We start from the raw sequence: 57,671 nt of genomic DNA, 5'->3' as shown, positions 1-57,671 counted from the left end.
CCGGCGAGGACCCCGGCTTCGGCCCGTGGTGCGACCCGCCCCCCGAGTGCGACGAGCCGTCCCCGCCCGCGCCCCCAGAGCTCGACTGGGAGCACTTCAGCAGCAGCGTGATCGTGCTCTCGGGCGACCCCAACCACCGCTTCCGGGACATGTTCTACGTCCCCGGCGAGACCCCGTGGCTCATGGCCAAGTTCACCTACGGGCTCATCGACAAGGACCTCGAGGACGAGCGCGTCGACGTCTACCTGCTGCGCGACTGCGAGGGGCCGTGGGAGCTGCTCGGCGAGGCCTGGACCACCGAGGAGGGCGACCACCCCACCGTCGAGGGCGTCGAGGACAGCGGCGGCTGGGTCTACTTCGAGGTCCCCGCCGACGCCGAGCTGGCCCTGGGCCGCCACCGCGTGCACATGGTCGTGCGCGGCGATCAGACCAGCGTCGAGGGCTTCATCGAGGTCGTCGAGCCCGGCACGCCCCTGTTCCTCAGCGACGTCGACGGGACCCTCACCACCTTCGAGACCGAAGAGTTCGTCGACCTGCTCCTCGACACCACCCCCGACGCCCACCCCTTCGCCGCGGCCAACTTGCAGGTCCTGCAAGACAAGGGCTACCACGCCATGTACCTGACCGCGCGGCCCGAGTGGCTGGTCGATCGGACCCGAGAGTTCGTCGAAGAGCGCGGCTTCCCGCCGGGGATCATCCACACCACCCTCAACACCACGGGGGCCCTGGGCGGCGAGGCCGAGGACTACAAGACCGACGAGTTCGCCATGCTCGAGGCCAAGGGCCTGGTCCCCACCTACGTGTTCGGCAACACCGAGAGCGACGCGGCGGCCTACGAGAACGCGGGCATCGAGCCCCTCGAGCACCGGATCTTCTACCAGTACGACGACGTCCACGGCGGGCGCACGATCCAGAGCTACGGCGAGCTCAGCGACGAGTTCGATGGCCTGGCGGACCTGTGCGAGTGAAGAGCCCGCGAGCGCTCGCGGTCGCGGCCGCCCTCGCCCTCGCCCCCCTGACCCTCGGGACCCTGGCGTGCCAGCAAAGCCAGCCGGACGCCGAGGCCAACGCGCGCGAGCAGCCCCTCGGGCGGGCGCTGGTCGTCGCCCCCCTCGCCGACGCGCACCCGTGGTCCATGGCCCTGCTGACCGCCGCGGCCCACCGCGACGACCCCGACGACAGCGAGCTCGAGGCCAGCCTCGGCCGACGCACCGGCGCCGCCGGCCGGCCCGCCCCCGACCCGATCCTCCGCGCCCCCGAGCGCGCGACCCTCGAGGCCCTGCTCGCCAGCCACGAGGCGGCCCACGCCCGCCCCGAGGGCCTGCGCCCCGTCTACCTCGACGAGGGCGAGTCCTGGCGCCTGCTCTTCGTCGAGGACGCCGACGCCGTCGAGGTCGGCCCTGGCCAGGGCCTGCTCCGCCTCGTCGACACCCCCGCCGGCCTGCGCCTGCGCCTGCGCCTGGCCAAGGAGCCCGGCGCGGCCCTGCGCGCCCTGACCGAGGCCCGCGTGGGCGACCGCGTCGCCCTCGTCGACGGCGACGTCGTGCTCATGCTCCCGACGATCCACGAAGCGATCACCAGCGGCGAGCTCGAGCTGCCCCCCTTCCCCTCGGGCGCCCCCACCCCGGGCGCCGATCCCGACGCCGCCAGCCGGGCTCGCTTCGAGAGCTTGCGCTGAGCCAGACCCAGCTGCTCAGCCTGCCAGCTGCGAGGGCTGGCGCCCGCGACCGTCCAGGGCCACGCGCAGGGTCTTGCTGAGCGAGCGCAGCGAGATGGGCTTTTGCATGAAGGCCATGCGCCCGGCCTCGACCTCTTCCTTGAGATCGGCGACGTCGAGGTTGCCCGACATCAGCACGATCGCCAGCTCGGGGTAGTGCTCGCGGACGTAGTCGGCCAGCTCGGCGCCGGTCATGCGCGGCATGGACAGGTCCGAGAGCACCAGGTCCACGCGCAGCCCGCCCTCGAAGGCCTCGACGGCCTCGGCCCCGTCGCGCGCGACCTCGACGGCGTAGCCCATGGACTCGAGCAGCTTGGCCGTCGAGCGGCGCACCGCGTCGTTGTCCTCGACGAGCAGGACCCGCTCCGAGCCCCCCTCCCCCGCCGCGCCCACGCCCACGCCCGCGACCACGCGCGGGGCGGCTTGTTGGGGCAGGAACACGCAAAAGCAGGTGCCGTGGCCGAGGGCGCTGTCCACGGTGACGTGGCCCTTGCTCTGCTCGACGATGCCGTAGACGTTGGCCAGCCCCAGGCCCGTGCCCGAGCCGGCCTTCTTGGTCGTGAAGAAGGGGTCGAAGATGTGGGGCAGGACGTCCTCGGGGATGCCCGTGCCGGTGTCGGCGACCTCGAGCAGCACGTGGTGCTCGCTGGCGCTGTCGAGGCGCTCGGGGGCCCGCCCCTGGCTGGTGCGCAGCTCGATGCGGCCGCCCTGGGGCATGGCGTCGCTGGCGTTGACGACCAGGTTGATGAGGATCTGATCGAGCTGGTTGGGGTCGGTCTTGATCCACAGCGGCGACTCCCACAGGCACAGCGCCAGCTCGATGCGCTCGCTGATCAGCCGCCCGAGCATGCGCACGGAATTGCGGATGTGCTCGTTGAGGTCGAAGATCTGGCCGCGCATGACCTGGCGGCGGCTGAAGGTCATCAGCTGGGCGACCAGCTCCCGGGCGGTGTCAGACACCCGGCGGATCTCCGACACCCGCTCGAAGGCCTGCTCGGCGAGCTCGTCCTCGAGCTCCATCAGGTCGCACATGCCCATGATCACCGTGAGCAGGTTGTTGAAGTCGTGGGCGATGCCGCCGGCGAGGCGCCCGACCGCCTCCATCTTCTGCGAGTGGCGGACCTGGTTCTCGAGCTGGTCGCGCTCGGTCAGGTCCTCGAGGATGGCCATGGCCCCGCTGACCCCGCCCTCGCCGTCGGCCATGGGCGCGGTGTGCATGCGCAGGCGGATCGGGGAGCCGTCCTTGCGCTTGCGCCACGCCTCGACCCCGGTGAAGCCCTTGCCGTCGAGGACCCGCTCGTAGAGCTTCTCGAAGTCCTTCCACTCGTCCGTGGGCACGAGGGGGTAGGGCCGACCGAGGATCTCGTCGGCGGTCCAGCCGAACATCTGCTCCGCCGCCCGGTTCCACATCGTCACCCGCATCTCCGGATCGAGGGTCAGGATGGTCACCGGGCTCGAGTCGACGAAGGCGTCGAAGGTCTGACGCGCGATCTGCAGCTGGCGGGTCAGCAGGGTCTCCTGCCGCGTCCGCACCCGCCGCACGGTGACGGTGAAGCACACCGGTGCCAAGTGCGGGGACAGCGGGCGGATCATCACCTCGAGCTCACCGCCGATGGACTCGTGGCGGACCGAGACCTCGGCCTTGGGCTGCGTGTCGGGGATCCAGTCGAGCAGCTGCGCGAGCCGTCGACCGGGCAGGGGCGCCGCCCGGGTCAACGACCGGAAGGCCGAATCCATGTCGAGGATCCGGCCGCCGGCGTCGAGCAAGCAGACGCCGACCTCTCCGCTCGAATGCGGCACACACACAGGATAGCCCGTTTTATCGCGACTCTGCGGATTTCGACTGTCATCAATGGCAAAGCCGACGGGCCTTCGGGACTGCGGCTTTGGCCCCTCCCCGAACCCCCGTGCAGGGGCATCAGTGCAGAGATGGCGCCCACGTCAGTGGTGAGTCCATAATTTCGGCTCATTCCAACACACGAAACAATACGTGCACAGCGACTCACCGTTCAGCGCACATACGCGCATTCGCGCCCCGCGCGAAGGTCGTGGATGGGCGCGAGGGGTGCCCTTCACTTGCAGTTGGCTTCGACGTCGACCATCGAGCTCTGCGCGAGCACGCACTCGACCTCTTCGACGCTGCCGTCTTGCACGCACCCGTCGATGAGCTTGTCCCGCTGGTTGTTGGCGAGCTTTTGGATCTTGCTGCTCGGGTTCTCCCGAGACTCTTCCAAGAGCGTCACGAAGTGATCCGCGAATTGCTCGCACTGCTCCTCCGTCGGCTTGGAGCAGCCCGTCGTCGAGAGCAGGCCCAGGACGGCGAGCGCGGTGATGGCGGCGGAGGGGACGAGGCGGGTCTTGGGCATGGGCTCGAGGCGCCCGCTCGAGCGGACGCCCCGAGACGCTATCAGCCGAGGAAGGGGTAACGCCAGTCCTTGGGAGCGGCGAGGTTCTCTTTGATCGTCCGCGGCGAGGCCCAACGAATCAGGTTCCACATGCTGCCGGCCTTGTCGTTGGTGCCGCTGGCCCGGCTCCCGCCGAAGGGCTGCTGGCCCACCACCGCGCCGGTGGGCTTGTCGTTGATGTAGAAATTGCCGGCGGCGAAGCGCAGCCCCTCGACGGCCTGGACCACGGCCTTGCGGTCCTCGGCAAAGATGGCACCGGTGAGCGCGTAGGGCGTGCTCTGATCGCAGGTCTCGAGGATCGGGCCAAACTCTGCGTCGGGGTAGACAAAGACCGTGAGGATGGGTCCAAACAGCTCCTCGACCATGGTCGCGTAGCGCGGATCGGTGGTCACGATCACGGTCGGGCGGACGAAGTAGCCCTTGGCGTCATCGCACTCGCCGCCGAGGATCTCGGTGACCGCACCGCCGACGGCGGCCTTCGCCTCGGCGATCGCGGCGGCGTGCTTGGCGTAGGCCCGGTCGTCGATGACCGCCCCGAGGAAGTTCGAGAAGTCGCGCGGGTCGCCCATCTTCATCGCCTCCATGCCGGCGACCAGGCGCTCGCGCAGCTGCGGCCACAGGCTCTCGGGGATGTAGGCCCGCGACGCGGCCGAACACTTTTGCCCCTGGTACTCGAAGGCCCCGCGCAAGAGCGCCGGGGCCAGGCGCTCGAGGTCGGCGCTGGGGTGGGCGACGACGAAGTCCTTGCCGCCGGTCTCGCCGACGATGCGCGGGTAGCTGCGGTAGCGGTCGAGGTTGTCCGCGGCCTGCTTCCACAGCAGCTTGAAGGTCGCCGTCGAGCCGGTGAAGTGCACGCCGGCCAGGTCCGGGTCGCCCATGACCTGGGCGCCGACCTGCGCCGCCGGCCCGGGGATGAAGTTGATGACCCCCGGGGGCAGGCCCGCGGCGGCGAACAGCTCCATGAGGTAGTGGCTCGAGAGCAGGGCCGTGGGCGCCGGCTTCCAGATCACCGTGTTGCCGAGCATGGCCGGGGCGGCGCACAAGTTGGCGGCGATGGAGGTGAAGTTGAAGGGGGTGACCGCGAACACGAAGCCGTCGAGGGGGCGGTACTCGAGGCGGTTCCAGACCGCGGACCCCGGGGACTGGGGCTGCTCGGCGTACATGCGCTCGACGTAGGCGACGTTGAAGCGGAAGAAGTCGACGAGCTCGCAGGCGGCGTCGATCTCGGCCTGGTGGCAGGTCTTGCTCTGGCCGAGCATGGTCGAGGCGTTGAGGCGATCGCGGAACTCGTCCTGGAGCAGCCGAGCCGCGCGCAGGAAGATCGCCGCCCGGTCCTCCCAGGGCATCGCCGCCCAGCCCGGCGCCGCGTCCTTGGCCGCCTGCAGCGCCTTGGCGACCTCGGCCTCGCCGGCCTGGTGGCAGGTCCCGGTCACGTGGCCGTGGTCGTGGGGCATGACCATGGTCTGGGTCGTGCCGGTGCGCAGCTGCTCCCCGTTGATGACCAGCGGCACCTCGATCTGGGCGCCGAGTTGGCGGTCGAGTTCGGCCTCGAGTCGAGCGCGCTCGGGGCTCCCCGGGGCGTAGGCGCGGACGGGTTCGTTGGCGGGCGTGGGGATCGGGGACGAGCCGAGGGACGACATGGGCGACGCCATACCACGGACCGCGAGGCGCCAAGAGTGCGGCGGCGCGTTCACCCCCGAGGCCCGAGCAGGGCCGAGCGAAACGCCGATCTCGAACCAAGAAAGAAGGCCCGGAGGCCCCCCGAGGTGGGGGCGACCGGACCTTCGCGCTCGCGCTCAGGCGATCACTGCGGCGCGGGCAGGTCGGCCTGGCACACGCCGATCTCGAGGATCGTGTACATGAGCACCAGCTCCTGCGGCGAGAGCCCGACGTAGTCGAAGAACTCGGCGGTGTGGTAGCTGGTGAACTGCAGCTTGCCGCAGCCGTACTGGCCCGTGATGGTCAGCGGGATGGTCTCGTTGGCGGGGATGTCCCCGCCGCCGGGGCCCTCGAGCCAGGCGATGTGGCCGACGTTGACCTGGCCGCCCATGCCGTCGTCGACGAGGATCTCGGGCAGCGGGTATTGGATGCCGGACCAGTTGTCGACGGTCTCGACCTGGGGCAGGTCGAAGAGGGTCGGGTGCGCCTCGTCGTTGAGCGGGTTGATGTCCTTGAGGGGCTCGGGCATGACCGTCAGCCAGTCGAGCAGGCCCTGGTCGAGGACCGTGCCCAGGGAGTTGAACACGCCCAGGTCGGCGTCGTTGCCCCCGTAGAAGGTCTGGTACTCGGGGAAGACCTGGCCCATCCACTCGTTGGCCCAGTCGGCCACGTACCAGCGGCCGCCCTCCTCGACCCAGGCGCGGATGTTCTCGATGGCCTGCGGGGTGAGGTCACTGAGGAAGGCATCCGTCGAGCAGGGCACGAAGATGATGTGGTACTTGGCCAGCTCGTTCGGGTCCGAGATCAGGTCGGCCATGGTGCCCTGAGACACGAAGCCGTCGATGCCGGGGTCGCGGCCGTTGTCGTAGAGCGCGAAGCTCTCGGTGCCCGGGATGGTGTTCTCCTCGAAGCTGGCGATGGTCGTATCGCCCAGTCCCATCTTGCCCAGGGCGTCCTCGATGCGGTCGTAGGAGCCGTTGGCGATGGCGATGCGGGGGATCCACAGGCCGCCGCCGGGGTTCCACTCGCCGGGCAGCTCGAGCAGGTCGTCGCTGAGCGCGTTGTCGCCCGGCATGATGTTGATCTCGGTGACGCGCATGAACTCGCCCTTGCGCACGACGAGGTACTTGTCGCCGGACTGCGCCTGGACGTTGAAGGTGCCGTCGGGGTTGGTCTCGGTGTAGTCCTCGAGGCCGCAGGTCAGCTCGACGCACTCCGAGCAGTAGACCCCGTCGGGGATGCCCATGGGCGCGGTGTCGGTCGTGTAGACGATGGCCCCGGACACCGGGATGGTGCCGTTGGGGGCGAACACGGTCCCGCTGAGGGTCGCGTCGGCGTTGGGGTTGGGCGGGCAGCAGTCGTCGCCCTGCTCGAGGCAGTCGCCCTCCATGCCGCCGGTGGTGCCGGTCTCCGTCTCCGTCTCCGTCTCCATCCCGGTGGTGTCTTCCATCCCGGTGGTGTCTTCCATCCCGGTGGTGTCCTCCATCCCCGTCGTGTCCTCCATCCCGGTGGTGTCCTCCATCCCGGTGGTGTCCTCCATCCCGGTGGTGTCCTCCATCCCGGTGGTGTCCTCCATCCCCGTCGTGTCGGCGGTGGTCGTGTCGCCCGAGGAGTCCCCCGTCTCGGTCCCGTTGGTGGTGCTCCCGTCGGCGTCCTCGCTGCCGTTGTCGTCGCTGTCGCCGACCTCGTCCTGACTCCCACCGTCAGTCGTGTCATCTGCACAACCAGCCAGACACAGCAAGGTGGTCACTCCAAGGGACAAAATGCTCTCGATCTTCATACTTTCTCCGTTCCGCGTGTAGTCCAGGGGGGCACCAAATCCTACGGCACATGCACATCTGGTGGATTGCAAGAGTTCTCACACGTGTTCGAGGAAAAGCGACGCGGACTCGACGCATTTGAGCCGCGATGCCAGCCAAACTGGGCGCCTACATCGATCCAACGTCGTGTGCTATGGACGTCGGCCCGCCTGAACGAGCGGCCTGACACACCGAGGCTGCTTTGCGACAATTGCTAGCGATTGGCCGCCAGGCCGCGAAGTCGAGGAAAAGCCATGAGCGACGTCGAGACCGAGACCAACACCAGGATCCGCGAACTCATCGATCAAAACCGCGTGATGCTGTTCATGAAGGGCAACAAGATTTTCCCCAGCTGCGGCTTCTCGGCTCAGGTGGTGCAGATCCTCAAGCACCACGGGGCCGACTTCCAGACCTTCAACGTGCTCGCCGATCCCGCCATGCGCCAGGGCATCAAGGTCTTCAGCGAGTGGCCGACGATCCCCCAGCTCTACGTCGACGGCGAGTTCGTCGGCGGCTGCGACATCGTCACCCAGCTGCACAACTCGGGCGAGCTCGAGCAGGTCCTCGCGCCCAAGTCCTGAGCCCTGCGCTCGCCCCAAACAAAAAAGCGGAGAGCCGAAGCTCTCCGCTTTTTGCGATCAATGGGGATCGATCAGATGTAGGTGCACAGACCGACGCCGGGGTTCATGGCGTCCATCAGGTCCTCACACATGGCGCCGTCGGGGCACTGACCGTCGCCGCCGACCATGCAGATGATGGCGCAGTAGTTGCCACCCATGCCGTCGCTGAGGGCGCAGGCGCCCTGGCCCGCGACACCATCGGGAACGGGCGGGCAGGCGTCGGCGTTCATGCAGTTGGGGTCGGTGCACATGCAGATCGGCGAGCAAAAGCCGCCCTCGAGACCCTGGATGCCGATCGGCATCTCCTCGGCTTGGCAGTTCGGGGGCGCGCCGTAGTAGGGGCCCTCGCCCCACATCGGGGTGCCGCCGGTGGTGGTCGTGTCGGTGCTCTCCTCCATCGAGCCGGGCAGGCCGCACAGGTTCTCGGCGTCGCACTCGAGGCCCTCGTCGCACATGCCGTTGTCGCAGGGGCAGCCGAAGGTGCCGGGGGTGCAGCCGCTGTCGTCCGTGGTCCCGTCGGTCGTGGTGTCGTCGGTCCCGACGTCGTCCATGCCCTCCATGCCGTTGGTGTCGCCGTCGTTGTCGTCGTCGGCCTCGTCCTCGTTCGCCAGGCTCGTGGCCGTGTTGAAGGGGTCGTCAGGGGTCTCGATGGTGCAAGCCGTGAGCAAGCCGGCGGTCAAGACCAGGGAGCCAAGGAGGTAGGAAAGCTTTCGCATCGTGATCGTCTCCAAAGTGCGCAGGGGTGAGCGTCTGGCCGTCGCCAGGGTGCGCGCAGTGGGACTGTTACATGAGACGGGGCCCGCAGGTCAATGTGCGGTTACGACTCCGAGAGCCAATCACGAGCGTCGCTCACCCCGTAGCGTGTGCTGATTTGACACCGCGAACACCGCAGACTTGAGTCGGCACTCGTCCATGCTCGATCCTCTCGGCCCGTGGAAATCCGCTGCTTCACCGTCGGACTGTTTGGTGTCAACACTTACCTGATTTCCGACCCGGCTACCGGCGCCGCGGCGATCGTCGACACCGGTGAGAGCCGCGAGCTCGTCGAGCGCCTCGCCAAGCTCGACCCGGCCCCGGACGTTCGCGCGATCCTGCTCACCCACGGCCACGTCGATCACGCGGGCGCGCTCGTGTGGCTCCAAGAGCGCTACGAGGTGCCGACCTATCTTCCGCGCGACGAGCTGCCCTTGTTCAACGCGCTCCCCGAGCAGGGCGACTGGTTCGGCGCGCCGCACCTCAACCGACCCTGCGGGCGCATCGATCACCTGCTCGACGACGGCGACACCGTCACCCTCGGCGAGCTCGAGCTGACCTTCGTCGCGACCCCGGGGCACACGCCCGGTCAGGGCTGCTACTGGGAGGGCGACGACATCATCGTCGGCGACACCCTGTTCGCCGGCAGCGTCGGGCGGACCGACTTCCCGATGAGCGATCCCTCCCTCGCCCGCCACAGCCTGCGCCGGCTGTTCGAGCTCCCCCCTCACCTGCGCGTGCACTCGGGCCACGGCCCGGTCACCACCCTCGCCCGCGAGCGCGAGTCCAACCCCTTCCTGGGCTTCCTGCGCCTGGGCCTGTGACCGGGCTATACTCCCCGAGACTTGGATCCCGAGCAGGACGCAGCGAGCGCGAGCGGCGACGGTCGCAAGGGACGACCCAGCGTCGCCCTGGTGCTCTCGGGTGGAGGCGCGCGCGGAGCCTACGAGGTCGGGGTGCTCCGCTACGTCCGCGAGCGCCTCGGCGTCGACACGCGCTTCGACATCATCACGGGGACCTCCGTGGGGGCGATCAACGGGGCCTACATCGCGGCGACCGTCGACCGCCCCAAGGCCCAAGCTCGCGCCCTGCAGCGCATGTGGACCGAGCTGACCATCGACCGCGTCTACGACTTTGGTTGGCGACAGCTGCGGAAGATCCCCCAGGTGCTGTTCGGCAAGCGCCTGCCCAAGACCCCGCACGGAGGTCGGGTCGGCGGCCTGGTCGACTCGACCGCCCTCGAGCAGCTCGTCCGCGAGCAGGTGCCGTGGCGACAGCTGACCGAGAACCTCGCCCGCGGTCACCTCGACGCCTTCTCGGTCACGGCCACGGAGGTCGCCACGGGCCTGTCCACGGTCTTCGTCCAGACCCGCGATCACCGGACGCCGCTGTGGACCGAGGGGCCCAACGAGACCGTCGTGCGCACGGGGATCACCGCGGCGCACACCATGGCGTCGGCGGCCATCCCCGTGCTGTTCCCAGCCGTCAAGGTCGGCGATCAGTTCTTCGTCGACGGCGCGCTGCGCCAAAACACGCCCCTGCGCCCGGCCCTGCGCCTGGGCGCTCGACGCCTGCTGATCATCGGCCTGCGCCACGGCGAGAGCCCGGTCGAGCGTCGCGCTCGTCAGCGCGCCGAGGCCGAGGCCCTCTACCCCAACGCCTTCTTCCTGCTCGGCAAGCTGCTCAACTCGCTCATGCTCGACAAGGTCCAGGCCGACCTCGCGCGCATCGAGCAGACCAACCGGATGCTGCGCGCAGGGCGAGAAGCCGTCGGACCGGAATTCGCCAGCCGGCTGAGCGCGGCCATGGGTCGACGCGCGCCGTGGCACGAGGTCGAGACCTTGATGATTCAACCCAGCGAGGACCTCGGCCGGATCGCGTGGGAGGTCGTTCACGGCACCGGGTTGCGGGGCTACGACGGTGTCGTCCCCAACATCATCCGGCGCTCCGTCGAGGCGGATGAACGCAGCAGTCAGGGCGAGAGCGACCTCGCCTCGTACATCCTGTTCGACCCCGAGTTCGTCCGCCGGCTCATCGAGCTCGGCTACGCGGACGCCGCCCGCCACCACGAGCAACTCCTGCATCTGTTTCGTAGCGAGGAAGACGACGGCGCGCACGCGTCCTCGACGGGGAGCTGAGCGACCAGCGTTCGACACCGCCCCTGCCGCCCCTCCCCGCGAGAGCTGGGCTCGACACCGAGCGGGCCGGGTGCGTAAACGGGCGCTCGCGCCCTGCGCGCGGTCGCCCCATTTATCCATTCGCTACTGCGACGGTTTCGCTTGGCTCTCCCGAGCACCTCCGATAGGCTCGAAATACGGCCAGGAGGCCTCGAGATCCCTTTGGAGAGCCGGTTCGAAACGCGGCGTCGCGAACTTCGGTCGGGCTTTGAGCTCGCCCACGACAGCGGTCGACTCGAAGTGCACGAGTTGGCGCCCGGGGTGATCTTGCAGCAGTACGAGGACGGCGTCGTCGACAGCTACTTCGATCCCGTCGCCCGCCTCGCCGAGCGCCGCATCGCCGAGGGCGTCCGCGTCACCTTGATCTCGGACATCACCCGCTCCCGCTCGCACACCCCCTCCTACCGCCAGGCGTGGGCCAAGTGGATCAGCAAGCACGCCGACCAGATCGACGCGGTGCTCGTATTGATGAGCTCGCCCTTGCAGCGCATGGCGGTCAACGCCGCGAGCGCGGCCACGGGCGGCAACGTGTTCAAGGGCTTCACCGACATCGAGGCCTGGCAGGCCGCCGTCGAGCGGGCCGTGCTCCAGGCCGAGGCCAGCGCCGAGGCGCGCCGGGCCGCGGACGGGAGCATCGAGATTGCGACCCCCTCGGCGCCGCGCGAGGACGGCCGGGTCGCGACGATCCGCCTGGGGCCCACGGTCGACGAGAGCAACCCGCGCTCGGGCGCGTCCACGCCGGGCTCCGGGGGCTCGGCCCGGCCCAAGGACGACGTCGCCGAGGGCACCGAGATCGCCGGGGCCTACCGCCTCGATCAGCGCATCGGTCGGGGCGGCATGGGCACGGTCTACCGCGCCCACCAGTTCTCGCTGCAGCGCGACGTCGCCATCAAGCTGATCCGCTTCGATCGCCTCGACAACCCCCAGGCCTTCACCCGCTTCCAGCGCGAGATCGACATCGTCGCGCACCTGTCCCACCCCAACGTCGTGCAGATCATCGACGCCGGGACCACGGAGAACGGGCTGCGCTACCTGGTCATGGAGATGCTCGAGGGCCTGCCCCTGACCCACCACGTGCCGCCCGGCGGGCTCGACCCGCTCGAGGCCGTGGAGCTGTTTGGGCAGCTGTGCGCCGGGGTCAAGGCGGCCCACACCAAGCGGCTGATCCACCGCGACCTGACCCCGGGCAACGCCTTCGTGAGCACGGCCGAGGACGGCTCGCACCAGGTCAAGATCCTCGACTTTGGCCTGGCCAAGTCGCCCGAGTCCGACGACAGCATCCTGACCATGGAGGGGCAGATCCTCGGCACGCCCGGCTTCATGGCCCCCGAGCAGATCGATCAAGAGAGCGAGATCGACGAGCGCACCGACATCTACGCCCTCGGGGCGCTGCTCTACTACTCGCTCACCGGTCGGCGCCCGTTCACCGGCAAGTCGCCCGGGGCCATCTTCGTCAAGCAGCTCGCCGGCAACTATCGGCCGATCAGCCGCGACGCCACCCACCTCGCGCCCTTTCGCAAGATCCTCGCCAAGGCCCTAGCCGTGGCCAAGGACGAGCGCTACGCCACCATCGACGCGCTGTGGGCCGACGTCGAGGCCGCGGGGGAGAGCATCGCCCGCTCGGGCACCCGCTCGCTGCGGGCTCGGACCCTGGGCCTGACCGCCCTGCCCCAAGAGGCCAACTGGATGACCTACGTGTGGGTCGTGGCCGGGGTGACCTTGCTGTCCCTGCTGATCACCAGCCTCGTGCTGATGATGACGTGACCGAAGCCCAGGCTCTGATCAGAGGGTCGGCCAAAACGAGTTTTGCCCGACCCTCTGTCTAGTTTAGCCGTCGTGGACGACGCCACGCCCTCCCTGCCCCACGTCCACGACTCAGGGGCCGTGAAGTTTTCACAGCCCCTGACTATTTTGGCCGTCGTGGACGACGCCACGCCCTCCCTGCCCCACGTCCACGACTCAGCGTCGACGGCGGCGCTTGTTCTTCTTGCCCTTGCTGGGCGCGAGGTAGGGCGTCGGGTCGATGGGCCGCTGGCCGTGGCGCAGCTCGACGTAGGCCGTGGTGCCCAGGCCGTCGTCGATGGCCTTGGGGCCCACCCGGCCCAGGCTCGCGCCGGCCTCGAGGTCCTGGCCCTCCGCCACGCTGACCGTCAGCAGGCGCGCCGTGAGCGAGAGGTAGCCGCCGCCGTGGTCGACCACGACCACGCGCTCGAAGCCCGGCAGGGCGCCGACGAAGGCGACCCGACCGGGGGCGATGGCCCGGACCGCGTCGTTGGCCGCGGCCTCGAGCTCGACGCCGTTGCGGTGCATGGGCACGGCGAGCACGGGATCTTTGTAGTCGCCGTAGCGACCCGCGACCTTGCCCTGGACCGGGCGCACGAGGGCGTCCTTTTCGAGCAGGTCGAGGCCGCGGTGGTGCTGGAGGTTGCGCCGCTCCTTGCCGAGGACCGAGAGCAGCCGACGCTCGCGCTCGGGCAGCTTGCCGCGGACCCGCTTTTGCAACCGCTTGCGGACGTGGTGCGCCGCCGCGAGGCTGGGGTGGAGGTTGTCGGCGCCCGCGTCGAGGCTGGCGCTCTGCAGCCGACCCAGGGAGTCGAGGGCCCCGAGGACCTGGAGCTCGCGGCTCGCGGCCAGCAGCTCGGCCCGGGCCTCGCGCTCGGCGGTGGTGTGGATCTGCAGCTGCTCGAGGTCGTGGTCGACGAGGGCCCGCAAGGTCCGGCCCCGGGCCGCGCGCTCGGCCGGCGTCATGTGGCCAGCGGCGCCGTCCTCGAACACCATCTCGAGCATGCCGCCGCCGCGGGCGAGCTTGTAGAGCTTGCGCGCGCGGACCGTGCCCAGGGTCTCCCGCTCCACGCGGTGGGCCCGGTAGGCGTCGAGCTTGCGCAGGCTCTCGCGGCTGCGGCGATCGAGCAGCGCCCCGGCCCAGGTCAGGCTCTCGCGCTCGCGCTCGAGGGCGACTCGGCCGCGCTCGAGGGCGTTGGCCGTCTGGGTCAGCTCGAGCTCGCGCTCGGCCGCGTCGCGCAGCGCCGCCCGGCGCTGGCCCTGCTTGCGGCGCTCTTTTTTGCTCATGCCCGAGCCCGCCTGCACCGCGCTGGCCGTGGCCAGGCTCAGCGCCCCGACCCCGCCCAGGCCCAGCGTCAGGCTCACGGCGAGGCTGGCGAAGCGAGAGGGCCGGGGGCGACGGGGACGGGCGTGGGTCTTGGCGTCGGTCATGGCTGCGTCCTCAGATGTCGGCGTGGCGAGCCACGGCCGCCCGCGAGCCCAGCAGGCCCAGGAAGCCGCCGAAGGCCAGGGCCACGGCCATCTCCACGAGGGAGAAGAAGTGCAGGGATCCGGCCGCGAACACCAGGGCCAGGCCGCGCTCGAGGAAGGGCTGGACCAGCTCGAAGGCCAGGAACAGTCCGACCAGGGCCAGGGCCGTGCCGAGCACGCCCTGGAGCACGCCCTCGACCACGAAGGGGGCCCGGACAAAGCGCGCCGTGCCGCCGACCAGGCGGAGGATCTGCAGCTCCGAGCGCCGGGCGAACACACCCAGGCGGATGGTGCTCCACACGATCGCCAGGCAAGCCAGGCTGACCAGCAGACCCACGCCGAGGGCGAGCCAGCGCATGGTGTCGACCATGGCCTCGGCCTGCTGGACCCAGGGGCCGAGCACGCTGACCTCGTCGACGCCGTCCATGCCCCCGACCTGCTCGGCCAGGGCGTCGGCGAAGCCGGGCTCGACGCCCGCGACCAGGGACAGCTCGATGGTGTCCGGGAGGGTCTGCGGATCGATGCCCTCGAGCAGCTCCGAGCGCTCCATGCCGCCGGCGGCCAGGCCTTCGCCGAGGCCGTCCTCGAGGCGCGAGAGCGCCTGCTCCGGGCTGACGCGCTGGGCCGCCTCGACCTCCGGCAGGCCCTCGAGCAGCTCGGCGAGCTCGGCCGTGGACGCCGGGTCGATGTCGGGATCCATGAACACGGTCACCGGCACGTCGATGCCGACGGTGGTGGCGACGGTGCTGACGTTCTGGAACAGCAGCGTGGCCGTGCCCAGCAAGAGCATGCAGACCGCCATGGTGCCGACGGCGAGGAGCTGGACCAGGGGGCTCTGGCCCATGCCACGCAGGCCGCGGGCCACGGCGTAGCGCGCCGCGTTGAAGGAGCTCCACAGCGGGACGCGGATGGGATCGGCGGAGGCCGTCTCGGGCTCCGGCTCCGGCTCCGGCTCGGGTGTCGGCGCCGCCTGCTTGGCCGCGACGAGGGCCTCGAGCTCGGCGGAGGCCGCCGCGGGCTCGTCTTCGAACTCGTCCGTGTCTTCGGCCAGCTCGGTGTCTTCGGCCAGCTCGGTGTCTTCGGCCTGCTCGGCATCTTCGGCCTCTTCGGCCTGCTCAGCCTCTTCGGCCTGCTCAGCCTCTTCGGTCTGCTCGGCCTCTTCGACCTGCTCAGCCTCTTCGACCTGCTCAGCCTCTTCGACCTTCTCGGCCTCTTCGACCTTCTCTGCCTCTTCGACCTTCTCGGCCTCTTCGACCTTCTCTGCCTCTTCGACCTGCTCGGCCTCTTCGACCTTCTCAGCCTCTTCGACCTGCTCAGCCTCTTCGACCTTCTCGGCCTCTTCGACCTGCTCGGCCTCTTCGACCTTCTCGGCCTCTTCAACCTGCTCGGCCTCTTCGACCTGCTCGGCCTCTTCGACCTTCTCGGTGTCTTCGGCCTTCTCGGTGTCTTCGGCCTGCTCGGCCTCTTCGACCGTCTCGGCCTCTTCGACCGTCTCGGCCTCTTCGACCTTCTCGGCCTCTTCGACCTTCTCGGCCTCGGCCTCTTCGATCACCGGAGCCACCGCCACGGCGTACTCGAAGCAGCCAAACTCGCCGAGCAGCGCGACCTCGCGCAGATCAAAACTCGGAAGCGCGGCCGCCGGACACACGAAGGCCCGCCAGGCTGGCCAGTGTCGGGCCCCTGCGACCAACGAGCGCGCCGCGATGATCTCGGGCGCCTCGACCTTGGTCTCGGTCTCCGCCTCGCTCTCCTCGGCGACAGCCTCCTCGGCCTCGTCCTCGGCAAACTCGAGCACGTCCAGCGCCTCGGGCTCCTCGGCCTCGAGGGCGCCAAACACCTCGTCGTCGTCGTCGCTCGCCTGGAGGAGGGTCTCTTGGTGAAGGGGCTCGGGCTCGGGGGCCGTCTCGGCTTCGACCGTGGCCTCGGGGAGCTCGGGCAGCTCGGACGCAACCGCCTCGCCGCTCTCCGCGACCTCGACCGCGAAGCGCGGCAGCTCGGCGCAGGCCGCCTCGGTGACTTCGATGACCTCCGCGATCGCGATCGTGGGCTCGAGAAGCGCAGGCGTGACCGCCTCTGCGTTCGCACCAGCCGCGACCTCCTCGTCATCGTCGGCCTCGTCGGCCTCGAGGATCTCGAGCTCCGGAGCCGACTCGAGATCGATCTCCAGCTGCTCCCGAGCAGCCTCGGCAGCCTCGGCCTCGAGCCACTCGGGCTCGTAGGCCTCGAGCAGGTAGTCGTCGTAGTCGTCGATGATCTCGCCGAAGGCGTCGAGCTCCTCGGCGCTCCGGGCCTCGACTTCGACCTCGACCAGGCCCGCCTCCGCGGCCTCCAGGGCCTCGATGGTGTCCTCGTCCTCGGCGACGTAGACCTCGACCTCGGTCAAGTCCGCCTCTGCGAGCTCCTCGTCCTCGCTGGCGTGGACCTCGACCTCGACGAAGGCCGCGACCTCGCGCGCCGGGGGCTCGAGGGCGATGGCGTCCAGGGCGTCGAGCAGGTCCGACTCGACGCCGAACTCGGCCGTGGCCTCGGCCGCGAGCTCCTCGTCGTCGGTGAAGCGCTCGAGCAGCTCGGCGCTGGTGTCCTCCGCCCGCTCGGGCGCGTCCACCTGCGTGTGGACCTGGGGTTCGGGGCCGTCGTCCTCGGGGAAGAGCTCGGCGTAGAGCTCGGCGGACTCGTCGATGGCCTCGACGTCGAGGATGTCGGCCTCGGCGAGCTCCTCGACCTCGTCGAAGCGCTCGGGGTCGAGGGCGACGTGGCCGGGGACCAGCAGGAGGCTGGGCTCGAGGTCGTGGAGCTCGTCCTCCTCGGCGAACAGCTCGGGCTCGAGGGAGAGCTTGGCGAAGCCGGCGGCCGAGCGCGCGGCCTGGGGCTCCGCCTCCACCTCGGCCTCCGCCTCCACCTCGGCCTCCTCGTCGTCGCTGAGATCGACCTCGATCTCGAGCTCGGCGTCGAGCTCGTCAGCCTCGTCGTCGTCCGCGAGATCGACCTCGATCTCGAGCACGTCCCCGCGGCGGTCCTCGGCGGCCCCGCTCAGGGCCGACCGGTCCAGCTCATCGGCGACCGCTTGGCGCTCCCAACCGGGCATCAGGCGACCTCGGCGACCCCGTCGGTCACGGTCTGCGCGGCGTGGGGATCTTCGTCGGTCAGCTCGAGGCTGATCTCCAGGGCGTCGGCGAGCGCGGTCAGCTCGTCGACCAGCTCGTCGACGATCAACAGCACGCTCCGACCCTCGGCGGGGGCGGGCTCGAGCTCGACGGCCTCGAGGGCGGCGAACTCGGCGTCGAGGCCGAGGACGAGGCTGTCATCGTGGCGGGGGACTCGGGCGAGCATGGGCTTGGGCAGCAGGGTCTTGGCGTTCATCTCAGGCCACCTCTTCCAGGTTGGCGTCGGCTCCAGGGCGGAGCTCGACCACGGGTTCGTCACAAAATTCGTCGTCGTCGATGGCCGCGAGGGCATCGATGGGTTCGCCGAAGGCGTCGAGCTCGGCGGTGAAGTTGGGGGCCCGATCGACAACGCGGTCCTCGATCAATCGGCCCATCTCGAGGTGCAGAATTCGGCTGGCGGGGGCGTGGCGGAACACCAGCGGGTCGTGGGTCGCCAACAAGATCGTCGTCCCGGCCGCGCGGATCAGCTCCAGCTGCCGCAGGATGTCCAGGGTCAGCGCGGGGTCGAGGTTGCCCGTGGGCTCGTCGGCGAGCAGCACCGGCGGACGATTCGCCAACGCGCGCGCCAGGGCGACGCGCTGCTGCTCTCCCCCAGACAGGCAGCGAACCGGCTTGCGCGAGTTCGGGTCGAGGCCGACGCGCTCGAGGCTCTCCTTGGCCCGGCTGAGCACGTCGCGGCCGCGCAGGCCGAGGACCTGGAGGGTCAGGCGGACGTTCTCGAGGGGCGTGGCCTCGGGCAGGAGCTTGAAGTCCTGGAACACGGCGCCGAGGTTGCGGCGCAGGTAGGGGATCGAGCCCTTGGTCAGGCGGTGGACGTCGCGCCCGGCCACGCGGATGGTCCCCCGGTCGGGCTGCTCCATGGCCAAGATCAGCTTGAGCAGGGTGCTCTTGCCGGCGCCGGAGGGGCCCATGAGCAGGGCGAACTCCCCCTTCCCGATGCGCAGGCTGACGTCAGACAGGGCCGGGAGGCCGTTGGGGCGGCTCCCGTCGGTCTGACCGTAGGTCTTCGTCACGCGGGACAGCTCGATGATGGAGGCGTGTGCCATGGGCGCACCCTCGCCGCTAGCACGCCCGATCCGGGCCCGGAAAAATTCGGCCCGGAGCTCCTGGGCCCCGAATTCGCCCAAAAATTTTTCCCGCGGCCCTCGCCGGGGTCTTGTGGTCGCGGCGCGGGCGTGTGAAGCCTGCTGGGTGAGCGCCCCGCCGCAGCAAGACGCCCGCTGGACCGTCCGCGAGCTCCTCGCCTGGACGACCGAGCGCTTCGCCAAGCTCGGCATCGACGATGCGCGCGTGGACGCGGAGCACCTCCTCGCCCAGGCCCTGGACTGCTCGCGCATGGACCTCTACCTGCGCCACGCCGAGCTCCTCGACGAGGCCCAGCGCGCGCCCTTCCGCGAGCTGGTCCGGCGCCGCCTCAGCCGCGAGCCCGTGGCCTACATCGAGGGCGCGCGGGGCTTCCACGCCCTCGACCTCGAGCTCGCCGTCGACCGGCGCGTGCTGATCCCCCGGCCCGAGACGGAGCACCTCGTCGACTGGCTGCTCGAGGATCTGCGCGAGCCGCCGGCGCCGCTGATGGACGTCCTCGACGTCGGCACCGGCTCCGGGGCCATCGCCCTGGCCGTCGCCAAGGCCCGCTACGAGGTCACCGTGACCGCCGTCGACGCGTCCACCGACGCCCTCGACGTCGCCCGCCAAAACGCCGAGCGCCACGGCCTCGGCGAGCGGGTCCGCCTGCGCCGGGCGAACCTCCTCGACGGCGTCGAGGATCCGCCCGGGGGCTGGACGGCGATCGCGGCCAACCTGCCCTACATCCCCGCGGCGGACTGGGCCCAGCTCGCGCCAGAGGTCCGCGACTTCGAGCCCCGCGGGGCCCTCGTCGGCGGCGACGACGGCCTCGACCTGGTCCGGCGGCTGATCACCCAGGTCGCCGAGCGCCGCGCGCTCGCGCCGGGCGGCGGGCTCTACCTGGAGATCGGCGTTGGCCAGGCGGCCGAGGTCGAGGCGCTATTGCGCGCGGCTGGCTTCGTTGGGGTCGCCTCCCGGGACGACTACGCCAAAATTCCGCGGATCGTGGCGGGCTACCGCCCGCGTCCTCACGCGCGGTAGGCGCGACCGTTGATACCATCCCCCCGTGGATCCTTCGACTCTCCGGGTGGGCCTCGTGACTCCGGCTCAGTCCCACGACCCCTACCGGGCCATGGACTACATCGGCGGCGTGGTCGCGGGGCAGCTGTTCCAGAGCCCCTTCGCCTTCGGCCGCGGCGACGGTGCGATCCGCCCGCTGGTGTTCGCCGGCCCCCTCGAAGCCCGGGGAGCCGCGCGCTCGGTCGGCCGCGTCCGCGAGGGGCTGCGCTTTAGTGACGGCAGCCCGGTGACCGCGTCGGATGTCATCGCGTCCCTCAACCAGGTGTGGATCCGCGGCCGGGGCATCCGGCTCCGAGAAGAGCGCGACTGCGTGATCTTCGAGCGCCCGAGCGGGATCGCCGATCTGCACGCGACGCTGGTGACCTCGTGGAGCGCCATCTCCAAGAACGGCGACGGGCGCACGGGCTCCGGGGCCTACGTCGTCGGCCCCGGCTCGACCCCCGAGCGCTTCGAGCTCGTCCGCAACCCCCACTACGCCGGCCAGCAGGGCCCGGGCGCCATCGAGTCCATCGAGCTGCGCTGCTACCCCCCGGACCCCGACGGGCGCGCGACCAAGCTCGTCGCGGCCCTCGAGGCCGGCGAGGTCGACTTCACCCAGGTCCTCGGCCGCGACGACGCCGCGCGCCTGACCCGGGTGCGCAAGCTCTACCAGCCCGGGAGCAGCACGGCGATCCTCTATCTGAACACCGAGCGCCTCGACGTCGCCATGCGCCGGGCGATCGTGACCAGCGTCGATCGCTACGCCCTGACCAGCCTCTGCTACGACAACCCCGCCGGCTTCGTCGCCCGCGGTCTGCTGCCCCCGCGCATGGGCAGCTACGCCGACGAGGTCACCCAGGCCCCGGTCGACCGGGGACAGCTGGCCAAGACCGAGCTCGAGCTGCTCGTGGTGTGGGCGCCCCGGCCCTACCTGTCGCGGCCCGCCAAGGTCGCCGACGCCCTCGCCGAGCAGCTCGCCAAGGTCGGCATTCGCCTGACCATCACCCACGCCAAGAACGCGGACGACTACTTCGGGCGGCTCGAGGCCGGGGACTACGACGCGGTGCTCTCGGGCTGGATCGCCGACTCCGGCGACCCCCGGGAGTTCCTCCACTCCCTCGTCCACGGCAACAGCGTCCTCGCCCCCGGCGTCGACAACCCCTCGGCCTCCAACCTCGCCCGCTGGCGCGACGCCGAGGCGGACCAGTGGATCGCGCGCATCGACGAGGGCAGCCAGGGGCGCCACAGCGAGGCCACCGCCGCGCTGATCCGCCACATCGGCGAGCAGGCGCCGCTGCTGCCCCTGATGTACGGGCCGAGCGTGACCGTGCTGAGCCGGCGGGTGCGGAGCTTCGAGCCGCACCCCTTGAACATCTACCCGGTGTTCGCCGAGCTGAGCGTGTAGGCTGAACGATGGTGCATCGCCCTCACTCGGGTTTGACGGACGCGGCGTGCTTCTCGAGCCAGCGTCGGACCGCGCGCAGCTCCCCGGCGTAGTCCGTGCCCGCCGTCGCGTAGGCGGCCTCGGCCTTGCGCGCGAACTCGACGGCGCGGCGCCGCTGCTCGGCCTGGAGCGCGGGGTCCTGGTCCTGCCCCGCGCGCTCCCACAGCGCCTGGGCGTAGGCGAAGAAGGTCTCGCCCGCCGCGTCGCCCTCGTCCTTGCGGGTCAAGCGGATGGCCGTCGCGGCCTCGAGCAGCTCCAGGGCGCGCTCGAGCTTCCCGCTGGCGAGGTAGGCCCGGCCGAGGCCCGTCATGGTCATGAGCTTGACCGGTCGGTGCTTCTCTTTGTAGTTGGCCCGCTCGAGCCCGAGGCAGCGCTCCCACACCTCGATGGCCCGCTCGTAGTCGCCGAGGAAGCGGTAGGCCTCGCCGAGGTTGTGGAGGTTGTTGACGAGCCGAGCCGAGTTCGCGCCGAAGTTGGCCTCGCGGATCGCGACCGCCTTCATGTACTCGTCCCGCGCCTGCTCGAAGTAGCGCTTGGCCTGCTCGGGGTCGGTCCAGCTGAGCAGGCGCCCCTGGGTGAGCACGCTGTTGGCGATGCTGTTGTGGGACGAGGCGGCGTAGGGGTGGTCCGCGCCCAGCTGCGCCTCGAAGATGGCCAGCGCCTTGCGGGCGTGCTCCTCGGCCTCGCCGTGGTGGCCGTTGGCCGTCAGCGCGTTGGCGAGGTTGTTGTGGGTGATCGCGACCTCGGGGTGGTTCGCGCCCAGCTGCTCGCGGCTGATCTTCAGCGCCCGGCGGTGGTACTCGATGGCCCCCTCGGGGTTGTCCCTGGCCAGGGTCAGCGAGCCGTAGTGGCCGTAGAAGTCTGCCTCGAGCAGGGGCGCGTCGCCCAGGCGCTCGAGGGCCGCGCGCGCGTCGTCGGCCAGGAGCTCCCCGGCCTCGACGTCGTGCTCGACCACGGCCACGTGCATGAGCCGGGTCAGGGCGCTGACTCGGGTCGCGTCGTCGCCGGCGATGTCGGCCCGGCGCAGGGCCTCGCGCAGGTTCTTCTTGGCCTCGGCGCTCATCCGTCGCTTGGACTGGAGGTCGCCGAGGACGAGCAGCGCGCGACCCTCGCCGTGGGGCGTGCCGATGGCCTCGGCGAGCTCGACGGCCTTGGCCGCGTACTCGAGGCCCTCGTCGTACTTGCCCAGGGCCTTGCTGCCGCTCGCGCTGGCGATCAACCGCTCGAGCTCCTCGAGGCGCTCGTCGTCGGCGGGCTCGCTGACCAGGGCGTCGGCGTCGGCGCAGGTCGCCACCTGGTTGAGGCTGCCCGCGGCGACCACGGCCCGGGACACCACGCCCTCGTCGGCGTCGACGAGCAGGCCGACGAGCTGCTCGAGCTCGGTCTTGCGCTGGCCCAGGCAGACCATCTTGCGCCCGAACAGCTCCGAGTCTTCCTCTTTGCGGACCACCGAGGCCTCGCACACCTCGCGGTGCATCGACACCCAGTCGTCGGCGTAGCTGTCGAGCAAGCGCGCCGTCCCCGTCCACGCGTCGCCGGCGTAGGGGGTCTTGGTGGCCATGAACGCGCTCTCGACCTTGGTCCGCACCTGGGCGTCCCACACGCCCACGAGCTCGCGCTCGCCCCCGTCGCACGGCCCGGGGCCCTCGGGGCGCAGCATCAGCCAGGCGACCGCGCCGAGGACCATGGAGGCCGCGGCGACGGAGCTGACGATCCACCGTCGGCGCTTGCGGGGGTCCCGGGACAGGGCCGCGAGCAGGACCTCCATGCTCGGCCAGCGCTCGTCGGGGTCGACCGACATGCCCCGCTCGAGGGCCCGGCGCAGGTAGGGCGGCACCGTGTACTTGGGCGAGCTGGGCTCGCGCACCTTGCCCTCGATGACGACCATGGCCAGCTGGCGGACGCTGCGGGCCGTGAACGGGCGCTGGCCGTAGAGCTTCTCCCACAGCGCCACGCAAAAGGCGAACTGGTCGGAGCGCGCGTCGGCCCGCCGACCCATGTGCTGCTCCGGGGCCATGTAGGCCGGCGTGCCCAGGATGGCCCCGGTCTGGGTCAGGGGCTGGTTGAGCGAGTCGCTCGACTCGAGGCCGGCGACCAGACCGGCGACCAGGGTCGAGTCCGAGGCGCTCGGCGAGGTCGGCTCGGGCTCGTCGTTGGCCCCCCGCGCCAGGCCAAAGTCCAGCACGCGCACCCGGCCGTCGTTGCCCACGAGCACGTTGTCGGGCTTGAAGTCGCGGTGCACCAGGCCCGCCGCGTGGGCGGCCGCCAGGCCCCGTCCGGCCTCGTCGAAGGTCGCCAGGATCTGAACTAGGGCCTCGGAGCTCGGCCCCTCCCGGGGCTCCCAGTCCCGCAAGGTCTTGCCCTCGATGAACTCCATGGCCACGAACACCTGCTCGCGGAAGCTGCCGACGTCGTAGACCTGGACGACGTTGGGGTGCGAGAGCTTGGCCAGGGCCTGGGCCTCGCGCTTGAGCCGGGAGTGGTCGGCCCCGCCCGAGTCCACGCCGCGCAGCAGCTTGATGGCGATCTTGCGATCGAGCTCGGTGTCGTAGGCCGAGTAGACGACGCCCATGCCCCCGGCGCCGAGGCGCTCGAGCACGGTGTAGCGGCCGATGCGGACCGGGTCCGCCGCCGCCCCAAACAGCTTGGCGGCCACGGAGTTGCGCAGGTGCTCGGCGTCCAGCGCCCCCACGCGCACGGGCGGCGGAGCGGTGCGCCCGGGGGTGCCCATGCCGGACAGCAAGCTCGGGGCCTCCAGGCTGCGCGGGTCGAGGGTCTCGCCGACCATGTCGACGCCCCCGAGGGTGTCCTCGAGTGAGGGGAGGGCTTCGCCCTCATCGTCGCTGTCCGCTCCCGCCACGGCTCAAGGATGGACCATTGCCCCCATCGATTCCAGACCTGCGCGCCCGGCCCCTGGGCGGATCGCGCAACGGCGATTCACGGCAGCTGCGTGACCGTGATCTCGCCCATGGTTCCGTTGCTCTCGCTGTCGACGAAGATGTACACGCCATCCCCGGCGTCCAGGGCCACCACGAGCACGGAGCCCGCGGCGCACTCGAGCTCGCCCGTCTCGCACTCCGAGCGCGCGTAGAGGACGGGCTCGAAGTCGATGCCGGTCACCTCGAACTCGAACTCTGCCGTCTCGGGGGCCGTGAAGCTGAAGATGTGCTCGGCCATGCCGCCGCCGCAGGTGCCCATGTCGAGCGAAGGTCCGTCGAGGGAGAGCATCTCGGGGGTGTCGAGCGCCAGCTCCTCGACGCCTTCGCACGGGGAGCTGCCGGTCTCCGTGGAGGTCTCCTCCCCGGTCTCGGTATCGGTGTCACCGTCCGTCGTGTCGCTGGTGTCGGTGGTCCCCTCGTCGGTGGTCTCCTCCCCCGAGGTCGTGTCACCGGCGGTGTCGTCCATGCCGTCCTCGGTCGTGTCGCTCGACGACTCGCCGTCGGTCCCGGTCTCCCCCTCCTCGCCCGTCGTGCCGTCCTCGCCGGCCTCGTCGTCGCTCTCGTCGGCATCGTCGCCGCCGAACTCTTCGGTTCCGCTGTCGCCGATGTCGTCGGGGACGATGCCAATGTTGATGCATCCCAGACTCAGCGTGCCCAGCACGGCGAGCAGGCAGGTCGAGGGTCGCAAGGAGGTGCGAGGGGCGTGATGGATGGTCATGAATGGGTCCTTAAAGGCGGCGAGCGGCGCCGTTGAGTGCGCGCACTCGTGCTGCGTACTATGTGCCACGAGCCACCTGGATCGATCAGCGGGGCCCCGAGCACGTCCAACGCAATGACGAAGCCCCCGAAATCACTCGTGATTTTCGGAGGCTTCGGGCCCGCGGAGGGCCTCCATCGGCGGCGCTCAGAGCGGCTCGATCGTCAAGGTCGCGCTGGACGCGGCCGCGCCCTCGAGGATCACGAAGATCGGCGAGGTGTCGAAGGGACCGGCCTCGATCGCCAGGTCCGCGCTGCCGCACTGGTCCTCTTCGAGGAGCCAGCAGTTCTCGTCGGCGAGGACCATGGCGCCGGTGAACTCCGCGTCGAGGCTGAAGCTGTAGGCCGTATCGGCCTCGGGGAAGAAGCTGAACACGGCATCGGGGCTCGGCTCCGAGCACTCGTTGTCGAGGATGTCGGCGTCGCCGATGTCGATGGCGTTGGGGCCCACGTCGAGCTCATCGCCGGCGAGGGCCTCGCACTGACCCATCTCTCCCCCCGTCGTGTCCTCCTGGGGCCCCGAGTCCATGTCGTCGGCGCCGGTCCCCGTGGTCTCCTCGCCCGAGGTGGTGGTGCCCTCCTCGGTCCCCATGCCCTCTTCCGTGGACCCGTCGGTGCCCTCGCCCTGCTCGTCCTCGCCGTCGCCGGTCGTGCCCTCGTTCATGCCGGTCTCTCCGCCGGCCTCCCCCTCGGTCTCGCCGGCGGCGTCGTCCGAGCCCTCGTCGGCGATGCCGATGTCGTCCGGCACGATGCCCACGCAGCCCGAGGTCGCCCACGCGAGCCCGAGCGCGGCGAGCGAGCGCCCTCGCCAGGCCCTCACAGCGGGCCCTCGATGGTCATGGTGCCCGTGCCCGTGGCGCCCTGGGAGTCGATGATGACCCACAGGGTCTCGTCCGCGAGCAGGTCGGGTTGGATGGTCTCGCCGCTGGCGGCACAGGCCAGCGCCTCGAAGGGCTCGCACACGGGGCCGCCGTAGTTGACCGCCGCGCCCTCGAAGTCGGCGTTGAGGGTGAAGCTGTAGGCGCCCGCCTCGGGCGCGGTGAACACGTAGGCGCCCTCGGGCCCCGACGCGTCGCAGGCCTCGATGAGGTTCGGCCCGTCGAGGATCTCGACCGGGTTGTCGCCGACCATGAGCTCGGTCGCGTCGAACAGCTCGCTGCAGTCGATGCCGCCGCCGTCGCTGCTGCCCTCGGTCGTCTCGTCCGAGGTGCCCGTCGTCTCGTCCGTCGTACCGTCCTCGGTCGTGCCCTCGGTCGTGTCGCCCTCGGTCTCCTCGCCGGTCCCGACCTCGTCGTCCGAGGTGTCCTCTCCGACGTCGTCCCCGGCCTCGTCCCCGCCGGTGGCATCGTCTGCGACGCCGATGTCATCGGGCACGATCCCGACGCAGCCCCCCGTGTTCAGGGCCAGCCCCAACCAGACGAGGGAGGCGATCCAGGGACGCTTTTTTTCCGGGCCAGGCGGCCTCTTTGCGCGTGAAAAAGAGCACGATTCATGGGTCAAGTCAGTAAGGGTCATGAGCCCGCTTCCTCCGCCGACCGATGCAAATGGGCGGCTGGTGGCGCTTTGGTTGAATACCTGAGATGTACCACGACCGCCGGACCGAGGCCGCCCCACTCCCCGGTGGGATCGAGCGCAAAAGCTGGACCCAAATCCCGCCCCAGCCTGGCTGGGCGCGGCGATCCGTGGCTGTTAGGATGCCCCCGTTCATGACCCCCGGACCCGCAGCGCAATCCGACCTCGAGCTGCTCGACGCGTGGCGAGCAGGGGATCAGCGCGCAGGCAACGAGCTGTTCAACCGTCACTTCGACAGCATCTGCCGCTTCTTCGCCAACAAGGCGCCGGCCGAGGTCGACGATTTGATCCAGCGGACCTTCCTGGCCTGCATCGAGGGGCGCGATCGCTACCGCGGCGACGCGAGCTTCCGCGGCTACCTGTTCGGGGTCGCCCGCAACGTGCTGCGCCGCTACTACCGGGACAAGCGCTACCACGACGCCCGCTTCGATCCCCTCATCGCCTCGGTCCACGACTTTGGCCCCGGCCCCAGCCTGCTGATCGCCGACAAGCGCGAGCAAGAGCTGCTCTTGCAGGCCCTGCGCCGCCTGCCCATGGACCACCAGATCACCCTCGAGCTCTACTACTGGGAGAACATGTCGGGCTCCGAGCTGGCGACCGTGCTCGAGATCCCCGAGGGCACCGTCCGCGGTCGCATCCGCCGGGCCAAGCAGCTGCTCGAGACCGCCCTCGCCGAGCTCGCCGAGTCGCCCTCGCAGCTCGAGAGCACCGTCGCCAACCTCGAGGGCTGGGCGCGATCGCTGCGCGAGAAGGCCCTGGTCAAGCCCGACCCTGCCTGAGGGGAGGGCGTGGCGTCGTCCACGACGGCCAAAGCAGACAGGCTCGAGTTCAGGGGGCCGCGGCCGCGAGATCGGTCAGCCCCGCGTCCCAGTAGGTCGAGCCCTCCTGGGTCACGAACAGGTTCATCGCCGCGCCCTCGAAGCAGGGCAGGTAGATCTTGGCCTGGAGCAGGTTCTGCGAGCTGTCGAGGGCGACGACGCCGAGGTACTCGGTGGGTTCGGTCAACAAGGTGGCCCCGCAGGCGTTGGCGAGGTGGATCTGCAGGATGTCCGGGGACTCGAAGCTCACCCCGCCCATGAAGCCCGGCGTGCCCGAGATCAGCTGCCCGAGGTAGCCGTCGGAGTCGTAGTGGCAGGTGCCCGCGCCGTGGCAGAAGGTCGCGACCACGCAGCCGGGCTCGCCGTAGACCAGATCCGGGACGTTCTCGCCGCTGGCCTCGGCGACCGCGAGGAGCTCGAAGGGCACGGGCTCGACGCGGGCGATGGGCTCGCACTCGTCCACGCCCGTGTCGACGTCGCTCTCGCCCAGGCTCTCGGACTCCGTGACGGCCTCCGTGTCCGTGTCCGTGTCGACGTCGGACTCCGAGCTCTCCGACTCCGTGCTGCCTGACTCCGTGCTGCCCGTGCTGCCTGACTCCGTGCTGCCCGTGCTCCCAGACTCCGTGCTGCCTTCGCCCGTCCCCGCGTCCGTGGAGGCCTCCTCCGCGTCCCCGGTGTCCCCATCGGCGACCCTCCGCGGCGGATCGAACTCGGTATTGAACAGGGTGCAGCCCGTCCCCGCGACCACGAAGATCGACGCGACCACGACGCACGAGCGGGCAACCATGCCCACCACTGTAACGCCCTCTCCCTACTCAATCGCCGAAGCGCAGCTTGTAGACCGGCAAGGGCTGCACGCGCCCTTTGACGTAGTGCTGGAAGGGGCCGTCGAGCTCGAAGGGTGGGTTTGGACCCAGACGCTCCACCGTAGACTCCCCCAGCGCGATCTCACCAGCCTCGGCGACGTCGCAGATGCGGCTGGCCATGTTCGTCGCCGAGCCGATGGTCGCGTACTGGAGCAGCTGCTCCGAGCCGATGTTGCCGGCGGCGACGGGGCCGCTGTTGAGCCCGATGTGGATGCTCAGCGCGGGGAAGTTGGTGGTCTCCGAGAGCTCGCGGATCGCCCGCTGCATGCCGACCGCGGCCTGCACGGCCCGCATCGCGTCGTCGTCCCGGCGAAAGGGCGCGCCCCAGACCGCCAAGATCGCGTCGCCGATGTACTTCTCCAAGGTGCCCTCGTAGCGGAACACGACCTCGGTCATCTTGGGGAAGTAGCGGTTGAGCAGGCGGACGACGTCGCGCGGGGCCATGGTCGCGGACATCGCCGTGAACCCGCTGATGTCGCAAAACAGCGCCGTGACCTCGGTGTCGATGGCCTCGACGGTCATCTGCGGCCGCTCCATGAGCTGGGCGATGGTCGTCGGCGGGAAAAAGCGCAGCAGGTTGTTGCGCGTGACCGCCTCTTTCTCGAGGCGCTCGTAGAGCCGGGCGTTGTCGATGGCGATGGCCGCCTGGGCGGCGAAGGCCGAGAGCAGCTCGAGGTCCTCGCCCGTGAACGCGGCGGGCACGGTGAGGTTGTCGACGTAGAGCGCCCCGATGACCTTGTCGTGGGGCTTGAGCGGCGCGCACATCGACGAGCGCACGGACTGGATGTGGATCGAGTGCGCCCCGGCCAGGCGCGGGTCGGCCTTGGCGTCGGAGAACAGCGCCGACACGCTGCGCTCGCGGACGTAGCGGAGCACGTGCTGGCTGTAGACCTCGCCCGTGGTCTTGAGGCCCTTGCGGCTGGCCTCGACCGCCGGCGGGCCGAACTCGCCGGTGTCCTCGTCGAGCATGATCAGCGCGGCCCGATCGACGTCGAGGATCGAGAACACCAAGTCGATGATCTTGGCCAGCTGCTTGTCGATGCCCTGGGGCGAGGACAGCAAGCGCGCGACCTCGAGCAAGACCTGCAGCCGGCCCTCGGGGCTGTTGGGTCGGCGCGCGGGCGGGAGCCCCGACTTCTCGGCCTGACGGCGCAGGCGCGAGTCCGTGAGCAGGGCCTTGAGCTGCTCGCGGTTGGTGTCCGAGGGGATCTCCTGGATCATCGTCTCGGGCGGCGGCACCGAGTACTCCTCGGAGTGGAACAGGAAGGCCACGTCGCCGCAGTTGAAGATCGTGCCGTCGCTCAGGGGCTGGGGCTGCTCGAGGCGCATGCCGCCGACGAAGGTCCCGTTCTTGCTGCCCGCGTCGCGCAGCGTCGCCCGGCCGTTGGCGTCGATGTCGATGGTCGCGTGGAAGCGCGACAGGCTCTTGTTGGCCACGCGCACGTCGACCTCGCGACCACGACCGATGCTCACCGTCCCCGCGATCAGGTCGATGACCTGCTCGTCTCGGCGGCCGAGGTTGACGGTCAAGCGCGGCATCTGCCCGGGGATTGTCGCCAATGGTCGGCGCTGGCCGCAAGCGCCCCGACTTTGCTCTTGCAATCCGAAGATCCTCGCCGTAGACCCAGCGCCCCGCGGCCCCTGCTCGTGCCGCGTCGCCCGGCCACATGTCCGCACCGACCCTTCCCGTCACCGCGTCGACCTTCGACCCCGTCCCCCTCCTGGCCAGCGAGCTCGGGCTCCGCCCCGAACAGGTCCAGGCCGTCGTCGCGCTCCTCGCCGGGGGCGCAACCGTCCCCTTCATCGCCCGCTACCGCAAAGAGGCCACGGGCGGCCTGGACGAGGTCCAAATCCGCCAGATCGACGAGCGCCGGACCTATCTCGACGAGCTCGACAAGCGCCGTGAGGCGGTCATCGCCCTGATCCGCGAGGCGGGCAAGCTGACCCCCGCCCTCGAGGCCCAGCTGCGCGCCGCGACCACCAAGCAGCGCGTCGAAGACCTCTACCTGCCCTACAAGACCAAGCGCCGGACCCGGGCGACGATCGCCCGCGAGCGCGGCCTGGGCCCCCTCGCCGAGCGCGCACTGGCCCAGCCTGGCGAGGGTGACCCCCAGACCGAGGCCCAGGCACTCGTCGACCCCGCCAAGGAGCTCGCCGACACCCACGCCGTGCTCACGGGCGTGCGCGAGATCCTGGTCGAGACCGTCGCCGAGCAGCCCGAGGTGCGCGCCAGCGTACGCAAGCACTTCGGTGATCACGGCGTGCTCGAGACTACCGAGGTTGCTGGACGTGAGGCCGGCGAGCGCAGCAAGTTCGAGGACTGGTTCGACTGGTCCGAGCCCGCGTCCAAGATCCCCTCGCACCGCTACCTGGCCATCCGCCGGGGCGAAAAGGAGGGCGTGCTGCGCTCGAAGATCGTCGTCGAGCCGGCCCTGGTCCAGCCCCAGGTCGAGACCCTGATGCAGCTCGACCCCGCCTCGCCCTTCGCCGATGTCCTGCGCAAGGCCATCGACAAGGCCCTGCGCGGGCGCCTGTCGATCGGCGTGGAGACAGACGTGCGCGTCGAGCTCAAGCAGCGGGCCGACCGCGAGGCCGTCGAGGTGTTCGCCGAGAACCTGCGCAACCTCTTGCTCGCCGCCCCCCTCGGCGCCGTCTCGGTCATCGGCATCGACCCCGGGCTGCGCACCGGCTGCAAGTGCGCGGCCCTCGACGCCACCGGCAAGTTCCTCGAGACCATCACCATCTACCCCGTCCGCGACCGCGACCGCGCCGCGGCCCAGCTCCAGGCCTTCGTGGCCAAGCACGGCCCGCGGGCGGTGGCCGTGGGCAACGGCACCGGCGGACGCGAGACCGAGGCCCTGACCCGGGAGGTCGTCCGCAAGCTCGGCGGCGAGCAGGCCCCCATCGTCGTCAGCGTCAACGAGGCCGGCGCGAGCGTGTACTCGGCCTCCGAGGTCGCGCGCGAGGAGTTCCCCGATCTGGACCTGACGATCCGCGGGGCCATCTCCATCGCCCGTCGCCTCCAAGACCCCCTCGCCGAGCTCGTCAAGATCGACCCCAAGTCCATCGGCGTCGGCCAGTACCAGCACGACGTCCAGCAGACCTTGCTCAAGCGCAAGCTCCACGAGGTCGTCGAGAGCTGCGTCAACAAGGTCGGCGTCGAGCTCAACACCGCCAGCGCCTCGCTGCTCAGCTACGTCGCCGGCGTGGGCGGCTCGCTGGCCAAGAAGATCGTCGCCCACCGCGAGCGCGTCGGCCCCTTCCCCAACCGCGCCGCGCTCAGCGAGGTCCCCGGCCTGGGCCCCAAGACCTTCGAGCAGGCCGCGGGCTTCTTGCGCGTGCGTGACAGCGCCACCCCCCTCGACCGCTCCGCCGTCCACCCCGAGCGCTACGCCCTCGTCGAGCGCATGGCCGCGGACCTGGGCGTGTCCGTGCTCGAGATCGTCGGCAACCCCGAGCTGGCCAAGCGCGTGGACCTGCAGCGCTACGTCGACCGCGAGGCCGGCGTGGGCGAGCTGACCCTGCGCGACATCTTGAGCGAGCTCGCCAAGCCCGGCCTCGACCCCCGGGCCGAGTTCGAGGCCCCGCAGTTCCGCGACGACGTCCACGAGATGTCCGACCTCGAGGAGGGCATGGCCCTCGAGGGCGTGGTCACCAACGTCACCAAATTCGGCGCCTTCGTCGACGTGGGCGTGCACCAAGACGGCCTCGTCCACGTCAGCGAGCTCAGCGACAAGTGGGTCGACGACCCCAGCAAGGTCGTCAAGGTCGGCGACAAGCTGAAGGTCCGGGTGCTCAGCGTCGATCTCGAGCGCAAGCGCATCGCCCTGTCGGCGCGCAAGAGCGGCGGCAAGGGGCAAGGTCAGGGCCAGGGTCAGGGCCGAAACGAGGCCAGGGGCGGACGCGACGGGGGCGAGCGCAAGGGCTCGAACGCTGGCAAGCGGTCCGGGTCCAAGGGGCGCGATCGTCGAGGCGGGGGCAAGGGCGGTCGCCGAGAGCAGCGGGACCCTGGGTTTAGCAACAACCCCTTCGCCAAGCTGCGTCGCTAGTTTTGCTTGGGTTTGGCGAGCGGGCTCGTCTCTGACGCAGAGCGGGCACGGGTCAAGGGGGGTCGGATCCCCCAGCGCGAGGAGCCCGCCACAGCGCCCGTCGAAGCCGAGCCCCGTGCCAATGTGCTGTGACGGGAAGCCCGGAGTTCATGCCGTCAGGCGACAGCGGGGGATCGGACCCCTTTGCCCCGTGCCCGTGTCCACCGAAGCCAGGTTCGTCTGCCAAAACCCGGAACGAGCTCTGGATGCACGGCTCGGTGCAGCGCATGTTCAACGCGCTCGGTCTGACAGCCAATCGCATGTTGCACTCGAACGATCGAACACGGGGTCCCGACCCCGACAAGCTGGAGGGAAGCCCTCTCGTGGCCCACTGACGGGCCATCCGGCGCCTCACGTCCGTGAGCTCGACCGGACAAGGCCACCATCCCCGCGTATACTCCGCCAGCGCTCCCATGCCGACGGTGCTGGTGTTCCTGATCGACCTGCTACTCGCGGCCGCGGCTGTCGAGGGGGCAGGCTTGCTCGATCGCCAGCTGCCCGGCCACGCGGAGTCGACCCTGGGCCTCGAGGGCACCACGGTCGCGGCGGTGGTCGCCGCGTTCACGGCGGCGCTGGGCGCCTACCTGACGGGCCTGCACGCGCCGACGCTGATCCTCCAGCACAAGCAGGTCGTGGCCCGGACGGGGCTGGTCGCGGTCGGCACGGCGCTGGCGACCCTCGTCGTCGCCTACTTCGTCTGGTACCAGCCCATCGGGCGTACGGGCCTTTTGTTCATCGGGCTGCTGACCTTCGCGCTGCTCACGGCGTGGCGGCTGATCTACGCCCGCTTCATCGCCAACGGGCCCCGCGTGCCGATGGTCGTGCTGGGCACGGGGCCGGTGGAGCAGCGCTTCGCCCGGCGCATCAACGGCCTCGAGCACACGCGCTACGTGGTCCGCGGGCTGCTCGAGGGCGGCGAGCTCGACCCGGGGGAGGTCGGCGAGGGCACCCTCGGCATCCCGGTGCCCGAGGGCGTCGAGGTGCCCCCGGTGCTCGGCGGCATCGGCGACGCGGTCGAGCTGTGCCAGCGCGAGGCCATCCACCACGCCGTGGTGGTCGGGGCGACGGGGCTCAGCGACACCCAGGTCGCGGCCCTGTCCGCGCTCCAGGCCCACGGCGTCCGGGTGCACACCGCCGGCACGGTGTGGATGACCGTCGCCCTCCAGGTGCCCATCGACCTGGTCGACGCGCGCTGGGTGCTCAACACCTTCGAGCAGCTCGATCGCCCGGGGGCGATGGCCGCCAAGCGCCTCCTCGACCTGGGCGTGGCCAGCGTGGGCCTGCTGCTCTTCGCCCTGATGTTCCCGGTGCTGTGGCCGCTCCAGCGCCTCCTCGACCCCGGGCCCTTCTTCTACAGCCAAGATCGCGTGGGTTTCGGCGGGGCGGTGTTTCGGGTCCACAAGATCCGGACCATGCGGGTCGCCGAGCGCGAGGAGCAGCGCTGGGCCGCCACCAACGACGACCGGACGACCCGCCTGGGGCGCCTGCTCCGGCGCACGCGCATCGACGAGTTCCCCCAGTTTTGGAATGTCCTGCGCGGCGAGATGTCCCTCGTCGGCCCGCGCCCGGAGCAGCCCAAGATCGTCGAGCAGCTCGAGGACGAGATCCCCTACTTTGGCTACCGCCACCTCGTGAAGCCGGGCATCACCGGCTGGGCCCAGATTCACCAAGGCTACGCCGCGTCCGTGGATGAGTCGGCGCTCAAGCTGTCCTACGATCTCTACTACGTCGGGCGGCTGTCGCTGCTGATGGACCTCGACATCATGCTGCGCACGGCCTTCGTGATGGCGGCTCGCATCGGGTCGCGGTAGTGCCCCCGCAGGCGTCGCGGACCGGGGGCGCTTCGTCGCTCCGCTCCTCCGCTTTGGCTGGTCCGCAATGGGGTTCGTGCCCATTAGACGGTCAGTGGTCGCCCCCGCGAGCGGGGGCGTCATTTGGCGGGAGTGAAGGCCTCATCTCCGCGCTGAGGGCATCAGCTCTGCGCTGAGGCTCTCACCTTCCAGGCTGAGGGCATCACCTTCCGAGAGCGGGCGTCCGCTCCCGAGGAGGTGACAGCCTCGTGCTCGACCCCCGAGCGGGGGGCGTCACTCCTCGGGGCGGGACGCGTCAGGGGATGGGCTGGCCGCTGACCCAGGGGGCGCCGGCGGCCTGGAGCTTGGACTCGAAGGCCGGGAGCTGCTCCTCGAGCAGTTTGTTGAGCTGGCCTCGGATGGCCTGGAAGCCCTTCTCGGCGAGCTCGAGGTTCTCGAGGTGGGTCGGCGTCGGGCCGTAGGTCGACTGCCGGGTGCCCGAGATGGCGACGTCGAGCCGGTCGCTCACGCTCGGCGTCTGCTCCTCGCGCAGCTCGCTCTTGGTCGGGTTGCCGAACAGCGCCTCGCGCTGCGCCTCGAGGGTGTCGCGCAGGGCGTCGAGTTCGTCGTCGAGCTCGCTGCCGGCGCGCGAGCGGTCGAGGGCCTGCTCGAGCTTCTCGAGGCGATCGTGGGTCTGCTTCATGGCCTGGGCGGCGGCGGAGACCGAGCGCGAGAGCTCGGCGCTGCGCTTCCAGAACGCGGCGACGGCCTGGGGGTCGGCGCCCTCGAGGGCGCCCTGCTTGCGCAGCGGCACGACCTCGAGGGGGATGGGCCCGGCGAGCGCCTCGGTCTTGCCGTCGTGGCGCTTGGACAGGGTCACGGTGTAGCGGCCCGGGCCGACCATGAAGCCCTCGGGGGGCTTGGGCTTGGCGTAGGCGTAAGAGGGGGTGAGGCCGATGGCCTGCTCGGCCGGCATGCGCAGGTCCCAGGCGACGCGGTGGATGCCGGCGGTGGTCGGGCCGTAGAGGCGGCGCACGATCTGGCCGTTCGCGTCGCGGATGGTCAGGATGACGGCGGGTCCGCGCTCGCGTTTTTCGGCGTCGAGCTCGTCCCAGCCGACCATGGGCGTGTCCTGGCCGGCCTCGATGCGCGTCTTCTCCTCCCCGCGCCGGACCTGGGTGCGGGTCTGCAACCCTTCTTGGAGGTAGTAGGTCAGCACGGCCCCAAAGGGCGGGTTGTCGGCGGCGTAGTAGCCGACGCCCTGGGAGGCCTTTTGCTCCCGCCGCGAGCCCATGTTCTGGCGCTCGATGTACCAAAGGGCGTCCCGCGGGGTGAACAGCGCGGCGGGCTTGGCCAGGGACTCCTCGGAGACCTCGCGCAGCGGGGTGTAGTCGTCGAGGATCCAAAAGCCGCGGCCGAAGGTGGCCCCGACCAGGTCGCTCTCCCGGCGCTGGATGGCCAGGTCGCGGAAGGAGATCGTCGGGGTCCCGCCCGCGAGCTCGATCCACTTGCGGCCGCCGTCGACGGTGAAGAACACGCCGAACTCGGTGCCCGCGAACATCAGCTCCTCGCGCACGTGGTCCTGCACGACCCGCCACACCAGGTGGCGCTCGGGCAGGTCCCCGGCCATGGACTTCCAGCTCTTGCCGCGGTCACGGCTGACGAACAGGTAGGGGGCGAAGTCGCCGTACTTGTGGTTGTCGAGGGCGACGTAGACGGTGTCGGCGTCGAACAGGTCGGCCTTGATGTCGTTGACGAAGGCGCGCTCGGGGACCCCGGGCAGCGAGCGGACCTCGACCTTCCGCCACGCCTTGCCGCCGTCCTCGGACACCTGGATGAGGCCGTCGTCGGTGCCGGCGTAGAGCACCCCCTCTCGCACCGGCGACTCGGCCAGGGAGGTGATCGTGTTGTACTGGGACATGGCGTAGAGGTCCCAGGGCGCGTTGTAGCTCCACTGGCGCTCCATGTGGGGCGCCTGCAGGCGCTCCTCGTCGCGGGTCAGGTCGCCGGACACCGCCGTCCACGAGTCGCCGCGGTCGTCCGAGCGCCACACTCGCTGAGACGCGAAGTACAGGCGCTTGGGGTCGTGGGGGCTGACGAGGATGGGCGAGTCCCAGTTGAAGCGGTTGCCCGGCTCGCCCTCGCCGGGCTGGGGCTGGATCAGCACGCGCTCCCCGGTGGTCGTGTCGACGCGGTGCAGGTAGCCCTGCTGGGACTCGGCGTAGAGGATGTCGGGGTTGCCCGGCTCGGTCGCGGGCTGGTGCCCGTCGCCGCCCAGCACGACCTTCCAGTCGGCGTTGCGGATCCCGTGGGCGCTGTCCGTGCGCGCGGGGCCGCCTTGGGTGTTGTTGTCCTGGGTGCCGCCGTAGACGTTGTAAAAGGGCGCGGCGTCGTCGAGCGCCACTTTGTAGAACTGGGTGATCGGCAGGTTGTCGACGAAGCGCCAGCTCTTGGCCAGGTCGAAGCTCTCGTAGAGGCCGCCGTCGGTGCCGACCATCAGGTAGTCGGGGTCGTCGGCGCGGAACACCAGGGCGTGGTTGTCGGAGTGCTTGAACTCCTCGTCCATGATCCGGAAGGTCTCGCCGCCGTCGTCCGAGACCCGCATGCGCACGTCCGCGAGGTAGATGCGGTCCTTGGCGTGGGGGGAGGCGTAGAGCTCCTGGTAGTAGTGGGGCCCGGTGCCGCCGGCCACGGTGTCCGATTGCTTGGTCCACGACTCGCCGCGATCGCTCGACCGGAACACCGCGCCCGTGCGCAGGTTGAGCTCGATGGCCGCGTAGACCACGTCGGGGTCGTGGGGCGAGATGGCCAGGCCGATCTTGCCCATGTTGCCGTCGTCGATGGGCTTGGCCGCCGGGCGGCTGCCGGGCTTGTCCTCGCCGCCCGCCTTGAAGCTCGGGTCGCCGGGCAAGCCCTTGCTCAGCCGCGTCCAGGTCTCGCCGCCGTCGACGGACTTGTGGATGCCCGACTCGGGGCCGCCGCCGACGTAGGCCGCGACGGTGCGGTGGCGCTGCCAGGTGGCGGCGTAGAGCAGGTCCGGGTCGCGAGGATCGATGACGACGTCGGTCACCCCGGTCCACGGACCCGCGCTCAGCACCGGCTTCCAGGTCTCGCCGCCGTCGGTGGTCTTGTACAGGCCCCGCTCGCCGCCCGAGGACCACAGCGGCCCCTGAGCGGCGACCCACACCGTGTCCGGGTCGGCGGGGTGCACGAGGATCTTCGAGATGTGCTCGCTCTTGCTCAGGCCGACGTTGTCCCAGGACTTGCCGCCGTCCCGGGAGCGGTAGACCCCGTCGCCGTAGCCGACGTGGCGGCCGCCGACGTTCTCCCCGGTGCCCACCCAGACCACGTGCGGGTTCGAGGGGTCGACGGTGATGCAGCCGACAGAGTAAGAGCCCTGGCCGTCGAAGATCGGGGCCCAGGTCGTGCCCGCGTTCTCGGTCTTCCACACCCCGCCCGAGCCCACGCCCACGTACCAGACGTTGGGGTCCCCGGGTTCGAAGGCGACGTCGGCGATGCGCCCCGACATGAAGGCCGGGCCGATGTTGCGCAGCGTCAGGCCCTGGAAGGTCTCGGCGCGCATCGGGCCGTTGTCGGCCGCCTGGCTCTGCCGACCCGAACGCGTGGCCGCGCAGGCGCTGAGCAAGAAGAACGACCAGATCAGCAGTTGAACGTACCGACGCATGGCCTCGGCACTATCGCGGTTCGGCCCCGGCCTTTCAACGACGATGACGGCGTTCGAGCGCTTTGGCGTAGGCCCGGCACGCCGTCACGCCAAAGCCCCGCTTCGACGCGCCCGCGCAACGATAGTTGAAGGCTTCGTAGAACTTCACAGCGGTGGTCGTCGCGTCGAGGGTCACGCGCTCGAGACCGAGGCCGCGGGCGTGGTTTTCGAGGGCGACGAGCAGCGCTCGACCGACGCCGCGGCGCAGGTGATCCGGGTGCACGTAGCAAAGGTGCAAGACCCCGTCGGCGCTCAGCATGCCCACGCCGCACACCCGACCCTCGCGCTCGGCGACGAGGGTGCGCAGCCCGGGCTTGGCCAGCCAGCGGCGAAACTGCTCCGGGGTCTTGTTGGCGAGCCACTCGGCGAGGGTCTCGGGGTCGTTTTGATGATCGGCGACACACAGCTCGGTGATCGAGCGGCGCAGGACCTCGACGGCCGCGTCGACGTCGGCATCGCCCGCGGGCCGGGTGGTGACCTTGGCCATCGCCATGGCCACCATGGTAGCGAAGCGCGCTCCCGAGCTTTTTGTCACCGGGGTCCGATAACGACGTTCATGAGAAAATACTACAAACGTAGTTGACTCAACTACTCCTGTAGAACTACACCTGTCGTCGTGGAAGCACTCAGCGACGTACAGCTCGCCTTCATGCGCGTGCTGTGGACCCAACCCAACGCCAGCGTCGGCCAAGTCAAGCGCGCCCTCGCCAGCGAGGGGCGCCCCCTGGCCTCGACCACCGTGGCGACGCAGCTCGGCCGGCTCGAGAAGAAGGGCCTGGTCACCCACGAGGTCGAGGGTCGGCAGTACCGCTACCGAGCGACGGTGTCGGAGCACCAGGTCCAGCAGTCGGCGCTGGCGCGGCTGACCACCGGGCTGTTCGGCGGCGACGTCACGGCCCTGGTCCACCACCTCCTCGACCACGGGGAGGTCGGCGCGTCGGAGCTGGCCGAGGTCAAGCGGCTCATCGAGGCCAAGGAGCGCGGACAATGACCGTCGAATGGCTGCAGCTGGCGTCCATGGGTGCCCTGAGCTGGGCGCTGACCTACGCGATCCACTCGACGCTCCTGATCGGCGGCGTGTGGCTGGTGTGCCGGGGGATCAAGCCCCTGGCCCAGCGCGTCGGTCCGAGCTTCGAGAACCGAGCGTGGAAGCTGGCTCTGGTCGGCGGCCTGGCCACGGCGACGATCCAGGTCGGCGCCGGGCTGACCCCGGCCTTTGGGGCCATCGAGCTCCCGAGCAACCAGACGGCCCAGGCCGCCGAGCCGACCCAGGTCAGCGAAGACACGGCGCCGGTGATCGCGACGGCGGCCGCTGGCGAGCGCGTCACCGTCGAGTTCGCGCCGGCTCGGCTCCACGGCCACGTGGTCCACGGCGACCGCGAGCTGCTGCTCCTCGACGAGGGCCGCATCGTCGCGCTCCGCGAGCGCTCCCCCGCCCCGCCGCCCTTCGTCTTCCACGGCGGCACCTTCGCGCCCCTGGTCCCCGAGCTCGACGGAGACACCCCGGCGGTCCTCGGCGCGAGCACCTCGGCGACCACCGACGCCGGCCCGGGCGCGCCCAGCTTGCCCGTGTGGCCCATGGTGCTCCTGGGCGCGTGGCTGCTGGGCACCGCGGTGACCTTCACCCGCCTCGGCCGCGGCGTGCTCGCCCTGCGTCGCCGCCTCGCCCCGCGCTCCGAGGTCCTCGTCGACCCGGTGCTCGAGAGCTTCCTGACCCTGTGCCGCGACACGGGCATCCGCCGCAAGATCCGGCTGACGCAGCTCGCCGGCCTGGGCAGCCCCATCGCCCTGTGGGCCCGGGAGATCGTCGTGCCCGAGCGCGCCGTCGAGGAGCTGTCCCCGGCCGCGATGCGCTCGGCCCTCGCCCACGAGCTCGCCCACCTCGAGCGCCGCGACCCCCACTGGCTGGCCCTGGCGGCGCTCATCGAGAGCCTGCTGTTCTTCCAGCCCCTCAACCGCCTGGCCCGCAAGGGCATGCAGGAGTCCGCGGAGCTCCTCGCCGACGACTGGGCCATCGCGCGCACCGGCGACGGCATCGGCTTCGCCAAGGCCCTCGCCGAGCTGGCCAGCTGGGCCAAGCAGCACCGCACCCCGCAGCACGCGGCCCTCGTCGCGGGCATGCTGTCCGACGAGCGCCCCCTGCTCCGCCGCGTCCGTCGAGCCCTCGACGGCGACCCCGCCCGCCTGCGCCCCGAGGGTCACCGCCCCGGTCGCATGGCCCTGGGCCTGAGCGCCCTCGCGGCCCTGGTCGTGTTCGCCCCCGGAGTCGTCAACGCCGGCCCCGAGCAGGACGAAGAGGCCGAGGCCAAGGCCAAAGAGCGCAGCAAGGCGAGCGGCCGCGCCGAGGCCCGCGAGGGTCGGCGCGCCCGCAAGCAGCAGGCCGCGGCCGAAAAGCGGGCCGAGCGGGCCCGGGCCAAGGCTCAAAAGGCGCGCCGCCGGGCCATCGAGGCCTCCGAGCAAGCCGAGCGCGCCGCCCGGGACGCCGAGCGCGAGGCCCGGGAGGCCGAGCGCGAGGCCCGAGCCCTCGCTCCCCGAGCGCCCCACGGCGAGACCTTCCTGCACATCCAAGATGGCGGCGACGTGGTCATCATCGACGGCGACGGTCTGCGCGTCCAAGGCGAAGACGGCGAGCTCATCATCCTCGACGGCCAGCACCCCAGCCTGCGCATCGAGGGCAAGGACGGCGAGCTGCTCATCCTCGACGGCCAGCACCCCAGCCTGCGCGTCCAGGTCCCCGAGGAGGGCTTCGACTTCGACCTCGACTTCGAGCACCCCGAGGCCGCCCTCGAGGGCATGATGGGCGTGGAGATCGACGGCGTCCCCCTCCAGGAGCTCATCGAGCGCGAGGTCACCGTGGAGCTCCAGGAGGAGCTTGGCGAGGAGCTCGGTGAGGAGTTCGCCGACGCCCTGACCGGGCTGATCGTCGGGAGCCTCAGCGGCGACTTGTCCGAAGAGCAGCTCGAGGCCCTCGAGGACCGGGCGGAGGAGCTGGCCGAGCGCGCCGAGGAGATGGCCGAGCGCGCCGGAGAGCGGACCGAGCGCGAGCTCGAGCGGGCCGAGGCCATGCGCGAGCGAGCCATGGAGCAGCGCGAGCGCGAGCTCGAGCGGGCCGAGCGAAACCGCGAGCGGAGCCATCGGCGACACCACGAGGGGAACCGGCGCCACCACGAGGCCGCCCGCGAGGAGCTCGAGCGAGCCCGCGAGGAGCTCGAGCGCGAGCTCGAGCGCATCGAAAAGGCCCTCGAGGCCGAGGGCGAGGTCCCCGAACCCCCGAGGCCGCCCAAGCCCCCGAAGGCCGCCAAGCCCCCGAAGCCCTCGAAGCCGGCCAAGCCCCCGAAGGCCCCGAAGGCTCCCAAGGCCAAGGCCAAGTCCACCCCGATCTGAGCCCATGGTCCTCCTCGTCGCCACGACCTTGCTGCTCTTGCCGCTCCTGCTCCTCGACCCGCTCTAGCGGAGCGTGGACATCCACGACGGCTAGAGAGAGCAGAGCGCACTGAGCCCCGGCGACGACGCGCGCCCCCTCGACCCGCCCGGGTCCAGGGGGCGCTCGCCTTTGCTTCGCCCTACTGATCCACGCCGTTGAGGGCCGCGTGGATGTCGAGCATGCCGTCCTCGAGGCAGGTCGGCAGGTTCATCGCGTCCGCCCCGTCCTGGAGCTTCTGGAAGTAGTTGTTCCGGAGCAGGCCGCCCTCTTGGCGGGTCCGCGTGTACAGCCACAGCATGTTGAGCTTGGTCGGCTGTTGGGTGCACGAGCCGAGGAAGCCCTCGTTCGCATACCAGTCCCACAAAAAGCGCATCCAGTCGCCGATGACCCCGGTCCCGGTCCCGCAGCCGCTCGTGGACGCGCAGCACAGGTCGTCGTAGCGGTTGTCGCTGGCGGAGACCTGGCCCCTGTTCGGGCGCTGGAGGTCCTGGGAGTGGCTCCCGCCCCAGTGGAAGGCGCCCTCGTAGAGCCCCGTGGACGCCGACTTCTCGCGGTCGTTGAAGATCTTCGCCGACACGAAGTGGGCGAAGCCTTCGCGAAAGGCGATGCTGCTCCACTCGACGTCGGTGATGTCGTACACGCTCGAGTTGGCGCAGCTGTTGTCGTCGGTGATGCCCAGCCAGCCCGAGTCCGCGCCGGGCTCGTCGCCGTTGGTGGCCCCGGCCTTGTCGCCGTAGTGCAGGGCCGTGAGCGCGTGGCCAAACTCGTGGCCGACGAGGAACTTCTTGCGCCGGTCATCGTCGGCGGCGCAGTCGGAGTACTGCACGCAGTGGCGACCGGAGGTGATGAAGCTGTTGAGCGTCCCGTCGTGGGCGCTGCTGTTGCATTGCCCGTCGCCGTTGCCCTCGTCGAAGCCCGCGTGGATGGTCTTGTCGTGGACGCCGTCGTGGTAGCGGTACAGGCCGTAGCCGAGCATCGCCTGCGTCGTCCACCGGCCGATCTCGTCGCCGACCTTCATCACGTCGGTGCCGCCCGAGGGCGTGTAGTCCTGGATCAGCAGCGAGTAGGTCGCCCCTGGGGCCACCGCGCAGCTGTCCGACTGCGAGTCGTGGATGCGCACGACGTTGTCGTTGGCGTCGGTCTGGTAGCCGTAGACCCGCACGTCGTAGTCGCCCGACCACGACGAGTCGCTCCAGTCGACGCAGCCCGAGCCCGGCGCGGTGTCGTAGGTCTGCGCCCAGCCGGGCCGGGAGATCCGCACGCGCACGCCGAGGGCCGAGGCCGTCGCGCCGGCGTTCGCCCCGGCGTACTTGTCCTCGGTGCCGCCCGCGTTGGGGCCGGCTTGGATCCCCATCCCGCTGTCCTCGGTGCGGATCTCCCACTTCACGCACAGGCGCTCGGCGTGGGCCTGCCCCGCGGGCAGCAAGAGCCACGCGCCCCCGCTCAGGGCCGCGAGCACGACGCTTCGAAGGCTGAGCCGCGTCATCGCGCCACCTCCTGATCTCGGCCGTCCCCCTGGCCGTCGCGGACCTCGGGCTCGAGCTGATCGTCGACGCCGTGGATCACGTCCTTGGCCGAGACCACGCGGGTGGTCACCACCCCGGGCTCGTCGCGCTGCGTCGCGCGGCCGCGAAAGTCCCCCGCCCCGAACTCGGCGCGCATCGTCGCCTCGTCGTAGACGAGCAGCCCGCCCGCCCCCGTCGGGTGGAAAAAGCGCGGCTCGCCCACGCTCGCAGGACCGCCCGGGATCAGGGCGCTGAGCATGACCATGCCCGAGTAGTCGAGCCCCTCGAGGTCCGTGACCAGCTCGCCCAGATCGACGCGGCCGACGTGGCGGGCCCCCGGCTGGAGCTCGAGGCTGTCGAGCACCCCCGAGCGCGTGCTCAGCTGGCCGCGATCAAAGGTCGCCACCAGATCCACGCGCTGGACCTCGCCCGAGTGGTTGGTCAGGGTCCAGGGCAACACCGACCCGTGGCGAACGGAGGATCCCTCCGCGAGCTCCCCCGCCCACTCGACGGTCAGCGCGCGCTCGGTCGCGGGGTCACAGGGGTCCACCGTCGCGGGCGCCCCCTGCTCGCCGTCGACGAACGCCTCCGGCCCCTGAGCCTCCTGCGGCTCCTCGGTCGCGCGCAGCTCGTCCACTTCCATCTCCACGCACCCCAAGGACGCGCTCATCCACACGCCGACGATGCTCGCCCGCGTCAAAGTATCGATTTTCATTTCGTGCCTCTTTTCGTGATTGTCCGACGGCAATCACGACAGACGGTCCGCCGCGATGGCCATCAAAAGAGCAATCCCGAAGGCCCCACGATGGATGACTCGAACACATGTGCGTTCGTACACGCGTGCCTGGTGACGCGGCGCGACTCGCTGAGCTCGGCCCCGGCCGACGAGCCTCCGCGCGCCAGATCCGGCCAGAGCCCGCCAGCTAGAGCCCGCGGTCGAAGCGGTCGAAGAAGGCCGCGACCTGCATGGCCGGCCCGTCGATCTTCAAGCGCCCCGAGCTCACCGCCTGGGCGGAGGTGTCGAGGCGCAGGGCCACGCGCTTCCAGGTCAGGCTGTCCGTGGTCACCGTGGCGATGGGCTCGGGCGTCCCGGGCAAGGGCGCGTCCCAGGCGATCTCGGCGACGCCCCGGCGGACGGTGATCCACACCTTGCGGTTCACGTCGCTGAGCTCGAGGGCCAGGCATTCCTCCACCTCGCCGGCCATGTCGAGGCGCAGGCGCACGGGCATGGCGTCGAAGAACAGGTCGACGGGGAGCTCGCGCAGGAACTCGTCGGACAGCTCGGGGGTGAAGTTCTCCCCGGGCCCGGCCTCGAGCTCGAGGGCGAACTCCAGCAGGTAGCCGCGGCCGTTGGTATTGGCGACCTCGGCCGCGACCGCGCGCAGGGCCTCGGCCCGCTCGAGGGTGAAGGCCTCGGGCTCGGCGACCTCCCCGTCTTCGAGCAGGCCGCTGCGCTCGAGCTTGGCGAGGAGGTGCAGGGCAAAGCGCGGGTCCTGCCCCTCGGCCCGGGCCGCGTCGAGCACCGCCCGCGGGCCGCCCATGAGCTCGACCTCGCGGCGGGCCAGGTCCGCGGGCGGCAGGGGGTAGAGGGTCTCTGGGCGGCCGTCGAACCAGCCCAGCTCGGCGTCGTAGATCGAGCGCGCGGACCAGTCGAGCTGGCCGTAGAGCTCGCGCAGCCAGGGGCTGTCGACGAGGTGCGCGGGCAGCTCGACCCCCGAGGCGATCGCGTCCCGGCTCAGCCCGGCGTTCGCCCCCCGGACCACCGTCGCGCGCACGAAGGCGATGGCGTCGCGGTAGTCCCGGAGCACGTCGGCGACCGTGGCCTCGCCCTGCACGGGGATCGTGTGCGAGCCCAGGAGCAGCGTCGGCTCGAGCCGGCGCATGTGGTCGAGGCTGTCGATCCACGCGTCGACCGGCCGCGGCCGGGTCCCGCGGATGGTGTAGAGGTTGGGGAAGGTCCGGTAGATGTTGTCCCCGGGCATGAGCACGCGCTGCTCGGGCAGCCACACGAACAGCTGGTCGTCGGTCTCGCCGTGGGCCTCGTGGAGCTCGATGGTCACCCCACCGACCTCGATGCTGGCCTTGCCGGTGAAGGTCTGCGTGGGCAGGCGCAGCCCCTCGCCGATGCCCGAGGCGAAGTCGATGTTCGCGCCCAGGGCCGAGCAGGGCAGGTTGGCCTCGCTCACCCGGTCGCCAAACTGCCGCCGGCCGCGGTCGCGCTCGGCCGCCTGGAACACCCCGTACTGCTTGAAGAAGTGGCCCGAGAAGGCCTCCGTGGCCCACACGGGGACCTCGCCCTCGAGCGGCGCCCACACGGTGCCGCCGCCGACGTGGTCGATGTGGCTGTGGGTGAAGATCAGCGCCTTGGTCTCGCCGGGGGCCTGGGCCAAGAGCGCGTCCCGGGCCGCGCCCGCGCGGTTGGGCCCGGACATCGCGTCGACGATCACGTTGCCCTCGGGGGTGTGGATCAAGATCGTGTTGGCGAGGTCGTAGCCGATCGCCACGTAGACCTCGACGCCGCCCTCGAATTCGAAGCGCTCGACCCGAGCCTCGCCGACCGACTCCTCGCAGTGGGTCTCGAGCATCTGCGGCGTCGGGACGACGCGCTGGGTCTCCACGGCCTGGCCCCCGGCGCAGCCCGTCAGGCCCGCGATCACGCATGCGACGCCAAAAACTATGTTCCCTACGCTCTTCGCCACGGCCCCATTGTCGCCAATGGGGCCGCGAAGACAAGGGCCGACTAGCCGATCAGCGTCGTGCAAAAGCCGCCGATGCACTCGGCCTCGGGGCTGCAGCAGTCCTCGTCGACCTCGCAGGCGCTGCCGTTGGGCGAGCAGGCCGGCTCGTCGTCCTCGCACACGAACACGCCCGGCTCGACCTCGATGCAAAAGCCGCCGCAGCACTCGTAGCCCGCCTCGCAGCCCTCGCCCAGGCCCTTGCACTCGTCGAGGGCCGAGAAGCCGCGCATGTTGTTGTTGTCGAGGCCCTGGCCCGGGAGCCAAAACGCGGGGTGGCTCGGGTCGGAGCCGGGCTCGGCGTTGACGTCGATGGCCGTGACCCACAGCTGCTTCGAGCGCGTCTCGACGACCTGGTTGGTGAGCGTGTTGCCGTACTGCCGCTCGGACACGAACACCATCCAAAAGTAGCCGCCGGAGGCCACGGGCACGAAGGTCGGCTCGTAGTTCTGGGCGGTCTGCAGCTCGGGGATGTGGTTGAAGCCGTTGGCCCGGTCGAGCTCCACGGCCCCGGTGCCGTCGGGGTGGACCATCCACAGCTCCCCGGCGGCGCCGCGGGTGCGGGCCTGGGTCGCGCGGCCAAAGGCGATCCACTCGTCGTCGGGGCTCCAGGTCGGGTAGCTGACGGTCGGCCGCGCCGGGTCGTTGAGCACGATCTCGACGGGGTTGAGGAAGGCCGGCGGGTTGGACTGCACGTCGACGTCGACGACCCACAGCGTCGAGTTGTTGAAATCGAGCCAGTTGCCGTCGGTGCGCACGCCGTAAGACAGGCGGGCGCCGTTGTTCGACCACGCCGGGTGGACTGGGTAGCCCGTGGTCTGGAACATCTGCGCGGCGATCTCGTCGGAGTCCTTCGCGCTCAAGATCATGTAGCTGGGCTGGCCCAGGAAGGCGCCGTTGCTCTGGCCCCACAGGATCCACGCGCCGTCGGGGGAGATCGCCTGGAAGCCCGAGGCCTGGGCGCTGGCGAACACGTTGGAGCCGTCGGGGTTGAAGGTCGCCCACGGGCTCGGCCCGCCGTTTTGGGACGCGACGATGGTGCTGCCGTCGCGGGACACGCTGTGGCAGGCCAGGCAGGTCGTGCCCTCGGGCTTCTCGAGGAACTGCTCGGGCTCCGAAGCGCCCGGCTGGATGCGCAGCACGTCGCCCTCGTTGACGGCCCAGTAGTAGATCGTGCCGGCCAGGCTCGCCGGCGCGATGGTCCACTCCTGGACCCCGGACAGGTAAGCCGAGACGCCGTCGTAGCGGCGCAGCTCGAAGCTCACCGGGCCCGTGGTCGAGTCGGTCAGCTTGAGCCAGATGTCGTCGGGGAGCGCGGGGAAGTCCCAGCGCGAGGGGTTGGGCACGGACCCGTACCAGTCGAGCTCGAAGGTCTCGCTCTCGGCGTGGATCTTGTAGATGTCGGTGTCGTTGCCCCCGTTCCACTGCACCCGCGGGCCGAGCAGACCACGAGGGAAGACAGTCGCGTCGTAGGGGTAGAGCAGGTCGAGGGCCGGGTCGGGCTCGGTCGCCGTGTCGAGCAGGGCTTCGGCCAGGGGGTCGAGGGGCTCGTCCGGCGTGAAGGTGTACGCGAGCTTGACGGTGACCTGGGCCTGGGCCTCGAGGCCCTCGTAGGTGGCGCTCAAGATCCCCACGCCGCCGAGCAAGCCCGTGGCCGTGAGCGTGCCCGGGCCCGGGTCGAGGCTGGCCATGTCGAGGCGGTCGAAGCTCCAGACCACGCTGCCCTCGGCCGCGAACTCGACGCCCTCGTCGTTGGTCAGGATCGGCGTGAAGTCGACGGCGTCGGGGATGACCCCGTCGACGACCTCGATGACCGCGCTCGGCGGGTCGATGGCGATGCCGACGATCGCCGCCTCGTCGTCGGGCATGTCGAGCTTGCCCCCGGTGGTGCTGCCGCTCGACTCGGCCTCGTCCATGCCCTCGTCGTCGGTGGTGTCGCCGATCTCGTCACCGAGGCCCGAGGAGTCGCTCGGGCCCGCGCTCGATGTGCCCTCGTCGGCGCCCGAGCCCTGGCACGCGAGGCCCAGCGACATGGACAGAGAGACCAGGGAGGTTGACCACTTCACCCGACTTTTCACTACATCTGCATACCACTGATCGGGCGCTCCGGATCGGCTGGCGCCCGGGGACTGATCACGCAGATTTTCGGAGAAATTGGGTGTCCGAGACCAAACCAAAAAAGAAAGGCCCGCTCGGGCCTTTCTTCTCGGACTCATCGAGTCTCGACGACTTCAAAGGTCGCGGGGCTCACGCCGGGACGGCGATGACCTCGACCTTGAGGGGCACGGAGACCTCCGCCGAGAAGCGGACGGTGACCTCGTGGCTGCCCACGGTCTTGATGGGCTCGTCGAGCTTGATGATCTTGCGATCGATGTCGACGTTCTGGGCCGACAGCGCCTCCGCGATGTCCTTGGTCGAGACGGAGCCGTACATCTTGTCCTCCTTGCCGACCTTGCGGGGGATGGACACGATGGCCTCCTTGACCTTGGCCGCGGCCGCCTCGTGCTCGGCGCGGATCTTGGCCTGGGCGGCCTGGATCGAGCGGCGGTGGTGCTCGAGCTGGCGCATGTTGGCCTTGGTCGCCGGGAGGGCGAGGCCGCGGGGCAAGAGGTAGTTGCGGCCGTAGCCGGGCTTGACGCTGACGACCTCGCCGGCGCGGCCGAGCTTGTCGACGTCGTTGGTCAGAATCACCTGGAGCATCGCCATTACTGCACCGTGTAGGGAAGCAGCGCGAGCTGACGCGCGCGCTTGATGGCCTTGGTGATCGCGCGCTGCTGGCGGGCGCTGACGCCAGTGATCCGGGCGGGGATCACCTTGCCGCGCTCAGTCAGGAAGTGCTTGAGCAGCTGCGGGTTCTTGTAGTCGATGACGACGTTGGGGTCGGCAAGGGGGGAGACCCGCTTGCGGCGACTTCCACGACGTCCTTCGCGCTCGTCGTCGTTGTAATCAGCCATTGTCGTTCTCCGTGTTCTCGGTGGCGGGGGCGGGGGCGTCGGCGGCAGCGGCCTCGGCAGCGGCGGCCTCGGCAGCGGCGGCCTCGGCAGCGGCGGCCTCAGCCTCGGCGCGGGCCTTCTCGGCGGCGACCTCGATGGGGTCGGGCGCGGACTCGGAGGCGGCGTCGAGGGCCTCCTCGTCGATGTCGCTGGGGCGAGCCTCGGGGTTGACGTTCTCGTCGACCATGACGGTCAGGTAGCGAACGACCTCGGGGTAAATCCGGAAGTTGCGCTCGAGCTCCTTGACCATGTCGGAGCCGCCGAGGAAGCGGACGTAGAGGTAGATGCCCTTGCGCTGGCTCTGGATCGGGTAGGCCAGGGTGCGAAGGCCCCAGTTGTCGATCTTCTGCATGCGACCCCCGTTGGAGTCGAAGATCGCCTGGATGCGGGCGACGAGGCTCTGGATGCCCTCCTTGTTCGTATCAGGACGGAGGATCATCGTGACCTCGAACTCACGCTGGGTTCCGCGCAGCGCCGAGTACGAGTTGATGGTTGCGAGTGACATTGTGGTCTCCCTGTGGACGTCAGGCCCCGCGCGTACGCGGAGCAAGGAGTTGAGGTTGAACCCCCGCACGCGCTCGCGCGGAGGGTCGGAAGATCTACGCGAGGTCGGGGCAGCTGGCAAGAGCCCCCCTGCCCACGAGCGCGCCGTGGATGTTCAGGGCCACTCGACGCCCAGGCCCTCGATGGCGTCGATCATCGCAATGCGCATCCCGGCCGGCTCGTGGCGGCGAATCAGGAGCTTCCACAGGGGCAGGAAGACCGGCCTGACCGCCAGGATCCGGCCTTCCCAGCGCGCCGCGAAGGCCGCCTGGACCGCCTCGGGGCTCGCCCGGGTCTGCCAGCGGGACTCGTCGAAGCGCAGCCCGCCCGGAGGCAACGCGACAAAGCGCACGGCGTCGTCGAGGTCTCGGACGTCGCTAGCCGGGCTGCGGATCTCCCGCTCGGCCTCGACGAAGGCGAGCCCGCGGCCCGGCTCCCAGACCGAGAGCGCCAGGGTCTGCGGGTGGAGGTAGACGCTGCCCAGGCGCAGCTCGTGGCCGCCGCCTCGCTGCCCCCCGACCAGGCCGCCGATGCGATCGAGCAGGCCCACGGCCACGCGCTCTTCAAACTCGACGCGGTAGAGCAGCGCGTGGACCAGCGAGGCGTGGACCAGGGTCTCGACCGGGCCCGTGCCGCGTAGGGCCCCGACCACGGAGGTCTTGACCAGGCTCTGGCCGAGCACCGTCGCCTGCTGCTGGCCGATGCGCGGCGTGGCCACGAGCACCTTCTCGGGCATGTCGAGGTCCGGGCGCGCGCCCGTGTCCCGGGCCCAGTAGTGCGCCGAGCGGCCCCGCTTGAAGCGGCCGACGAGGCCCGCGGACTCGAGGCGATCGAGGTCGCGGCGGGCCTTGCTGACGCTGCAGCCCGCGGCCGCGGCGAAGCCCTTGGCGTCGACGGGGCCCGCGACGCGCAGGGTCTCGAGCTGGTCGGCCTGGGCCTGGGCTTCGCGCTCGGCCCTGGTCGGCTTCTTGGGCTTGGCCGGCTTGGGGGCGGGCGCGGGCTTGCTGGCCTCGACCGGCGCGGGCTCGGGCGCGCTGACCTCGACCGGTGCAGGCGCGGGCAAGGGCAGTTCTGGCTTCGGCGCGGGCTCCGGCGCGGGTTCGGGCTCCGGCGCAGGCTCGACCGCGACCGGCTCTGGCTCGACCTTCGCCGGCGCAGCCTTGGCCACGCGCGGTTTGTGATAGGGGGCGAAGCGCTCGCGCCAGCGCGCGTCGGCCAGCTCGGCGATGCGCCCCTCGTCGAGGGTCTCGTGGCGCGTCAGCAGCCACCGCGTCTGAAAGCGGACGGGGTCCTCGAAGTGGTCCGGCGAGAGCAGCACGAACTGCCCCGGCCGCAGCCGCGGGAGCTCGGCCATGATCGCGTCGCAGGCCGCCGGCGCGAGGGCCTTGATCGTCGGCTCGACCTTCTTGAGGTCCTGGCGCGTGGTCAGCCGCCCGAGGGCCCAGGTCCCGAACTGCGCCATCGCCCGGTAGTCGACGTCGCCAGGGTTTTGCGTGGCCATCAGGCAGCACAGGCCGTACTTGCGGGCCTGCTTGAACAGCAGCTGGAGGCTGTCCTTGCACCGAGGCTTGCGCACGGGCGGGACGTAGGGCGCGACCTCGTCGAGGTAGAACAGGGCCTGGGGCTCGGCGCTGGGGTTGGCGAGCATCCACGCGTAGAGGCGCTCGGCCAGGGCGGCGACGAGGAACTCCTTGTCCTCCTGGGAGTGCAAGCTGTTGAGGTGGACGATCGCCACGCGGGTCTTGCCGGGCGGCGCCGCCTCGGGGCCCGAGCCGCGCCCGAGCAGCAGGTCGATGTCCAAGGGCACGCCGAGGCGAAACAGCTTGCGGCGCGGGCCGACCTCGAGGCGAGCGAGCTTGCGGATCGCCTTGCGCAGCTTGTCGACGGACCAAAAGCGGGCGTAGGGGTCTAGACCGCCGGCCTCGTCGAGGGTGACGAGGTGATCGGTCAGCGCCCCGACGCTGGTCAGCGCCTCGCCGGCCTCGGCCCGGGCCTCGAGCACCGTGGCGAGCACGGCCATGAAGCCCTCCCCGTCGTCGTCGCCCGCGTAGCCCAGCAAGGCCGCGAGGGTCCCGGCGGCCCGCGTCCACCGCTCCTCGTCTTCGCCCGCGTCGGGCCCCGAGCTGGCCGCGAGGGGATCGGCGCCCAGGGGCACGCCCCGCGTCGAGGCCGGGGTGAACACCACCACGTCGGCGTCCTCGGCGAAGCGGCGCGCGAGCTCGGGGTCGACGCCGCGCGCTTCGAGGGCCGCGCGGGCCTCCTCGTCGTCGTGGGCAGACAGCGCCAGGCTGCACAGATCGCCCTGGGGGTCGAGACACAGCGCGGGCAAACCCGCGCGCACGACCTCCTCGACGACGACCTTCGAGAGCACCGTCTTGCCCGAGCCGCTCGAGCCCAGGGCCATGGCGTGGCGCAACAACGCGCGCGCGGGCAACTCGACCGTCTCGCCCCTTTCGCGCCCTGCTTCGCCCCCGGCCTCGCGTCGTCGCCCAAGCTCGAGTTCGGCCTCGCTCATCGCCGAGACCATAGTGGACTTTCGCACCGTCCGCGGGCTCAAACTGCTAGCTTCGAGGCATGCGTCGCCCCCTCGCCTTGCTGAGCCTGTCTTTCCTCCTGTCGGCTAGCCTCGCCGCCTGCAAGACGCAGGACGCCGCGACCAAGTTCTGCCTGTCCGACGAGGGCACCCATCAAGACTGCGGCATCGCTTGCACGATCTCGGAGAGCGAAGAGGCCTGCAAGAAGTGGGAGACGATGACCGTCGAGCTGTGCGACAAGGTCGGCAAGGACAAGTGCCAGGAGATCTGCGAGGCGGACAAGAACGAGTACGCCTGCACCAAGGCCAAGAGCATGTGAGCTTGCCGGCATCGGTGCCGGCCTAGAGGCGGCAGATCTGCTGCCTTTCGGGAGAACTACTGACAAACACGAGGCGCTCGCTTAGCGTTCCGCTCGGTGCCCACGCCTTCGGAACTCGCGCCCACCGAGAAACTCGACGGACTCGACCGGCTCAGCCTCGAGCTGCTCGGCGTCCTCGCCCTCGCAAACAGCTGGCTGCGCCGCGCGGACTGGATCAAGCGCGCGAAGACCAGCAACGTGCGCGGCCCTGGCAACGAGAAGCTCGAGCGAGCCAAAGAGCTGGTCCGCGCAGCCATCGATCGCCTCGCCGAGGATGAGCTCGTCAGCCTCGCCCGCTCCGGCTCGGGCCGCGTCACCCCCAACAACATCTTCTACCGCACCTCCCGGGAGGTCACGATCGCGGTCCTCGAGCGGCTCCACGGCAGCGGGCGCCTCGCCGCCCTCGACAAGCGCAAGAGCCCAGGCTGGGGCGTCCACCCGTACGGCAGGGGGGCCTGGCCGAGCCCGGAGGAGCTCGAGACGGACCTACGCATCGCCACCCTCGAGGCCAAGCCCAAGGCGGTCGCGTGGGTCGTGGCCATGGCGAAGCGCTGCCTCCACGACAAAGATCAGGAGAAGTGGCTCACGCTGTCCCTCGGCCCCTGCCCGCCCGCGGGCGCCCTCGATTGCTTCGAAGCCCGAGAGCGCCTGCTCTACCTGCGGTCCACCATCGACTTCGCGCGGACCATGCTCGATCCCGTCGCCGCGCACGTGCTCGACGCGGCCCTCGACCTCGACGACAAGAAGCTGCGCCTCGACGTCGGCCGCCTGCTGATCCTGCGCGGGGAGACGGAGCGCGCCCTCGCCCTCGACGGCCTGCCCAAGTACGGCCGCGAGGGCCTCGAGCTCCTCGCAGCGTTCTGGGCCGGAGACTACGCCGAGGCCGCGCGCATCGGCGCCGAGGCGGTCGCGTCCATGAAGACCCGCAAGCGCAAGGCCCTGTACCAGCTCGAGGGCCTGTGCCACGTGCTCGCGGCGATCGCGTGCTCGGACGGGGACGCCAAGCAGCTCGAGGCGATCGCGCCGGTCAGCGAGACCTGCTCCGACAACGACCTCGGCGAGCACCTGCCTCATCAGGTCATCGAGGCGGTCCTCCACGGCCTCATGGGCAAGCGCGGCGACCTTCGCCCTGGCGCGTCGACGCGGATGAGCGAGCACGCCGAGTGGTCCGCCCCCTGGGTTCGGGCGCTCCACGACCTCTGGCTCGACGCGCGCTTCCCCGCCGACGGCGACGAGGCCGACGTGCTCCAGCGCCAGCAGGCCGTCGAGACCCTGCACGGGTGGGCTCAGCTCGCTCGCGCCCGCGGCTTCGACCCGGTCGCGCGGGAGTTCGAGGCCCTGGCGGCGGCCTACCTGGGCGAGGCCGACCCCGGCACTGCGGCGACGCCCGCCCTCGCAACGGCCTTGTGCCCTCCAGAGGCGTGGGAGACGGTGCTCGCCGGCCTCGAGTCGATCGTCGACCGCGCGCAGTCCGTGTCGGACGCTCCGGAAGCGCAAAAGTCCCGGGAGCTCCTGTGGCAGCTGCGGATCTCGACGCACACCTTGAGCGCGACCCCGCGCGTCCGCTCGACGCGCTCCAAGACCAAGACCAAGGGCCGGGAGATCAAGCTCGACACCTTGCTGCAGGCTGACGACGTCCGCCTGACCCCGGCAGACCACGATCTGCTCAACGACCTCGTCCACAGCCCGCCCTCGTGGCAGCTCGGCCCGGCCGAGCGCTCTCAGCTCCTCGGCCGCATGCTCGAGCGCTTGATCGGCCACCCCCGTGTCATCGACTCCGAGGGAGCGCCGATCCGAGTCGAGCACCGCCCCCCCAAGCTGCGCACGACCCAAAGCGGCGACCGCCTGCGCGTCGAGATCGATCCCCCGGAGCTCGTCCATCGCCCGCTGCTGTGGCGCGAGGGCAAGGACGACGAAGGGGCGACGTTGACCTTCACCTCCCGCACCCCCGCCCTCGAGCAAGCCCTCGAGGTGCTGGGCTCCGGCGTCGCCGTGCCCGCGGCCGCCAAGGACCGGCTCGCGCGCTCCCTCGCCCGCCTGAGCGTGACCGTCGGCGCCGAGGTCGAGGGCGACCTGAAGCCCGAGACCCAGGAGATCACCGCCGATCCGCGCCCCGTGCTGTTGTTGAGCTGGGACGGGGACCACCTGAGCGCGAGCGCCCGGGTCGCGCCGCTGGGCATCGAGGGCCCCCACTTCCCGCCGGGCGTCGGGAACACGGCGGTCTCGGGCGAGGTCACCGCGAACGCTCAAACCCGCCTGCTCCGCTGCGAGCGGGACCTCGTCGACGAGCGCCGCCGCGCCCACCAGCTCGAGCGAAACGCCCCCACCCTCGCCGCCTACGCGACGGGCCCGCTCAGCTGGTCGGTGTCCACGCTCGTCGACGCCCTCGAGGTCGTGATCGAGCTCGGCCACCTCGGCGACGCCGTCGTCCTCGCGTGGCCCGAGGGCAAGCCGCTGCGGCCCCCGATCGAGCGGGGCCTGGGCGATCTGCGCCTCGCGGTCCGCACCACCGAGAGCTGGCTCGAGCTCGACGCCCAGATCGAGGTCGACGAGGGTCAGGTGCTCCGCTTCACCGAGCTCATCGGGCGGCGCGCGGGAGCCCGCTTCGTGGCCCTCGGCGAAGGCCGCTTCCTCGCCCTGTCCGAGCAGCTGCGTCGGCGCCTCGACGCGCTCCACAAGCTCGGCGCGCCCAAGGCCGGCCGCGTCCGGACCACCGCGGCGATGCTCCCCGTCGTCGAGGGGCTGGGCGAGTCCCTCGCCGAGGTGTCCTTCGACGCCGAGAGCCGCGCTCGGCTCGAGCGCGCGCGCGAGCTCGCGGGCACCCGCCCCCGCCGCCCGCGGGGCTTCGGAGCCCAGCTGCGCGACTACCAACGCGAAGGGTACGAGTGGATGTGGCGCCTCGCCGAGGCCGGGCTCGGCGCGTGCCTGGCCGACGACATGGGCCTCGGCAAGACCGTGCAGGCCTTGGCCCTGCTGGCCCAGCGCGCGTCCAAGGGCCCCGCCCTCGTCGTGTGCCCGACCTCGGTCGTCCACAACTGGATCGCCGAGACCCAGCGCTTCGCCCCGAGCTTGCGCCCGGCCGTCCTCGCCGACGCCCCCGACCGCGAGGAGCTGCTCGCGGCCGCCCGCTCCCGAGACCTGATCGTGTGCAGCTACGGCCTGCTCGTGTCCGAGGCCGAGGCCCTCGCCGACCTCACCTTTGCGACGGTCGTGTTCGACGAAGCCCACGCCCTCAAGAACGAGCGGACCAAGCGGGCCAAGGCCGCCCGGGAGCTCGACGCGAGCTTTCGCCTGGGCTTGACCGGGACCCCCGTCGAGAACCGCCCCGCCGAGCTGTGGGGTCTGTTTCGCGTGCTCCTCCCGGGCCTGCTCGGGACGCGCAAGCAGTTCGACGAGCGCTTCGCCAAGCCCATCGCCCAAGGCGAGCGCGAGGCCGCGAGCCAGCTGCGCGCGCTGCTCAAGCACTTCATCTTGCGCCGGACCAAGGCCCAGGTCCTCGACGAGCTCCCGCCGCGGACCGAGGTCACCCTCGAGATCGAGCCGACGGCCAAGGCCAGCGCCTACTACGAAGCCCTCCGCCGCCGTGCCCTCGAGTCCCTCGAAGGGGGCGAACAGCACACCCAGCGCGTCCGAATCCTCGCGGAGCTCACCCGCCTGCGCCAGGCCGCCGTGGATCCGCGCCTCCTCGACGAACGCGGCCCCGCTGGGGCCAAGATCGACGCCCTGACCCGGCAGCTCCTGAGCCTGCGCGAGGAGGGCCACCGCGCCCTCGTGTTCACCCAGTTCCTCGGCGCGATGGCGCTCATGCGCCAGGCCTTCGAGGCCGCGGGGATCGAGTACCTCGAGCTCGACGGAGCGACCCCGGCCGCCGAGCGGGCCCGTCGCGTCGACGCCTTTCAGGCTGGCGAGGGCGACGTGTTCATGCTCAGCCTCCGCGCTGGCGGCGTCGGCATGAACCTGACCGGCGCCGACTATGTCCTGCACCTCGACCCGTGGTGGAACCCCGCGGTCGAAGATCAGGCGACCGATCGCGCCCATCGCCTCGGCCAGTCACGACCCGTGACGGTGTACCGCTTAGTCAGCAAAGGCACGATCGAGGAGAAGATCCTCGCCCTCCACGCCGAAAAGCGCGAGCTCACTGATGACCTGCTGTTTGGGCTCGAAGGCGCCGGGGCCCTCGACCTCGACGAGCTCATCGGACTGCTCGCCGACTGAGCTCTGTTTTGCCCCCACAGCCGCCTGGGACCGGGGACGCTTCGTCGCTCCGCTCCTCCTCTTTGGCTTGGTGGGCAATGGGGTTCGTGCCTTGGAGAAGGGTGGTGGTCGCCCCCGCAAGCGGGGGCGTGGATTCGCGTTTGCAGCCTCTGGGTCGTGGACGTGGGGCAGGGAGGGCGTGGCGTCGTCCACGACGGCCAAAATGGACAGGGACTGTGAAGTTTCACAGTCCCTGGGTCGTGGACGTGGGGCAGGGAGGGCGTGGCGTCGTCCACGACGGCCAAAATGGACAGGGACTGTGAAGTTTCACAGTCCCACAGAGGGTTCAGGCCAGCATCTCGCGCAGGCCGCCGCGCTGATCGAGGGTCGAGAGCTCGTCGAAGCCGCCGATGCTCTCGCCCTTGATGAAGATCTGCGGCACGGTGCTCTGGCCCGTGTTCTGGCGCATCCAGGTCCGCGCGGCCGCGTTGCCCGTGACGTCGACGACCTCGTAGCTGACCTTGCGGGTGTCGAGCAGGCGGCGAGCGGCCATGCAGTAGGGGCACCAGGGCGTCAGGTAGATGACCACATCCTTGTCGATGGCGTCCGGGAGCGGGAAGGTGCCCATGGGAGCCTCCTAGCGCTGGCGACCTCGAGGCGCAAGCGACACGCGCACCCAGAGGGTCGGCCAGAACGAGTCCTGTCCGCCCCTCTGTCTATTTTAGCCGTCGTGGACGACGCCACGCCCTCCCTGCCCCACGTCCACGACTCAGGGGCTGTGAATGAATCCACAGCCCCTGACTATTTTAGCCGTCGTGGACGACGCCACGCCCTCCCTGCCCCACGTCCACGACTCAGACAGGAGGGCGCCCGCCCGACCGCCGGGGCGCAGGACCCGTAACGGCTTTGCCGGTGCGGGGGAGGGGCTGCGAAGCCCCTCCATCAAATCTAGAGTCTGGTCGCCACGGCGGCCAGACGTGGGGCCCATCACATGGGGAGCGCGGTTGCCCCGATGCGCCTGCCCTCGGCCGACTTATGGTGGGCGCCCATGGACACCAAAGAGCTGCTCGACAAGGGCCTCGAAGACCTGCGGACCCTCGGCGCGGAGGTCGGGAAGGCCGCCCGCGACGCTGGCGCGGAAGCCCGGGAGAACTGGAAGAAGCTCCAGCCCCACATCGAGAAGGCCGAGAAGGTTGCGAGCGCCCGGGCGACGGAGATCGCCCACGGCGTGGGCGAGTCGGCCGGTGAGCTCATCGCCGACGCGCGCACCCGCCTCGAGGCCCTGCGCGAGCGCATCCGGAAGCAGCGCGAGCAACGAGAGTCGTCGTCCGAGCAGCAGCCGTGACCGTGACCATGGACGCGACCCTCCTCGGCAGCGGCGCCGTCGCGCAGGCCCTGGCCACGACCCTCCTTGGCGCGGACGCGCCCGGCGAGCTCGCGTGGCGCCTCGAGCCCGCGGACCGGCGGCGCTGGCTCGCCCGCCCGAGCACCCCGGCGCCCACGGCCCGCGAGGGCCAGACCCTGCGCTGGGGCCATCGGAGCGTCGTGTTCGAGGCGCCCAGTGACGCCGAGGTGTCCTCCGAGCGAGCCTGCGTCGACGCCCGCGACGACGACCGGCCGCTCGTGCGCAGGCCCGGGCGGCGCAAGCCCGCGACCGTCGACCCGGCGGCCGTGCTCGCCGTCGAGCCGCTCCTGCGCGCCCTCGAGGGCGGCCCGGG

Annotated in this window: 43 protein-coding genes (1 of these 43 running past the window's edge); 17 read left to right on the top strand and 26 right to left on the bottom strand. The window is 70.7% G+C overall.

Translation table 11 applies throughout. The features are described 5' to 3' along the window. Positions 1-968, top strand: the 3' portion of a protein-coding gene (locus PPSIR1_RS08890; RefSeq protein ID WP_006970696.1) for an LNS2 domain-containing protein. Its footprint begins 289 nt before the window's first position; only the last 968 of its 1,257 coding nucleotides appear in the window; its start codon lies off the left edge, out of view; the stop codon is at positions 966-968. Continuing rightward, positions 965-1,678, top strand: a complete 714-nt coding sequence (locus tag PPSIR1_RS08885; RefSeq protein ID WP_006970695.1) for a hypothetical protein — start codon at positions 965-967, stop codon at positions 1,676-1,678. Before PPSIR1_RS08890 ends, PPSIR1_RS08885 begins: the two co-directional genes overlap by 4 nt. A gap of 15 nt (positions 1,679-1,693) precedes the next feature. Here PPSIR1_RS08885 and PPSIR1_RS08880 read toward each other — a convergent pair whose 3' ends face one another. The 4 genes from PPSIR1_RS08880 to PPSIR1_RS42240 all read right to left on the bottom strand — a co-directional run bounded on the left by PPSIR1_RS08880 (position 1,694) and on the right by PPSIR1_RS42240 (position 7,561). Next, the gene (locus PPSIR1_RS08880; protein WP_157595351.1) at positions 1,694-3,517 is read right to left on the bottom strand and encodes a hybrid sensor histidine kinase/response regulator; all 1,824 of its coding nucleotides are present in this window, start codon (positions 3,515-3,517) and stop codon (positions 1,694-1,696) included. A gap of 272 nt (positions 3,518-3,789) precedes the next feature. Next, entirely contained in the window at positions 3,790-4,083 is a 294-nt protein-coding gene (locus PPSIR1_RS08875) for a hypothetical protein (RefSeq protein WP_006970693.1), read from the bottom strand. 41 nt (positions 4,084-4,124) lie between these two features. Beyond that, a complete protein-coding gene (gene pruA / locus PPSIR1_RS08870; RefSeq protein WP_045115689.1) occupies positions 4,125-5,762 on the bottom strand; it encodes an L-glutamate gamma-semialdehyde dehydrogenase in 1,638 nt (545 codons plus the stop codon). Positions 5,763-5,926: 164 nt separating this feature from the next. After that, on the bottom strand, positions 5,927-7,561 hold the full coding sequence (locus PPSIR1_RS42240; protein ID WP_232296451.1) for a hypothetical protein: 1,635 nt from the start codon (positions 7,559-7,561) through the stop codon (positions 5,927-5,929). A 273-nt stretch (positions 7,562-7,834) separates the two neighbouring features. Between PPSIR1_RS42240 and grxD the strand changes: the two genes are divergently transcribed. Further along, positions 7,835-8,161, top strand: a complete 327-nt coding sequence (grxD, locus tag PPSIR1_RS08860; protein WP_006970690.1) for a Grx4 family monothiol glutaredoxin — start codon at positions 7,835-7,837, stop codon at positions 8,159-8,161. A 71-nt stretch (positions 8,162-8,232) separates the two neighbouring features. Here grxD and PPSIR1_RS08855 read toward each other — a convergent pair whose 3' ends face one another. Next, positions 8,233-8,916, bottom strand: a complete 684-nt coding sequence (locus tag PPSIR1_RS08855) for a hypothetical protein (protein ID WP_157595350.1) — start codon at positions 8,914-8,916, stop codon at positions 8,233-8,235. Positions 8,917-9,132: 216 nt separating this feature from the next. Between PPSIR1_RS08855 and PPSIR1_RS08850 the strand changes: the two genes are divergently transcribed. The 3 genes from PPSIR1_RS08850 to PPSIR1_RS42235 all read left to right on the top strand — a co-directional run bounded on the left by PPSIR1_RS08850 (position 9,133) and on the right by PPSIR1_RS42235 (position 12,894). Then, complete coding sequence (locus tag PPSIR1_RS08850; protein ID WP_006970688.1) at positions 9,133-9,777, top strand: MBL fold metallo-hydrolase; 645 nt, start codon at positions 9,133-9,135, stop codon at positions 9,775-9,777. 21 nt (positions 9,778-9,798) lie between these two features. Beyond that, on the top strand, positions 9,799-11,091 hold the full coding sequence (locus tag PPSIR1_RS08845) for a patatin-like phospholipase family protein (protein WP_006970687.1): 1,293 nt from the start codon (positions 9,799-9,801) through the stop codon (positions 11,089-11,091). 279 nt (positions 11,092-11,370) lie between these two features. Then, positions 11,371-12,894, top strand: coding sequence for a serine/threonine-protein kinase (locus PPSIR1_RS42235; protein ID WP_006970686.1), 1,524 nt, complete (start codon positions 11,371-11,373; stop codon positions 12,892-12,894). A gap of 195 nt (positions 12,895-13,089) precedes the next feature. Here PPSIR1_RS42235 and PPSIR1_RS42230 read toward each other — a convergent pair whose 3' ends face one another. Genes PPSIR1_RS42230 through PPSIR1_RS08820 form a run of 4 tightly spaced genes read right to left on the bottom strand, consistent with a single transcriptional unit; the run spans position 13,090 to position 18,592 of the window. Continuing rightward, positions 13,090-14,343, bottom strand: coding sequence for a murein hydrolase activator EnvC family protein (locus tag PPSIR1_RS42230; protein WP_006970685.1), 1,254 nt, complete (start codon positions 14,341-14,343; stop codon positions 13,090-13,092). Positions 14,344-14,353: 10 nt separating this feature from the next. Next, positions 14,354-17,467 (bottom strand): cell division protein FtsX, encoded by a 3,114-nt coding sequence (locus PPSIR1_RS42225; protein WP_006970684.1) that lies wholly within the window; start codon positions 17,465-17,467, stop codon positions 14,354-14,356. After that, complete coding sequence (locus PPSIR1_RS08825) at positions 17,467-17,742, bottom strand: hypothetical protein (RefSeq protein ID WP_006970683.1); 276 nt, start codon at positions 17,740-17,742, stop codon at positions 17,467-17,469. The genes PPSIR1_RS42225 and PPSIR1_RS08825 overlap by 1 nt, the downstream gene beginning before the upstream one ends. A gap of 1 nt (position 17,743) precedes the next feature. After that, complete coding sequence (locus PPSIR1_RS08820) at positions 17,744-18,592, bottom strand: cell division ATP-binding protein FtsE (protein ID WP_006970682.1); 849 nt, start codon at positions 18,590-18,592, stop codon at positions 17,744-17,746. A 145-nt stretch (positions 18,593-18,737) separates the two neighbouring features. Here PPSIR1_RS08820 and prmC point away from each other — a divergent pair, with 145 nt between their 5' ends. Further along, positions 18,738-19,652 (top strand): peptide chain release factor N(5)-glutamine methyltransferase, encoded by a 915-nt coding sequence (prmC, locus tag PPSIR1_RS08815; protein ID WP_006970681.1) that lies wholly within the window; start codon positions 18,738-18,740, stop codon positions 19,650-19,652. Between the two features lie 25 nt (positions 19,653-19,677). Then, a complete protein-coding gene (locus PPSIR1_RS08810) occupies positions 19,678-21,075 on the top strand; it encodes an ABC transporter substrate-binding protein (protein ID WP_157595349.1) in 1,398 nt (465 codons plus the stop codon). Positions 21,076-21,097: 22 nt separating this feature from the next. Here PPSIR1_RS08810 and PPSIR1_RS08805 read toward each other — a convergent pair whose 3' ends face one another. The 4 genes from PPSIR1_RS08805 to PPSIR1_RS08790 form a co-directional block, all read right to left on the bottom strand. Then, positions 21,098-23,974, bottom strand: coding sequence for a serine/threonine-protein kinase (locus PPSIR1_RS08805; protein WP_006970679.1), 2,877 nt, complete (start codon positions 23,972-23,974; stop codon positions 21,098-21,100). Between the two features lie 77 nt (positions 23,975-24,051). Beyond that, positions 24,052-24,771 (bottom strand): hypothetical protein, encoded by a 720-nt coding sequence (locus PPSIR1_RS08800; RefSeq protein ID WP_006970678.1) that lies wholly within the window; start codon positions 24,769-24,771, stop codon positions 24,052-24,054. 186 nt (positions 24,772-24,957) lie between these two features. Next, a complete protein-coding gene (locus PPSIR1_RS08795) occupies positions 24,958-25,629 on the bottom strand; it encodes a hypothetical protein (RefSeq protein WP_006970677.1) in 672 nt (223 codons plus the stop codon). After that, a complete protein-coding gene (locus PPSIR1_RS08790; protein WP_157595348.1) occupies positions 25,626-26,183 on the bottom strand; it encodes a hypothetical protein in 558 nt (185 codons plus the stop codon). Before PPSIR1_RS08790 ends, PPSIR1_RS08795 begins: the two co-directional genes overlap by 4 nt. Positions 26,184-26,515: 332 nt before the next feature. On the opposite strand from PPSIR1_RS08790, the gene PPSIR1_RS08785 reads away from it, so the two are divergent. Beyond that, a complete protein-coding gene (locus PPSIR1_RS08785; protein WP_045115684.1) occupies positions 26,516-27,160 on the top strand; it encodes an RNA polymerase sigma factor in 645 nt (214 codons plus the stop codon). Between the two features lie 49 nt (positions 27,161-27,209). Here PPSIR1_RS08785 and PPSIR1_RS08780 read toward each other — a convergent pair whose 3' ends face one another. After that, complete coding sequence (locus PPSIR1_RS08780) at positions 27,210-27,986, bottom strand: hypothetical protein (RefSeq protein ID WP_045115672.1); 777 nt, start codon at positions 27,984-27,986, stop codon at positions 27,210-27,212. Positions 27,987-28,014: 28 nt separating this feature from the next. Beyond that, positions 28,015-29,604 (bottom strand): adenylate/guanylate cyclase domain-containing protein, encoded by a 1,590-nt coding sequence (locus PPSIR1_RS08775; protein ID WP_006970673.1) that lies wholly within the window; start codon positions 29,602-29,604, stop codon positions 28,015-28,017. A gap of 128 nt (positions 29,605-29,732) precedes the next feature. Here PPSIR1_RS08775 and PPSIR1_RS08770 point away from each other — a divergent pair, with 128 nt between their 5' ends. Then, a complete protein-coding gene (locus PPSIR1_RS08770) occupies positions 29,733-32,114 on the top strand; it encodes a Tex family protein (protein WP_006970672.1) in 2,382 nt (793 codons plus the stop codon). A 452-nt stretch (positions 32,115-32,566) separates the two neighbouring features. After that, the gene (locus tag PPSIR1_RS08765) at positions 32,567-33,964 is read left to right on the top strand and encodes an exopolysaccharide biosynthesis polyprenyl glycosylphosphotransferase (RefSeq protein ID WP_006970671.1); all 1,398 of its coding nucleotides are present in this window, start codon (positions 32,567-32,569) and stop codon (positions 33,962-33,964) included. Positions 33,965-34,259: 295 nt separating this feature from the next. Here the strand turns inward: PPSIR1_RS08765 and PPSIR1_RS08760 are convergent, their stop codons facing one another. After that, a complete protein-coding gene (locus tag PPSIR1_RS08760) occupies positions 34,260-37,628 on the bottom strand; it encodes a VPS10 domain-containing protein (protein WP_006970670.1) in 3,369 nt (1,122 codons plus the stop codon). A 34-nt stretch (positions 37,629-37,662) separates the two neighbouring features. Then, complete coding sequence (locus PPSIR1_RS08755; RefSeq protein WP_157595347.1) at positions 37,663-38,160, bottom strand: GNAT family N-acetyltransferase; 498 nt, start codon at positions 38,158-38,160, stop codon at positions 37,663-37,665. Between the two features lie 123 nt (positions 38,161-38,283). On the opposite strand from PPSIR1_RS08755, the gene PPSIR1_RS08750 reads away from it, so the two are divergent. Continuing rightward, positions 38,284-38,658, top strand: a complete 375-nt coding sequence (locus tag PPSIR1_RS08750) for a BlaI/MecI/CopY family transcriptional regulator (RefSeq protein WP_157595346.1) — start codon at positions 38,284-38,286, stop codon at positions 38,656-38,658. Continuing rightward, positions 38,655-41,051: a M56 family metallopeptidase gene (locus PPSIR1_RS08745; RefSeq protein ID WP_006970667.1), complete on the top strand. Its 2,397-nt coding sequence runs from the start codon at positions 38,655-38,657 to the stop codon at positions 41,049-41,051. The genes PPSIR1_RS08750 and PPSIR1_RS08745 overlap by 4 nt, the downstream gene beginning before the upstream one ends. Positions 41,052-41,230: 179 nt before the next feature. Here the strand turns inward: PPSIR1_RS08745 and PPSIR1_RS08740 are convergent, their stop codons facing one another. From PPSIR1_RS08740 to PPSIR1_RS08705, 8 genes are all read right to left on the bottom strand, one after another. After that, positions 41,231-42,577: a hypothetical protein gene (locus PPSIR1_RS08740; protein ID WP_157595345.1), complete on the bottom strand. Its 1,347-nt coding sequence runs from the start codon at positions 42,575-42,577 to the stop codon at positions 41,231-41,233. After that, positions 42,574-43,311: a hypothetical protein gene (locus PPSIR1_RS08735; RefSeq protein ID WP_157595344.1), complete on the bottom strand. Its 738-nt coding sequence runs from the start codon at positions 43,309-43,311 to the stop codon at positions 42,574-42,576. Before PPSIR1_RS08735 ends, PPSIR1_RS08740 begins: the two co-directional genes overlap by 4 nt. A gap of 208 nt (positions 43,312-43,519) precedes the next feature. Beyond that, positions 43,520-45,253: an alkyl sulfatase dimerization domain-containing protein gene (locus PPSIR1_RS08730; RefSeq protein ID WP_006970663.1), complete on the bottom strand. Its 1,734-nt coding sequence runs from the start codon at positions 45,251-45,253 to the stop codon at positions 43,520-43,522. A gap of 83 nt (positions 45,254-45,336) precedes the next feature. Further along, a complete protein-coding gene (locus tag PPSIR1_RS08725) occupies positions 45,337-47,364 on the bottom strand; it encodes a hypothetical protein (RefSeq protein ID WP_006970662.1) in 2,028 nt (675 codons plus the stop codon). Between the two features lie 214 nt (positions 47,365-47,578). After that, complete coding sequence (rplI, locus tag PPSIR1_RS08720; RefSeq protein WP_006970661.1) at positions 47,579-48,037, bottom strand: 50S ribosomal protein L9; 459 nt, start codon at positions 48,035-48,037, stop codon at positions 47,579-47,581. Further along, positions 48,037-48,285, bottom strand: coding sequence for a 30S ribosomal protein S18 (gene rpsR / locus PPSIR1_RS08715; RefSeq protein WP_006970660.1), 249 nt, complete (start codon positions 48,283-48,285; stop codon positions 48,037-48,039). Before rpsR ends, rplI begins: the two co-directional genes overlap by 1 nt. After that, a complete protein-coding gene (gene rpsF, locus PPSIR1_RS42220; protein ID WP_006970659.1) occupies positions 48,278-48,829 on the bottom strand; it encodes a 30S ribosomal protein S6 in 552 nt (183 codons plus the stop codon). Before rpsF ends, rpsR begins: the two co-directional genes overlap by 8 nt. Before the next feature lie 153 nt (positions 48,830-48,982). Continuing rightward, positions 48,983-51,382 (bottom strand): ATP-binding protein, encoded by a 2,400-nt coding sequence (locus PPSIR1_RS08705; RefSeq protein WP_198154482.1) that lies wholly within the window; start codon positions 51,380-51,382, stop codon positions 48,983-48,985. A 59-nt stretch (positions 51,383-51,441) separates the two neighbouring features. Here PPSIR1_RS08705 and PPSIR1_RS08700 point away from each other — a divergent pair, with 59 nt between their 5' ends. Both PPSIR1_RS08700 and PPSIR1_RS08695 read left to right on the top strand, forming a co-directional pair. Next, complete coding sequence (locus PPSIR1_RS08700) at positions 51,442-51,720, top strand: hypothetical protein (RefSeq protein ID WP_006970657.1); 279 nt, start codon at positions 51,442-51,444, stop codon at positions 51,718-51,720. 96 nt (positions 51,721-51,816) lie between these two features. Next, positions 51,817-55,974 (top strand): DEAD/DEAH box helicase, encoded by a 4,158-nt coding sequence (locus PPSIR1_RS08695; RefSeq protein WP_006970656.1) that lies wholly within the window; start codon positions 51,817-51,819, stop codon positions 55,972-55,974. Positions 55,975-56,299: 325 nt separating this feature from the next. Here the strand turns inward: PPSIR1_RS08695 and PPSIR1_RS08690 are convergent, their stop codons facing one another. Next, on the bottom strand, positions 56,300-56,581 hold the full coding sequence (locus tag PPSIR1_RS08690) for a glutaredoxin (RefSeq protein WP_006970655.1): 282 nt from the start codon (positions 56,579-56,581) through the stop codon (positions 56,300-56,302). 420 nt (positions 56,582-57,001) lie between these two features. Here PPSIR1_RS08690 and PPSIR1_RS08685 point away from each other — a divergent pair, with 420 nt between their 5' ends. Together PPSIR1_RS08685 and PPSIR1_RS08680 are read left to right on the top strand one after the other, a co-directional pair. Further along, positions 57,002-57,298, top strand: a complete 297-nt coding sequence (locus tag PPSIR1_RS08685; RefSeq protein WP_006970654.1) for a hypothetical protein — start codon at positions 57,002-57,004, stop codon at positions 57,296-57,298. Then, on the top strand, positions 57,295-57,671 hold a 377-nt coding region (locus PPSIR1_RS08680), incomplete at its 3' end, for a hypothetical protein (protein WP_006970653.1). The genes PPSIR1_RS08685 and PPSIR1_RS08680, both read left to right, overlap by 4 nt.

This window comes from Plesiocystis pacifica SIR-1 (assembly GCF_000170895.1).
In the GTDB taxonomy this organism is placed as follows: Bacteria; Myxococcota_A; Polyangia; order Nannocystales; family Nannocystaceae; genus Plesiocystis; species Plesiocystis pacifica.
The sequence above is the reverse complement of the archived record's forward strand: the minus strand, read 5'-3'. Positions and strand labels throughout refer to the sequence as shown.

Coding starts and splice junctions, on each gene's coding strand:
- PPSIR1_RS08825 (WP_006970683.1), bottom strand. CDS start 17,742: ATGAACGCCAAGACCCTGCTGCCCAAGCCCATGCTCGCCCGAGTCCCC.
- PPSIR1_RS08700 (WP_006970657.1), top strand. CDS start 51,442: ATGCGTCGCCCCCTCGCCTTGCTGAGCCTGTCTTTCCTCCTGTCGGCT.
- PPSIR1_RS42225 (WP_006970684.1), bottom strand. CDS start 17,467: ATGCCCGGTTGGGAGCGCCAAGCGGTCGCCGATGAGCTGGACCGGTCG.
- rplI (WP_006970661.1), bottom strand. CDS start 48,037: ATGGCGATGCTCCAGGTGATTCTGACCAACGACGTCGACAAGCTCGGC.
- PPSIR1_RS42240 (WP_232296451.1), bottom strand. CDS start 7,561: ATGAAGATCGAGAGCATTTTGTCCCTTGGAGTGACCACCTTGCTGTGT.
- rpsR (WP_006970660.1), bottom strand. CDS start 48,285: ATGGCTGATTACAACGACGACGAGCGCGAAGGACGTCGTGGAAGTCGC.
- PPSIR1_RS08745 (WP_006970667.1), top strand. CDS start 38,655: ATGACCGTCGAATGGCTGCAGCTGGCGTCCATGGGTGCCCTGAGCTGG.
- PPSIR1_RS08685 (WP_006970654.1), top strand. CDS start 57,002: ATGGACACCAAAGAGCTGCTCGACAAGGGCCTCGAAGACCTGCGGACC.
- rpsF (WP_006970659.1), bottom strand. CDS start 48,829: ATGTCACTCGCAACCATCAACTCGTACTCGGCGCTGCGCGGAACCCAG.
- PPSIR1_RS08780 (WP_045115672.1), bottom strand. CDS start 27,986: ATGGTTGCCCGCTCGTGCGTCGTGGTCGCGTCGATCTTCGTGGTCGCG.
- PPSIR1_RS08705 (WP_198154482.1), bottom strand. CDS start 51,382: ATGAGCGAGGCCGAACTCGAGCTTGGGCGACGACGCGAGGCCGGGGGC.
- PPSIR1_RS08755 (WP_157595347.1), bottom strand. CDS start 38,160: ATGGCGATGGCCAAGGTCACCACCCGGCCCGCGGGCGATGCCGACGTC.
- PPSIR1_RS08770 (WP_006970672.1), top strand. CDS start 29,733: ATGTCCGCACCGACCCTTCCCGTCACCGCGTCGACCTTCGACCCCGTC.
- PPSIR1_RS08760 (WP_006970670.1), bottom strand. CDS start 37,628: ATGCGTCGGTACGTTCAACTGCTGATCTGGTCGTTCTTCTTGCTCAGC.
- PPSIR1_RS42230 (WP_006970685.1), bottom strand. CDS start 14,343: ATGACCGACGCCAAGACCCACGCCCGTCCCCGTCGCCCCCGGCCCTCT.
- pruA (WP_045115689.1), bottom strand. CDS start 5,762: ATGTCGTCCCTCGGCTCGTCCCCGATCCCCACGCCCGCCAACGAACCC.
- PPSIR1_RS08690 (WP_006970655.1), bottom strand. CDS start 56,581: ATGGGCACCTTCCCGCTCCCGGACGCCATCGACAAGGATGTGGTCATC.
- PPSIR1_RS08765 (WP_006970671.1), top strand. CDS start 32,567: ATGCCGACGGTGCTGGTGTTCCTGATCGACCTGCTACTCGCGGCCGCG.
- PPSIR1_RS08725 (WP_006970662.1), bottom strand. CDS start 47,364: ATGTCGCTGGGCCTCGCGTGCCAGGGCTCGGGCGCCGACGAGGGCACA.
- PPSIR1_RS08800 (WP_006970678.1), bottom strand. CDS start 24,771: ATGACCATCCATCACGCCCCTCGCACCTCCTTGCGACCCTCGACCTGC.
- PPSIR1_RS08820 (WP_006970682.1), bottom strand. CDS start 18,592: ATGGCACACGCCTCCATCATCGAGCTGTCCCGCGTGACGAAGACCTAC.
- PPSIR1_RS08875 (WP_006970693.1), bottom strand. CDS start 4,083: ATGCCCAAGACCCGCCTCGTCCCCTCCGCCGCCATCACCGCGCTCGCC.
- PPSIR1_RS08775 (WP_006970673.1), bottom strand. CDS start 29,604: ATGCCGCGCTTGACCGTCAACCTCGGCCGCCGAGACGAGCAGGTCATC.
- PPSIR1_RS08785 (WP_045115684.1), top strand. CDS start 26,516: ATGACCCCCGGACCCGCAGCGCAATCCGACCTCGAGCTGCTCGACGCG.
- PPSIR1_RS08855 (WP_157595350.1), bottom strand. CDS start 8,916: ATGCGAAAGCTTTCCTACCTCCTTGGCTCCCTGGTCTTGACCGCCGGC.
- PPSIR1_RS08740 (WP_157595345.1), bottom strand. CDS start 42,577: ATGACGCGGCTCAGCCTTCGAAGCGTCGTGCTCGCGGCCCTGAGCGGG.
- grxD (WP_006970690.1), top strand. CDS start 7,835: ATGAGCGACGTCGAGACCGAGACCAACACCAGGATCCGCGAACTCATC.
- PPSIR1_RS08735 (WP_157595344.1), bottom strand. CDS start 43,311: ATGAAAATCGATACTTTGACGCGGGCGAGCATCGTCGGCGTGTGGATG.